The sequence below is a fragment of the Corallococcus silvisoli genome (genome assembly GCF_009909145.1).
GTDB classification, from domain to species: domain Bacteria; phylum Myxococcota; class Myxococcia; order Myxococcales; family Myxococcaceae; genus Corallococcus; species Corallococcus silvisoli.
In genome coordinates this window covers 57,672-115,342 of the sequence record NZ_JAAAPJ010000001.1, presented here as the reverse complement: position 1 = coordinate 115,342, position 57,671 = coordinate 57,672, and the positions used below count along the sequence as shown (strand labels likewise).

The following is a 57,671-nucleotide window of genomic DNA, read 5'->3' as shown; positions in this document are numbered from 1 at the left end:
TGGCGACGCCCGCCTCCACCTTCCCGCAGATCATCCACAGCCTGGCCGGCGCGGGGCTGCTCACGCGCGAGGAGAAGCCCGGGCAGAAGCCCTGGCGGCGGATCATCATCGAGAAGCCCTTCGGCCACGACCTGGAGAGCGCGCGAGCCCTCAATAAGGAGCTGGGCGCGGTGGTGGACGAGAAGCAGATCTTCCGCATCGACCACTACCTGGGCAAGGAGACGGTGCAGAACATCCTGGTGTTCCGCTTCGCCAACGCCATCTTCGAGCCGCTGTGGAACCGCCAGCACATCGACCACGTGGAGATCACCGCGGCGGAGACGATTGGCGTGGAGGGCCGCGGCGGCTTCTACGACGAGACGGGCGTCATCCGGGACATGGTGCAGAACCACCTGCTCCAGGTGCTGGCCCTGTGCGCCATGGAGCCGCCGGTGTCCTTTGGCGCGGAGGACATCCGCGATGAGAAGACCAAGGTGTTCCGCGCGCTGCGCCCGGTGGAGGGCAGCGCGGTGCCCGAGCACGTGGTCGTGGGCCAGTACCAGGGCTACCAGGACGAGAAGGGCGTGAAGAAGGGCTCGCGCACGCCCACGTACGTCGCGCTGAAGCTGAACGTGGACTCGTGGCGCTGGCAGGGCGTGCCCTTCTATCTGCGCGCGGGCAAGAACCTGAAGCGGCGCATGACGGAGGTGTCCATCCACTTCAAGTCGGTGCCCATCGGCCTGTTCAGCGGCGGCGGGGACACCTGCCAGCGGCTCCAGCCCAACGTGCTCACGCTGCGCATCCAGCCGCATGAGGGCATCGCGCTGTCCTTCGAATCCAAGGTGCCCGGCGAGGACGTCAACATCGGCGGCGTCACCATGGACATGGACTACGCGGAGAGCTTCCAGAAGCCCGTGCCGGAGGCGTACGAGCGGCTGCTGCTGGACTGCATGCGCGGCAACGCCACCCTCTTCGCCCGGCAGGACAGCGTGGAGCAGGCGTGGGGCTACATCACGCCCATCCTGCAAGCGCTGGAGACGGAAGCGGGGGGCAAGCTGTACCCGTACGCGAAGGGCAGCAAGGGGCCGGACTCCGCGGACGCGCTGCCCGCGAAGAATGGCCGGCGGTGGTCCCCGCTATGAACCCGCCCGTCATCGTCCCTCCGGAGAAGCTGCCCCGGGAGGCCGCGGACTGGCTCGCGCGCGAGCTCACCCAGGCGCTCGCGAGGAAGTCCCGGGTGAGCCTGGCGCTGTCCGGCGGCAACACACCGAAGGCCGCGTACCGCGCGCTCGCGGAGCACCCGCTCCCGTGGGAGCGGGTGGACGTGTACTTCGTGGACGAGCGCTTCGTGCCGCCCGACCACCCGGACAGCAACTACCAGCTGGTGAAGCAGACGCTGCTCGACCCCCTGAAGCTGCCGGACGCGCAGGTGTTCCGCATGCAGGGCGAGCGCGAGGACCGCGACGCCGCCGCGCGCGACTATGAGAAGGCGCTGCCCGCGCGGCTGGACGTGGTGCTCATCGGCCTGGGCGAGGACGGCCACACCGCGAGCCTCTTCCCCGGCCACCCGGCGCTGAAGGAGCACACCCGGCGGGTGCTGGCCGTGGAGCAGGGCTCCAAGCCGCCGCCGTGGCGGATGACGTTGACCTTCCCCGTGCTCCAAGGCGCGGGGGCGGTGCTGGGACTGGTGACGGGCGAGGGCAAGCGGGACGCCATGCGGCGGGTGCTCGCGGGCGATATGTCCCTGCCCGCGTCGCACGTGACGAACACGCAGTGGATGCTGGACCCCGCCGCCGGAGGGTAGGCGGGTCCCCGGAGGGAATGATGAGCACACAGACGAAGCTGGCGCAGTTCGGCGTGGCGGGCATGGGCGTCATGGGAGCGAGCCTCGCCCTCAACATCGCGGACCACGGCTTCCGCGTCGCGGTGTGGGACCGCCACCCGGAGAGCATCCAGAAGGTCCTGGAGGACAACCCGAAGCAGGCCCTGGCGGGCTTCCCGGAGCTGGAGAAGTTCGTCGCCGGCCTGGAGCGCCCGCGCCGCATCCTCTTGATGATCACCGCGGGCGCCCCCGTGGACGAGATGATGGCGCGGCTGTTCCCGCTGCTGTCGCCCGGCGACGTCATCATGGACGCGGGCAACTCCTGGTACCTGGACACGCGGCGCCGCGAAGCCCTCTGCAAGGAGAAGGGCTTCCACTTCCTGGGCATCGGCGTGTCCGGCGGCGAGGAGGGCGCGCGCCACGGCCCGTCCATCATGCCCGGCGGTCCCAAGGACGCGTACGCGCTGGTGCAGCCGGTGCTGGAGGCCATCGCCGCGCGCAGCGAGGAGGGCCTGTGCGTCACCCACGTGGGCCCGGAGGGCGCGGGCCACTTCGTGAAGATGGTGCACAACGGCATCGAGTACGCGGACATGCAGCTGCTCGCGGAGACGTACGACGTGCTGCGCCGAGGCCTGGGCCTGGACACCGCGGTGCTGGCCGACCTGTTCTCCAAGTGGAACGAGGGCATCGCGGAGTCGTTCCTGCTGGAGACCACCATCAAGGTGCTGCGCAAGCGCGACCCGGAGACGGGCAAGCCCCTGGTGGACCTGGTGCTGGACAAGGCCGGCCAGAAGGGCACCGGCAAGTGGACGGTGCAGGTGGCGCTGGACATGGGCGTGCCGGTGCCCTCCATCGCGTCCGCGCTGGACGCGCGCAACCTGTCCGCGCACAAGGAGGAGCGCGTGGCGGCCAGCAAGAAGCTCCACGGCCCCGCCATCTCCCTGTCATCGGAGGAGCAGAAGGACCTGGCCCAGTGGGCGCACGACGCGCTCTACGCGGCGCGCGTGGTGACGTACGCGCAGGGCATGCGGCTCATCCAGGCGGCGTCGGACCAGGACAAGTGGGGCGTGTCGCTGGCGGAGATGGCGCGCATCTGGCGGGGCGGCTGCATCATCCGCGCGAAGCTCCTCACCCCGCTGCGCGAGGCCTTCCAGCGGCAGCCCACGCTGCCCAACCTGATGGTGTCGGAGGCGTTCGCGCCGGTGCTGGAGAAGATGGCCCCGTCGTGGCGCAAGCTGGTGGGCACCGCGACGAAGGTCGGCATCCCCGTGCCGGTGTTCAGCAGCAGCCTGGCGTACATGGACAGCTACCGCAGCCCGGAGCTGCCGCAGAACCTCACCCAGGCCCAGCGCGACGCGTTCGGCGCGCACACGTACCAGCGCCGGGACAAGCCCGACGCCGGCTTCGTGCACTCGGACTGGCTGAAGTAGCCCGCCCCTGCGCGCCGCCTACTTCTTCTGGGTGGCGCGCAGCTCGGCGCGGCGGATCTTCCCGCTCACCGTCTTGGGCAGCTCCGTGACGAACTCGATCTCCCGCGGGTACTTGTAGGGCGCCGTGGTCTTCTTCACGAAGTCCTGCAGCTCCTGCGCGAGCGCGGGCGACGGGGCGTGGCCCGGCGTGAGCAGCACGTACGCCTTGATGCGCTGGCCCAGCTTGTCGTCCGGCACGCCGATGACGGCGGACTCGGCCACCGCGGGGTGCTCAATCAGCGCGGACTCCACCTCGAAGGGGCCCACGCGGTAGCCGGACGTCTTGATGACGTCGTCGGAGCGCCCCACGAACCACAGGTAGCCGTCCGCGTCGCGCACCGCGCGGTCGCCGGTGACGTACCAGTCCCCCCGGCTGCTGGCCGCGTTGGCCGCGTCGTCGTTGAGGTAGCCCTGGAACAGGCCCACCGGCCGCTCCGGCTTCACGCGCACGGCGATGTCGCCCTCCTGCCCGTCCGCGACCTCCTGGCCGTGCTCGTCGATGACGCCCACGGTGAAGCCCGGGGACGGCTTGCCCATGGAGCCCACGCGCGGCGGAAGCGACGGGAACATGCCCACGATGACCACCGTCTCCGTCTGGCCGTAGCCCTCGCGGATGTGCAGCCCGGTGGCCTCCTTCCACGTCTCGATGACCTCCGGGTTGAGCGGCTCGCCCGCGCTCAGCGCGTGGCGCAGCGAGGACAGGTCCACCGCCTTCAGGTCCTGGAGCACCAGCGCCCGCCACGCGGTGGGCGGCGCGCAGAAGGTGGTGACCTTCTCGCGCTCCAACACCTTCAAGAAGGCCGCCGCGTCGAACCGGCCACGGAAGTCATGGACGACGTTGCACGCCCCTTGGCTCCACGGCCCGAAGAGCTTGCCCCACGCGCACTTCGCCCAGCCGGTGTCGCTGAGCGTCAGGTGCCGGTCCTCCGGCTTCAGGTCCAACCAGTAGCGGCCGGTAATCTGGTGCCCCTGGCCGTAGCTGGCCTGCGTGTGCAGCACCATCTTCGGCATGCCGGTGGTGCCGGACGTGAAGTAGATGAGCAGCGGATCCTCCGAGCGCGTCGGAGGGAACGCCGGAGCCTGGGCCTCCGCCAGGGCCTCCGACGCGTAGCGCGCCCAGGGCGAGGGAGGCTCGCCGGTGGACACCCACGTCGTCACGCCGGGGGAGGCGCCCACCACGCCCTCGAAGCGGTCCAGGCAGCTGAAGTCCGTGAGCACCGCCTTCGCGCCGGACGCCTCCAGCCGGTAGCGGATGTCCTTGGCGGTGAGCATGGGCGTGCCGGGCATGAAGACGATGCCGGCGCGGATGCAGCCCAGCACCAGGAACCACCACTCCGGCACGCGCGGCATCAGGATGAAGGCCCGGTCGCCGCGCTTCAGGCCCAGCCCGGTGAGGAAGCGCGCCGCGTGCAGCGAGCGCTCCTTCAGCTCCTGGAAGGTGAAGCACCGCGAGCGCCCGGACTCGTCGGACCACTGGAGCGCGGGGGCCTGGGGCCGCTCGGCCGCGTGCCGGTCGATGACGTCCGTGGCGAAGTTGAAGTGCTCCGGACGCTCCCACCGGAAGTCACGGCGGGCGGACGCGTAGTCGGAGGAAGCGGAGGGAAGCGACTCGGGCATGGGCAGGCTCCTGGAGTGTTCCGTCAACCCCAGCAGCCTGACACGTCATCCCAGCCCCGGAGACGAAAAGCCCGCGCGGGGCGCCCGGTGGTGGACGCTCGCTCGCGCGGGCAGGGAAGCTCCGGGGCTGCTCCGGCGCCGTCAGTGGGCGGCGGCGGCGCGCAGCTCGTCGGCCAGCTTGCGGGCCTCGTCGCTCCAGCCCGGCTCACCCAGCGCGGCCACCTGGTCGAAGTCGCGGGCGGCCCGCGCGTCCTGGTGCAGGGAGCGCAGCGCGAGGCCGCGGTTCCACAGGGCCTGCGCGTTGCGCGGATCCGCGCGCACCACGGAGTCCAGCAGCGCCAGCGCGTCCTGGTGACGGCCGTCCTGCAGCGCCACCACCGCCAGGTCGTTGTCGCGCGCCAGCGACGCGGGCTCGCGCGCCAGCACCGCCTGCGCCTGCTGCCACTGACCGTGCAGCACGTAGGCCGCGACGATGCCGCGGAAGTCCTTGCGCTCCTCCATCTCCGCCAGCGGGCGCAGCGGCAGCGGCGCCTGCACCGCCTCCGTGCCCTCCGCGCCGCCCCTCATGGGGCTGTAGCGGCGCCACTGGTCCGCGCGAGGATCCGACAAGCGGGCCTCCAGCTCGCGGGTGGACTGGTTCTCCAGGAAGACGACCGCCGGGACCTGCGCGACCGGCATCATCCGCGGCACGACGATGGCGCAGAGGCTGGCGGCCAGGGCCAGCGGCGCCACCACGCGGGCGTTGCGGCGCACCCACGCGCCCAGCGCCACCACGTTGCCCCCGGGGTTGGAGGCGGGCTGCTCCGCCGCGCCCACGCCCAGCGCCCGCGCCGCCAGCAGCTCCAGCTGGAGCAGGTCCCGCAGGCCCCCTTCGCAGGCAGCGCAGCGTGGCAGGTGGTTCCGGAAGCCTTCGGCGTCGGACTCGGACAGCTCGCCGTCCATGAAGAGATGCAACCGGGTGCAATGCGCGTTCATGACTGGACCCCCCGCTCCCGAGCCACCGCGACGCTCGGAAGGAGCAATTCCCTCAGGTCCCTGCGCGCCAGCGTCAGCCAGCTGCCCACGGTTCCCACGGGAACGTTGAAATGTTCGGCGATGGCCTGGTAGCGGCGGCCTTCCGCGTGCAGCTTGTAGGCGTCCCGCAGGTGCGGCTTGAGCTGCTCGATGGCGGCCTGGAAGGCATCGTTGCCCACCAGCTCCCAGTTCTCCCGGTCGCCATCCCCCGTCACCGGCGCGTCCTGCACCAGCGCCAGGTGCGGCAGCCCCCGCGTCTCCGTGCGCTGCCGACGGCAGTGGTCCAGGAACCGGTTGGTCATCGTCGTGCACAGCCACGCCGCGCACGCCGCCTCCGTCCGGTCCTTCAGGTGGCCAAACTCAGGCAACGCCCGCTCGAAGGCCTCTTGGACCAGGTCCTCCGGGTCCAGGATGCCGCGGGCGCACAACCGGCGCGCCACGGCCAGCAAGCTCGGCCGGTGGCGTCGGATGAAGGCCTCGAAGTGGCGCCGTTCCCGGTTGAAGAGGTTGGCCATGACGCTAGGACCCGAAGTGACTGGTGGGCTTCCTGACTAAAGACGCCGAGCGGTTCGTTTCTTGAGAGAAAAATGCCCGGAAGGGCAGACAAGCCCGCCGGGCAGGGGGCCTCAGCGAGCGCCTTCCGCGCCCTCCAGCAAGGGGGGCACCGAGGGCGGCGGCAGCGGGCGGCGGCGACGCGGCGCCTGCTCGCTGCACGTGGGGTACGAGTTCTTCACATGGGGCGCGCTGGTGTCCGGCTCAAAGGCACCGGGGGAAACCGACGACACGTTTCCGGAGGTCATGGGGTCGTTTTCTCCTGCTACGAGGGGAGTCCTGCGTAAACCGAGGCTGGGTGGAATGGGACTGATGCGCCGTCCATAACATGGACTGACGCACTGGCAGCAGGGGCCCCCCCGCCCATGTCTCCAAGGATTTCAAGGAGTTCCGAATGAGCGAAGACAAGTCCCCCCTGCGGCCGGAGTGGCGGCAGTGGCTGGCGGAGAACCTGGCCCTGGGGGTCGCGGAGGAAGACGTACAGCGGGTCCTCGTGTCGTCCGGTGTGGACCCGGCGCTGGCGCAGGCGGAGATGCGGGCGGTGGGTGAGCACCCGTACTTCCGGGCCTGCCGTCAGGTGGCCCGGCACTTCGGCTGGATGGAGTCGCTGATGGACGTCTACAGCGCGCTGCGGGCCCAGGACGGGGGCCGCGCGCTGGAGGTGCGCCAGGGGGTGACGCCCGAGGAGTTCTTCCACCGCTACTACTTCGGCCACCGGCCGGTGGTGCTGCGCGGGATGATGGCGGACTGGCCCGCGATGCGGCGCTGGTCGCTGTCCTACTTCCGCGAGCGGTTGGGCGGCGTGGAGGTGGAGGTGATGGTGGGCCGCGACGCCGATCCGGATCACGCGGCCTTCCAGGACCGCCACCGCGCGCGGATGCCCTTCTCCGACTTCCTCACCTTGCTGGAGAAGGGGGCGGAGACGAACGACTACTACATGGTGCCGCGCAACGAGAACTGGCGGCAGGGCGGCTTGTCGCCGCTGCGCGAGGACCTGCGGGCCCCGGCGGGAATCATCGAACCGGACCTGAGGGAGGACATGCTCACGCTGCTGCTGGGGCCCGCGGGCACCGTCACCCCGCTGCACCACGACAACATGAACATCCTGTTGGGGCAGGTGATGGGCCGCAAGCACGTGCGGCTGGTGCCCTCCTTCGAGCGGCACCGCGTGTACCCGCACCGGGGCACCTTCAGCCACGTGGACGCGGACGCGCCGGACCTGGACGCGCACCCCCTCTTCGCGGAGGCCACGGTGCTGGAGGCGGTGCTGGAGCCCGGGGACATGGTGTTCCTGCCCGTGGGCTGGTGGCACTGGGTGAAGGCGCTGGACGTGAGCGCCAGCGTCACCTTCCACCACTTCCGTGTTCCCGGCGGCAACACGCACCTGGAGCCCCCTGTCTGACCCTTCCGTCACCTCAATCCGCGTTCTCCACCAGCAGCACGAAGCGGGTCCACCCGGCGCGGGTATCGCGGGCCAGCCACGCCTGCCGCTCATCGCGCAGCGCGACGGCGGCGGGCGTCCCGGCGTGAATGCGCCGGCGCACGCCGTCGAAGAAGCGGCCCGCCGCGTCCGGGATGTCCACGGTGGAGGCCAGCACCGCGCGAGCCCCTGAGTCGATGAAGGCCGCCGGCAGGCTGAAGGGCTCCGTGCTCTGCAGGGCCGTGGTGCGGCCCGCGCTGCACGCGGCCAGGAACACCGTGGGCGCTCCGGTGAGCCGGTGCTCGCGCACGACGTCCGCGGTGAGCGCGTAGCGGCCGTTGACCTCCGGCGACAGCACCACCAGCGAGGCGCCGGAGAGCGTGGGGTCGGTGATGCCGTGCGCGTGGATTTCAATCTCCGTCGCGTCCGCCATGCGCGCCAGCACCCGCGAGGGCGTGGCGTCCGAGCCGGACAGCACGTCCGGCGGCGCGCTTCCCGGCTCCGCGTCCGGCGTCCACGTGGGCAGCCGGGGCAGCTGCAGCAGCGACGGCGTCTCCACGCCGGCCACCACCAGGCGGCGCGTGGCCGCGGGAGGCGGGCGGGGCCCGGTGACGCGGCCCAGTCGGAAGCTCCACGCCAGCTCCGGGGGAAGCAGGTCCGTCCGTCCGAAGACGGGGGCCCACGCGAGCACGTCCACGCGCTCGCAGCTCGCGAGCGTCTGGCGCAGCGCCTCCGGCACCAGCCGGGACGAGTCCGCGTGGAAGAAGGCCTCCTTGCGCGAAGCATCGTAGTGGCCCTTCACCTCGCCCTGGGGGCCCAGCGCCACCAGCACGGTGCGCTCCGCGTGGACGCTGGCGGCCAGCGCGCACCGGGTGGGCACGGGCGTGCCCAGCTGCGCGGCCATCAGCGCCACCACCTTGGAGAACTCTCCGGCGCGGCCCGCGTCCGTCGCCAGCGACGAATAGCTGAGGGCCCAGGCCTCGCGCGCCAGCGCGTCGCCGCGCGGCAGGGCATCCGCCTGCGCGAGGGTGTCGCGCAGCAGCGCCTCGCCCTGGGCCCGGTCCTTCTCCAGGAGGAAGCGGCCCTCCAGGTAGCGGCTGTAGACGTGGTCGCTGCGCCCCAGCGTGGCGCCGGTGCTCATGTTGGAGGAGACGGCCTTCATCCACGCCGCGTCCCGGGGGCCGGAGTTCGTACGCTCCAGCTCCGCGAGCGTCGCGCCGAACATGGGGTCCATCGGGTTGTCGGGGCAGGCGTCGGCGAGGTCCAGCTCTCGCCGGGCCGCGTCGGGCCGCAGGTCCAGGTAGAGCAGGTGCGCCAGCTGCACATGGGGCCAGGAGCAGCTGATGGACGCCCCGCGCGCCATCCACTCCTCCAGGTACGCGCGGGCGCTGCCCAGGTCGTTGCGGGAGCGCGAGGTATGGCTGAGGATCTCCAGCGCGTTGAGCTCCAGGTCCCACTCGCGCAGCTGGCGGGCGCCCGCCCACAGCACGCGCGCATGCTGCTCCGCCTCGGAGACCCGCTGCATGTCGCCGTAGAACATGGCCAGCCGCCGCTCCAGCTCCAGGCAGCGCACGGACAACGTCGTCTCCCGGCAGCGCTGGAGGGCGCCGAAGTAGCGCTGCTCGGCCTTCCACCACGTGCCGTCGTTGATTTCCCTGCGGGCCTGGTCGCGCTCCGCGACGTCCGTGAACCACGGGTCGTTGGCGCGCTGGATGCTCGTGAGCGTGTCCTGGAGGGTGCGCAGGGGGCCGTTGCGGGTGCGCATCAGCGCGCCCAGGTAGATGTCCTCGTCCCCGGTCATGCGCGCCTTGTCCAGGAGCGCCTCCGGGACCCCCTGGCCCTCTCGCAGCGACTCCGCGTACTGGCGCGCCAGCGCGCCGCGGCGGGAGAAGTCGCGCTTCACCACGCGCTGCACGTAGTCCGTGAGCACGCTGCCGCCATGGACCCGGTCCAGCTCCTTCGCCAGCGGCAGCAGCGCCACCGCGCGCTCCTTCGACTCCGCGGCGCGGACCACCTCATAGAAGACGCCGCGCACGGTGCCGGGCATCTGGCGGGCCGCGTCCATGGGCAGCGGCGCCTGGGAGTCCCGCACCAGGGCCAGCGTCGCCTCGCGAGCGGCCGTCCACTGACGCTGGCGCTCCAGCGTGGCCTCGCGCAGGGCCAGCGCCTGGGCGTGGGCTTCGCGGCCCCAGCCCTGCTCGCCCAGCTTCGCCACCTGCTCGAAGAGCTCCGAGGCCCGCAGCGTCAGGCCCATCTCCCGGAACACCAGCGCGCGGTTCCACAGGGCCTGCGGCAGGGCCGGCTTCACCGCGAGCACGCCATCCAGCAGGCGCAGCGCCCGCTCGAAGTCGCCCTTGGCCAGCGCCACCGCCGCCAGGTCGCTGTCGCGCTCCGGCGAGGCCGGCGTGCGCTCCAGGAAGGAGGCCGCCTGGTTCCACTCCCCTTCCAGCCCGTACGCCGCCGCGATGCCGCCCCAGTCCTCACGGGCCTCCATGCGGGCGAGCGGGCCCAGGGGCATCGGCTCGGCGGGCACGGGGCAGCCACCCGCGGGCGCTCGGGAGCGGTAGCGATCCGCCTCCGCGTGCGTGAGGCGGGCCTCGATGCGGGCCGCGGCGCGACGCTCCACCCAGAAGGTGTCCGCGACGGCGGGGGCCTGCGCCCGGGGCTTCAGGGCCGCGACACCGGCCGCCATCACGGGGATGGCCAGCGCCAGCGCCCAGAGCTTCTTCTTCGCTGGCTTCACCATGCGGTCCCCTCGGGCGCCTCCCCCCTGCCGCCCCTGCTTCTCGTTCTACACCAACACCCGACGAACGCCGACCCGGCCTCGCCCCCACCCTCCAGGCGTCCCATGACGCGCTGGGCAGCAGGGTGGTGAGAAAACAGGCGCATCGGATGTTTTTGGCTCCACACGCACCAATAGACGGCCATACCCGCCGTTCTTGAAAAAAGGCCCCACTTCCCAGGTCTGGCGCGAGGCAGAGACGGGACGCCGGGCCGTCAGGCTGTTGAGGGGATGACGCTCGGGGGCTCGCCTGCACGTCTGCCTTCACCCGATGGTTTGAGCGCCCGCATCCCTCCGGAATCACGCACTTCGGCATGCCTGGGGAAGTGACGGGCGGCAGGGCCCTGTCCCCCTCTTGCCCCGACGAGCGTCCCGTCGAGCGTGCGAGCGACAGGGGGTTGCCAGGCAGGAGCGCACGGGAAGGCTTTTTCCGCGTCAGGTGTCCCCTGGGCCCAACCCGGACCGAAAGGACCCCTGTTTGAAGCGACTCCTTCAGCTCGTTGCCGCGGCCTCCATGATGCCGGCCATTGCCTCCGCCAGCATCCTCTGGAAGGGCGACTTCGAGACCGGCAACACGTCCCAGTGGACGCGGCAGCAGAGTGTCGCCAACAGCCGCCTGCAGATCGTGACGGACGTGGTGCGCGACGGCCGCTATGCGCTCAAGGCCACGGTGCGGCAGGGCGATGATCCCATTGGCGCCAGCGGCAACCGCAACGAACTGCTGTACGTGACCCATGAGACGCAGGGGAAGGAGTACTACTACAAGTGGAGCACGCTCTTCCCTTCCAGCTACCCCGTCCATGACTCGTGGCAGGTCATCACCCAGTGGCACCAGGAGAGCTGCTGTGGCTCACCGCCCCTGGAGTTCTTCGTGCGAGGAGATCAGATCCACCTGCGCGTGGGCGGCGACACCGCCCCGGTGCTCTGGCAGACCTCCATCGACAAGGGCAACTGGCACGACTTCGTGCTGCATGTGAAGTGGTCGTCCGACAAGAAGGCCGGCTTCGTGGAGCTGTGGCACAACGGCAAGCACGTGCTGCCGAAGACCTACGGGGCCAACCAGTTCGGCAAGGAGCTGAACTACCTGAAGATGGGCCTGTACCGCGACGACGCCATCAAGCCCGAAGCGAGCATCTTCCACGACGGCTTCATCATGGCGACGTCGCTCGAGGACGTGATGCCCCCGGCCCCCAAGCCCGTGGAGGAGCCCACGACCCCGCCAGCCGAAACGCCGACGACGGGCGGCTCGACGGGCGACACCACCACCTCCCCCCCGGTGGTGGAGACCCCGGCGACGACCACGCCCGACCTCCCCAGCATCCCGCTGCCCACCCCGAGCGGCCAGACGCCCACCGGCACCACCACGCCCATCTCCAACAACCCCAACGGCCTGCCGGAAGCCTCCGACGGCGCGTCCGGCGGATGCAGCGCGTCCGGGGCGTCCGGCACCCTGCCCTTCGCCGCCGCCGCGCTGCTGCTGGGCGCCGTGGCGCTGCGCCGCCGCCGGGCCCCCGCCCCGGTCCCGCTCGTGAAGCGCTGACTTCCGTCCGTCACCGAAACAAGTCTCGTGGCCCGGTGCGCCCTTGTGACGCACCGGGCCTTCTTGTTTCCCGGGACTTTCTTCGACCACACAAATATGTCGGAGATTTTAAGCATTTCTTGAATTGATTGACCTTCCGGGCTCTGTCGGGCTTCGCTCCGGGCTTCCCCCGCAGCAAGAAAGGCAGGACCCGATGAAGCGGAGCTTCGGTCTGTTCTCCACCGCGACGGCGCTGTTCGCTGGTGCCTCGCTGGGCGTCGTTCCTTCCGTGGCGCTCGCGGCCCCCTCCCAGGCGGAGGCGGCGCTCGCGCACGACGTCTCGCCGGACATCCTCTTCGCGATGCAGCGGGACCTGGGCCTGACCGCGGACGGCGCGAAGCGGCGGCTGGCGGCGGAGGCGGCGGCGGTGCGGGTGGAGGGCGCGCTGCGCGCGGAGCTGGGCGAGCGCATGGGCGGCGCGTGGATGAACGCGGACGGCAGCGCGCTGGTGGTGGGCGTCACCACGGACGCGGACGCGGACGCGGTGCGCCGCGCGGGGGCGGTGCCCCAGAAGGTGAAGTACACGCAGGCGGCGCTGGACGCGGTGAAGGCGCGGCTGGACCTGCATGGCGAGTCCGCGGGCCGCACCGTGCACGCCTGGTACGTGGACGTGATGACCAACAGCGTGGTGGTGCTGGCGCAGGACTCCGCGCTGACGGGCGGCACGGACTTCCTGGCGAAGGCGGGCGTGAAGCACGACGCGGTGCGGGTGGTGCCGTCGCGCGAGGAGTTCAAGCCGCTGTACGACCTGCGCGGCGGTGACGCGTACTACCCGGGCAACGCGCGCTGCTCCATCGGCTTCCCGGTGGCGGGCGGCTTCGTGACGGCGGGCCACTGCGGTGGCGCGGGCACGGGCACCAGCGGCAGCGGCGTGGCGCAGGGCACGGTGGTGGCGTCCACCTTCCCCGGCAACGACTTCGCGTGGGTGCGCACCAACGGCTCCTGGGTGTCGCAGCCGTGGGTAAACAACTACGCGGGCGGCAACGTGCTGGTGTACGGCTCACAGGAGGCGGGCATCAACGCGTCCATCTGTCGCTCGGGCTCCACCACCGGCTGGCGCTGTGGCGTCATCCAGCAGAAGAACGTCACGGTGAGCTACTCGGCGGGGCTGGTGTACGGCCTCACGCAGACGAACGCGTGCGCGGAGGGCGGTGACTCCGGCGGCTCGTGGATGTCCGGCAACCAGGCGCAGGGCGTGACGTCCGGCGGCTCCGGCAACTGCTCCACCGGCGGCAACACCTTCTTCCAGCCGCTCAACCCCATCCTGGGCGCCTACGGCCTGTCGCTCACCACGTCCGGCAGCGGCGGCACGGGCGGCCCCATCATCGGCCTGGCCAACAAGTGCATCGACGTGCCGAACTCCAACAGCACCGACGGCACCCGCCTGCAGCTCTGGGACTGCAACGGCACCAACGCGCAGAACTGGACCTTCATGTCGGACGGCACCGTGCGCGCCTTCGGCAAGTGCATGGACGTGGCCTGGGGCTCGCGCGACAACGGCGCGGCCATCCAGCTCGTCACCTGCTCCGGCAACCCGGCGCAGCAGTTCATCCTCTCCGGCGCCGGGGACCTGGTGAACCCCCAGGCCAACAAGTGCGTGGACGTGCAGAACGGCAACCCCGCCAGCGGCACGGTCCTGCAGCTCTGGGAGTGCAACGGCACCAGCGCGCAGAAGTGGCGCCGGTAGCCATCCCCCTCCCCTCCTGAAGTGAAGAAGCGCGGGCCCCCACGCCGGGGACCCGCGCTTCGTCATCTCCAGCGGCGGCGGGGCGCCTGCTAGTGCGCGCCCTCCACCTTCACGGTCGGATCCGCCCGCTGGAGCATGGCCACCAGCACCAGGGCGCAGACGAAGATCGCGGCGAGGATGAGGAAGTTCGTGTTGAAGGCCCGCACCAGGGCCTGCGCGTTGATGCGCTGCCCCAGCAGGCCGTAGGCGGCGCCCGTCGGATCCAACACGCCCCGCGCGGCCATGGCGGCCTTCAGCTGGGCGAACTGCTCCTGCGCCACCTGCCCGTAGACGTCCACGTGCGAGGTGAGGGCGGTGGCGTTGGCCTGGGTGGAGCGGCTGAGCGCGCTGCTCATCCACGCGGTGCCAATGGAGCCGCCCAGCTCGCGGGTGAGGTTGAAGAGGCCCGCCGCGTTGCCTCGCTGCTCCGGGCGCAGGTTGCTGAGCGCCATCACCGACAGCGGCACGAAGATGAAGCCCAGCGAGCAGGCGCGGATGAACACCGGGGTGATGAGCGTGATTTCATCCACCCGGGTGGCCAGGTGCCCGTTGGTCCACAGCGACAGACTCATCCCCAGCACGCCGAAGCCGATGAGGTAGCGGCCGTCCACCTTGCCGCCGAACTTCCCGATGAGCGGCATCAGGAGGATCTGGATGGCGCTGCCCTTCAGGAAGATGAGCCCGATGTCCAACGCCTCGTAGCGCATCACGGAGCCGCAGAAGAGGCTGAAGAGGAACGAGCCGGAGAACAGCGCCGTGCCCACGAGGAAGTTCACCCCCGTGGCCGCGGAGTAGGAGCGGTTGGCGAACACCCGCAGGTCCACCACGGGACTGGGTGTCTCCAGCTCATGGACGACGAAGGTGATGAGCGCGATGGCCGCCACCACCGCCAGCAGGGTGATGAGCCGGCTGTCGAACCAGTCCTCGCGGTTGCCCTCCTCCAGTACGTACTGGAGGCACGCCATGCCCACGGCCAGGAGCGCGATGCCGTTGCGGTCCACCTTCTCCGTGGAGGGCTCGAAGTGGGGCTGCTCGATGTAGCGCCACGCCATGTACGCGGCGAAGAGGCCCACCGGCACGTTGATGAGGAAGATCCAGTGCCAGCTCGCCGCCTCGATGAGGAGCCCGCCCACGGTGGGCCCCAGCAGCGGCCCGGTGACGGCGCCCAGACCGAAGAGGGCGCCCGCCATGCCGTGCTCCTCGCGCGGGTAGCGGGCGAAGAGGATGGCCTGGGAGGTGGGGATGATGGCGCCGCCGCCCATGCCCTGGAGGATGCGGAAGGCCACCAGCGAGGGCAGGTTCCACGACAGGCCGCACAGCACGCTGGCCAGCGTGAAGAGCAGCACGGAGAAGGTGAAGTACTTCCGGTAGCCAAAGCGGCGCTGGAGCCAGCCCGTCATCGGGATGACCACCACGTTGGCCATCATGTAGCCCGTGGACACCCAGGCGATTTGATCCAACGGCGTGCCGAAGCTCGCGCGGATGTCGCTCAGGGCCACGTTGACGATGGAGATGTCCAGCACGGACATCAGCGCCGCGGCCATGGCCGCGATGGTGATGCCCGTCTTGGAACCTTGGATGACGTCGCGGCGTGCGTCCACGGGGGGCTACTCCGCCTTCCGGACGTCCACCGCGGCGGTCTTCTGCGGCGCGGCCTTCGCGCCGGTGTCCACGGTGACGTAGACGCTCATGCCCGGCTTGATGGGCAGCTCCTTCAGGTCCCCGTCGAAGCGGATGAGGACCGGGATGCGCTGCACCACCTTCACGAAGTTTCCGGACGCGTTGTCGGGGGGCAGCAGGGCGAAGCGCGCGCCGCTGGCGCCCGCGAGGCTGTCCACGTGGCCGCGGAAGGTGTGGCCGCCGAAGGCGTCCACCTTCACGTCCACCGGCTGGCCCGCGCGCATCTCACCGACCTGGTCCTCCTTGAAGTTGGCCACCACCCAGATGTCGTCCTGCGGAACGACGGCCATCAGCGGGCGCTCCGGGCCCACCATCTGCCCCACCTCCACCGTGCGGCGGCTCACCACGCCGGACACCGGGGCGCGCACCTGGGCGTAGGACACGTTCAGCTCCGCGAGCGTCAGCGCGGCGCGCGTCTGCTTGAGGCGGGCCTCCGCCAGCTTCAGCGCGGCCTGCGCGGACTGCACCTGCACGGGGCCCGTCTCCGCGGCGGAGAGCTTGCCCTGCGCGGCCTCCAGGCCACCGGACGAGCTCTGGATGCCCGCCTCGGTGGAGGTCAGCCGGGCGCGGGACTGGTCCAGCGCGGCCTTGGCCTGGTCATACGCGGCCTGCCGGCTGTCCAGGTCCGCCTGCGACAGCGCGCCCTGCTCGCGAAGCTGCTTCACGCGGCCCAGGTCCGTCTCCGCCAGCTTGAAGCGCGCCTCGGAGGCGGCCACGTCCGCGCGGGACTGGTCCAGGGCGGCCTTGGAGGAGCTGATGCCGCTGGAGGCCTGGGTGACGCCCGCGCGGGCCTGCCGCAGGTTGGCGCCCGCGTTGGCCTCCGTGAGGGTGAGCTGGGCCTGGGCGTTGGACAGCTGGGCCTCCGCGCTCATCACGTCAGCGCGGGCCACCTCCAGCCGGGCGTCCAGGTCCGAGTGGTCCAGCTCCACCACCACGTCACCGGCCTTCACCGCCTGGTTGTCGTGCACCAGCACGCGGGCCACCTGCCCCGCCACGCGCGGCGACACGTTGGCGATGCGGCCTTCGACCTGGGCGTCGTCGGTGGACTCGTGGCCGTGGGTGAGGAAGAAGCGCACGCCCGCGCCCAACACCGCCACGCCCACCAGGACGGGGAGCACCTGCTTGGCGCGGGAGCGCTTCGCGGGCTTCGCGGCGGCGGGGGTATCGGTCGAGGGAGCGGCTTCCAGGGAGGGGGCTGTGCGGGTCGTCATGGTTGTTGCTCGCAACGGTGATGGAAGAAGGGAAGTGGGATGCGGATCAGGGGTCCCGCAGGGCGGGGATGCCGGAGGACACCTTGGCCAACAGGGCACGCAGGGTGTCGCGTTCGGCATGGCTCAAGGGCGCCATGAGCGAGGCGATGCGGCGGTAATGGTCGGGCAGGATGCCCTGGATGATTTCGCGGCCCCGCGCGGTGAGGTGCACGGAGTACATGCGCCGGTCCTCGGGGTGGTCCACGCGGGACACGAGGCCGTCCTTCTCCAGCGTGTCCAGGAGGCCCGTCACGGTGGCGCGGGTGCACCGGGACAGCTCGGCGAGCTCCCCGGGCCGCAGGGTCTCTCCCGCGTCCTCCGCCATGAGCAGCTGGACGAGCACCACGAAGCGCCCGTGCGACAGCCCGTGCCGCGCGAAGTGGGCTTCGTAGGCGCCGGTCAGCTCGTTGGACAGGTGCAGCATCGTGATGCACGTCTCGATGGCGCTCGGGTCCAGCTCCGGGAAGCGCAGGGACAGCTGCTGCAGCCGCTCGTACCGGGGCACGAGCTTCACCAACGTGGCGTTTCTGGCGCGCGGAGGAACCAAGGCGGGCGTCTAGTAAGGCCCCTAACGATTTTGCGCAAGTCGATTCGTCGACCGACTAAAACCTCGGAATCTGGAGGGTTGCCCGGCTCCTCGCCTGGGCTTCGAAGGACCACGCGGTCCGCCGGACCGTCCGGGGGGCGGAGGCAGCGGTTGTCGGGTCCGCCACACCCAACCCAGACGTCGATTCAATTGTGGGTAGAAGCCAATCAACTAGACAGGCGCCTCCACCCAGGAAGGAGCCTTACCCATGGCAAACCCTGTCCGCTTCGCCTTCACGCAGCCCAGCTCACGTGGAGCCGAGTTCATCATCGAGCTGACCGACGAGGCGAAGATCGCCCACGCGCGCCGCATTCTCTCCGGCGAGGAGAAGAACGAGATCCACATCCATGGGCGCATCATCAAGAGGACCGTCCCCTACAACCCGAAGTTCTCGTTCCACATCGACCCGGCGACCATCAACTTCTTCCAGATGGCCATCGAGGTGTGCGACGCCGACATGACCTATGTCGAGGAGAACCTGGACGAGGCGGGCGGCGCCTTCCTCCCGGGCAACCATTGGTGCCCGTGGTCTTCGACGCTGACGCGCGAGGTGAAGGCGTAGCGCGAGGGAAGCAGGCCTGAGGCCCAAGCGGATGGGCTCACGGTCCTCCACCACCTGAGCCCCTTCCACCTTCCTCCTGGGCGGGCCCACGCCCCGACTCCAGGAGGAAGACGGTCCGCAGGTCCGGATGCCTGTCCTGGACCGAGCGCAGGGCCCGCGAGTCGAAGGACTGCACGTCCACGCGGTCGACGAGCCCGGCCTCGCGAATGACCGCGGCGACCGCATCTCCGTGGGCCGGTTCGATGTCTGTCCTGGCGGACACCCGCTTGAGTTCGACATTGAAGCGGACGCGCCGGGCATTCCGGGCGCGGAGCGGGTCGCGGGCCTGATGTTCGGCGTCCGCCTGACTTCGCGCGAAGGCAAACACCTGGCGCAACGTGGGGAGGGTGTAGGGGTCCGGGAGGCCCTCGCGGGCCGCGAACGCGACGGCTTCCGGCGAGCGGGCGCGCTCCCTCGTCTGTTCCGGACGGTCCGCGAGGAGCTGGTCGCAGACGAAGGTGGCCTGGAGCCGGGCGGCGGTGAGGGACGCGATGGGGATGGGCTCCGGGAGAGGGCTTCCATCCAAGTGGCGGCACTTCGCGGGTGAGAGGTCCGGGTCGTGGGAGAGCACCGGGACACCGTCGGCGGTGAGCACGGTGTCCAGCTCCAGGGTGGTCATCTGGAAGTCCAGCGCGGCCTCGAACGCGGGCAGCGTGTTCTCCGGACGCAGGCCCCGCGCGCCCCGGTGGCCCTGCGCATCGAAGCGCTTGAGGTTGATGAGCCCATCCGCGTCCAGCAGGTCTCCGGGGATGCCGTCCGCGTCGGCGTCGAAGTCACGCACCGCTCGCGCGAGGAGGTCCGGCCGGTCGCTGATGATGCCGTCCACGCCTCGCCGGAGCAGGGCCTGCATCGTGGGCAGGTCGTTCACGGTCCAGACGACCACCGGGTGGCCCGCGGCGTGAAGCCGCTCCAGGTCGACGCCACCTCCTGGCCGAAGCAACGCGACATCCGGAGAGCAGACGGGGGCCTGGGTGGATCCGCGGGAGATGGCGTGCGCTCGCGCGGCGTCCATCAGGCGCACCGTGGGGTCGGTTGCTCGCGCGCGGGTGGCGGGCCCCGCGCACGCGCAGCCAAGGACCGCCAGCAGCCACACGCGGGCCCTCCAGGCGGCGGCCCCGGCTTGCGTGCTGGATGCGAACGGGCGGGTCGGGGACTCGGGGCGCACGAGGCTTCCTTGCTGGAGCTGGGCGGCGTGGGAGGGGCCGGGTTAGGAAGTCAGAAGCGATGGACGTGAAGGATGCCACCGTGCAGGCGGCGCTGCTCCAGGCTTGCGATGAAGCGGGACTGCCCCAGTCCCTGCGGGGCTGCGTGTATCCGCTCCTGCGCGACCCGGAAGGGGACTGGCCTCCGTGCTGCGGCGGAGGCTGCATGCCCTGCACGTCCACGCTGGCGGACGTGGCGATGCGCACGCTGGAGCTGCTGGGCACGCCTCGGCGCTCGCCGTTGCCTCCGGGGTGATCACCGGTACTTGTGGTCGACCAGCACCTCCGTGCGCGGGAGCGACCAGTGCAGTTGGACCATCCGCCACTCGGCGTCCCGGCGCTCGAACGCGCACGTCACGCGAATCCCCTCGAAGGTGACGGGCCTTCCGCCCGCGACCAGGGCGATGTCCATCGCGGGCACCGTGAGGCACGCCATCGTGGAGGGCGGGGCTCCGCCGTGCCAGAGCTGTTCGGAGCGCAGCGTCACGCGGATGTCGCGCAGGCTGCCGAACTGGGTGCGGAAGGAGTGCTCCACCTGCTCCCAACCCCTGAAGTGCAGGTTGGAGTGGGTGCCCACGACCACGATGTCGTCGTCGTGCCAGAACAGCTCGCTCATGGCCTCCAGGCTCCCGCGCTCATAGGCCTCCACGAACGCGGTGAAGCGGCGTGACAGCGCGGCCTTCCACTCATCCTGCGTCGGCGTCATCGTCCCCGGCACCCTTCTCCCCGGACAGACAGTCCCGGAGGATCCGCGCCACCTCCGCCACGAAGGGCTCCTCCATGACGGTGAAGTGATTGCCCCGCACCTCATGGGCGCGGAACGAAGCGGTCGTCAACGCCTTCCACCATGCCTCCGCGTGGCCGTCCAGGACCGCGTCCCGCTCCGTGGCCCGCAGGTACACGAGGGGGACCGCGTGACGACCGGGCGAGTACGCGGCGATGGCTTCGTTGGTGGCGAGCACCACGTCCCGCAGCCGTGTGTCGACCTCCATCGCGGCCCGCAGTCCCTCCGCCGCGCGCGGGGAGATCTCCCGGAACGCGTCGATGAGCTGGAGCACGTCCCCCACGCTCCGGATCCCCAGCCTGCGCGAGTCATCCACCGTCACCGTGTCGATCTGGATGACGCCCGCCACGGCATGGCCGCGCTCCAGCAGGATGCCCGCCATCTCATATGCGATGACGCCTCCGGAGGAATGGCCTCCCAGCCAGAAGGGCCCCTGGGGTTGGAACTCCAGCAGCTCGTCCACGTACTGGCGCGCCATCTCGGGCACGTCCCGGTAGAGCCTCTCACCGGGCTCCAGCCCCGATGCGCGGAACGCATGCACGGGCCTGTCAGCGCCCAACCGCCGGGTCAGCGGCAGGTACGTGTAGACCGTGCCACCAATGGGCTGCACCAGGAACAGCGGCGTCCGCTCCGGCCGTCCCTCCTGGAGCCGGATCCGCAGCGAAGGTGCCTTGCGGAGCGGCCTCCCCGCCCGCTCCAACGCCTCCTGGACCGCTTGCACCCATGCGCCCAGCGTCGGGTGCTCCAGCACCGCGTGCAGCGACAGGCTGATCGACAGGCGCGACTTGAGCTCGTGGTTGAGCTGCACGACCAGGAGCGAGGTTCCCCCCAGCTCGAAGAAGTGGCTGTCGGGGGTCAGCGACTCCACGCCGAGCAGTTCCTTCCAGAGGGCCTCCATGGCCGCCCACACCTCGTCGCGGTCCAGGGCCCGGTGCGAAGGGGGTGGCGTCGGAGAGGGCCGAGGCTCCGGGCGCCCCAACGCGTACGGCTTCCGCTCGAAGGGATACGTTGGCAGCGCGACGCGTGCGCGCGGCGCGTCTCCTCGCGGCCCGCTCCAGTCCACGGGGACGCCCGCGGACCAGAGCTGCCCCACGGCGTCGAGCAGGGCCTTCTCATCGCTCTCCCGAGGCTGACGTCTCCCGGCGGGCACTCCGAGCGTAGGCACCACCAGCCGCTCCCGGCCCGCGCCCGGGTGCAGCGACGCCAGCGTGGAGAGCGTTCGTCCCGGCCCCACCTCCACGAGGATCCGCTCCCGGTCCTCCAGCAGCAGCTCCAGTCCATCGGCGAAACGCACCGTGCGCCGAAGATGCCGGGCCCAGTAGGAGGCATCGCGCGCGTCGTCCTCGGTCAGCCAGCGTCCCGAGACGTTGGAGACCATGGGGATCGCCGGGGCGTTGGGAGTCATCGACCGGGCCAGGGCGGTCAGGGGCTCCATCACGGGTTCGACGAGGACGGAGTGGAACCCACTGGAGCGTGGCAGCCGCTTCGACCGCACGCCCTTCTCCTGCAATCGCGCCGCGAAGTCCTCCAGCGCCTCCAGCGCGCCCGACACCACGCACTGACCGGGCCCGTTGACCGCGGCCAGGGACAGTCCGGCGGGAAGCGCCTGTGTCAGTTCATCCTCCGGCAGCGGCACGGCCAGCATGCCGGAGGGCGGCAGCGCATCGCAGAGCCGGCCTCGCAGCGACACCAGCGCCACGGCCTGCTCCAATGACAGGACTCCCGCGAGGCAGGCGGCGGCGTATTCGCCCAGGCTGTGCCCCATGAGGCTCGACGGGCGGACGCCCCAGACACCCAACAGCCGCGACAGCGCGTACTCCGTCGTGAAGATCGCGGCCATGCCCAGCGAGGGTGCGCGAAGCATCTCCTCCGCGCGGCCTCCGTGCTCGTCCGCGAGCAGTGCGCTCCGCAGCTCCCGCTCCACGTCGCGGCCGAAGGCGCTGACGCATGCATCGAAAGCTTCGCGATACGCGGGGGCACGCCGGTACCACGCCGCGCCCATGCCGGCCTCCTGCGTGCCCGTCCCGGGAAACAGGAAGGCCACCTCCGGAGGCTCGGGCGAGGCGCGCCGCGCGGGCCCCTCCCGCCGGAGCTTCGCGATGGCCTCCTCGGGAGTCTCGCAGGTGACCGCGCGCCGGTGCGCGAAGACGGTGCGGCCCTCCTGCAACGTGTACGCGGCCTCCGCCAATGAGCGCGCGCGCGTACGCTCCAGGTGCTCCGCGAGCCGCAGGGATGCCGCGCTTAGCGCCTCCGCGCTCCGGGCGGAGAGCACCAGGACCGATGCCTCCTCGTTCATGGGGGAGAGGGCGGGAACAGGCGGGGCTTCTTCCAGGACCACGTGGGCATTGGTTCCGCCAATGCCAAACGCGCTCACCCCGGCCAGACGCGGCAGCGCACCAGGAGCATCCCACGGTCGCCCTTCCCGGCTCACCACGAAGGGCGAATGCTCCAGGCCCGACTCCGGATGGGGATGTTCGAAGTGGACGGTCCCGGGAAGGAAGTGGCGCTCCAGGGCCAGCGTCGCCTTGATCAACCCCGCCACACCGGCCGCCGAGTCCAGGTGCCCCACGTTGCTCTTGAGCGCCCCCAGGACACAGGGCGGGTCCGAAGGCGCTCGGTCACCAAAGGCCAGCCGCAGCGCCTGGACTTCGAGCGGATCCCCCAGCGGTGTCGCCGTGCCGTGGGCCTCGACGTAGGTGATGTGGCGCGGCGACACCCCCGCCGCGGCGTGTGCTCGCGCGATGACGTCGCGCTGGCCCTGCACGCTCGGGGCGGTGAAGCCAACCTTGTCGGCGCCGTCGTTGTTGATGGCCGAGCCCCGGATGACCGCGTGGATGGAGTCCCCATCCCGCAGCGCGTCCTCCAGGCGCTTGAGCACCACGAGCGCCACGCCGCTGGAGGGCACCGTGCCCTGCCCCTTCGCGTCGAAGGGGCGGCAGTGACCATCCGGCGACGTGATGCCCCCTTCCTCATGGAGGTAGCCGGAGGGACCCGACGCGAAGAGGGACACGCCCCCCGCCAGCGCCATGTCGCACTCCCCTGTCCGCAGGCTCTGGCAGGCCAGGTGCACGGCCACGAGCGACGTGGAGCACGCGGTCTGCACCGTGAGCGCGGGACCGCGCAGCCCCAGCTTGTACGCGGTCGTCGTGGCGAGGAACTGCCACGGATTGCCCAGGATGGAGCGATACATGTCGGAGGCCACGGACAAGGAGCGGAAGCGCGGCACGACGTGGTCCAGCCAGTAGCGCGGGACTCCCGAACCCGCGAACAGGCCCGCCCTTCCCGGCAGCCGCTTCGGGTCGTAGCCGGCGGCCTCGAGCGCCTCCCAGGCACACTCCAGGAACACGCGCTGCTGGGGATCCATCAGCCGCGCGTCCTGTGGGCTGTAGCCGAAGAAGGCGGCGTCGAAGGCTTCGACGTCGTCCAAGAGGCCCGACGCCCGGACATAGGCAGGGTCATCCAGGAGTCGCGGCTCCTCGCCCGCCGCCAGCAGCGTCTCCCGATCGAAGCGGGAGAGCCCTTCACGTCCTTCCACCAGCAGCCGCCACAGTGACTCGATGTCGGGTGCTCCCGGGAACCGGCCCGCCATGCCGATGATGGCGATGCGGTCCGAGCGCTCCGAACTCCAGACAGGCTTCGACGGCACCGGGACGGACGGAGCCTCGGTGGTTTCATCCAGGTGCCGCGCCAGCGACTCCAGGGTCGGAAACTGGAACAGCGTGGCCATGCTCAACGAGAGGCCCAGCTCCGAAGCCAGCGCGGACTGGACCCGCGCGAGCAGCAATGAGTTGCCTCCCGCGTCGAAGAAGCCCTCTCGCCGGCCCACGCGCTCCACGCCGAGGATCCGGCACCAGATGCGCTCCAGCGCCTTCTCCCGGTCCGTGGACGCGGGAGCTTCAGGAGGCAGGGCGCGGGACGGAGGCAGCGGAAGCGCGCTCCGGTCGAGCTTCCCGGTGGCGCCCAACGGGAACGCCTCCAGCACCACCAGCTCGCGCGGCACCATGTGCGGAGGAAGGGACTCACCCAGCCCGTCCCTGAATCCTGGCGTCAGGAGTCGCGTCGCCGCGTCCGCGTCCCGGGGAATGACATAGCCCACGAGGTGCGGCTCGCCCGCGAGCCATCGGGGTTCGACGACCGCCTCCCGGACCTCCGGGTGCTTCAGCAGCGCGGCTTCGATTTCGCCCAGCTCGATGCGGAAGCCCCGCAGCTTGAGCTGTCGATCCGACCGGCCGTGGAACACCATGACGCCATCCGGGCGACGGCTGGCGATGTCGCCGCTCTTGTAGAGCCGCGCTCCCGGCTCCGCGCTGAACGGATGCGGAATGAACCGCTCCGCGTCGAGCTCGGGATGGTGCAGGTAGCCGTGCGCCAGCCCCACGCCGCCGATGTAGAGCGCGCCTCGCACGCCCACGGGGACGGGCGCCAGGGCGTCATCCAGCAGGTGGACCTCGTAGCCCGGAAGCGGCGTCCCCAGGGTGGGGGTGCCCGCTCCCGCCACGCAGTCCGCGCTCGTCGCGAAGACCGTGGTCTCGGTGGGGCCATAGCCGTTGATGAGCCGCCGGCCAGGAGCCCAGCGGTCCACGAGCCGCGCGGGGAGCTCCTCGCCTCCGAGCACGACGGTCTTCAGGTCAGGAAGCGCCCGCCACGCCATGGAGCCCAGCGCCGAGGGCGTGAGCATCGCGGTGTGGATGCGCCGTGACTCCAGGAAGTCAGCCAGCTCCTCACCGGGCAGCACCTCCTCCTGGGCCAGCAGATACAGCGTGGCGCCTGAGGACAGCGTCGGGAAGATCTCCGCGACGGAGAAGTCGAAGCCGAAGCGGGAGAACTGCGACACGCGCTGGCCCGGCGCGAAGCCGAAGCGGGAGGCCACCGTCTCGCAGAGGTGCACCGCGCTCCGGTGGCCAATGCGCACGCCCTTGGGCTGGCCCGTCGAACCCGAGGTGTAGATGACATACGCGAGGTGACTTCCCGTGACGGACACCCGGGGGTTGGACTCGGAGCCGCCGCGCACCTGCTCCAACGGGACCTCCGGGATGCCCGCGCCGTCCACGAGCCCGCGCGTCGCGTCCTGCGTGAGGATCCACTTCAGTCCCGCATCCCGCGCCATGAACTCCAGCCGCGCCTTCGGGTAGGAGGGGTCCAACGGGACGTAGGCCGCGCCCGCCTTCAGCGTCGCCAGCACGGCGATGATCAGCTCGAAGGAGCGCTGGAGGCACAGGCCCACCAGGTCCCCGGGGCCGACTCCCAGCGACAGGAGGTGATGGGCCAGCCGGTTCGCCTCCGCGTTCAGCGTCTGGTAGCGCAGGGTCCGCCCCTGGAAGACCAGGGCCGGCGCATCCGGCGTGCGTTCGGCCTGCGCCTCGAACGGATGATGCAGACACTCCGCGAAGGCCCTGTCCTCCGCGGGTCCCTGGGCCCAGGTCAGCAGCCGCGTCTGCTCCGCTTCCGACAGCAGCGGCAGCGCCGCGACCGGCTGCTCCGGATCCCGCACGGCTTCGCGGAGCAGCGTCACGAAGTGTTCTCCAAGTTGGGAGATCATCCACGGCTCGAAGAGGTCCAGCGCGTACTCCCACCGCACGGACATGCCGTCCGGCCGCTCATCCATTTCGATGGAGAGGTCCAGCTTCGAGGTGCCCGTGTCGACGTCGTGGGGCTCCACACGCCAGCTCGACTCCGGCACCGCGATGCGCGGCTCCAGCGTGCACGACACCTGGAGGAGCGGATTGGCCCCGGGGATGCGCGCCGGGTTCACCGCCTCCACGATGCGCAGGAGCGGCGCGTCCTGGTGTTCCAGCGCCTCCAGGCAGACCCGGCGAACGTGCGCCAGCACCCTCCGGAAGCTCCATCCGGGGGAGAACCGCAGCCGCAGGGGCAGCAGGTTCACGAAGTGCCCGGAGATGGCGAGGGACTCCTCGCGGCTCCGCCCGGAGAAGGCGCCACCGATGACCAGGTCCTGCGCGCCGGAGTAGCGATGCAGCAGCGCACCGAACGCCGAGATCAGCGTCATGAAGAGCGTGGCGTCCTCGGCGCGCCCCAGCGCCCTCACCGTGTCCAGGAGGTCCCGGGGGATTCGCACGACGTGCTTGGCCCCCCGGAAGCTCGGGACCGGAGGACGGGCATGCTGCATGGGCAGCTCCAGGTGCGGAGCCCCCGCGAGCGCCTGCTTCCACCAGTCGAGGTGTGGCGCGATGGCTTCCTGGTAACGAGGCCCCTCCTGCCAGGCGGAGGCATCGCCATACTGGAGCGGCAGCGGCGTGAGCGCGGGCGGCTCGCCCTGGAGGTCCGCCATGTAGAACCGGTTCACCTCCTGGAGGAACGCCGCCATCGTGAAGCCATCCACGATGAGGTGGTGCATCACCAGGGCGAGGCGGCTCTCCTCTTCGCTCAGCCGCATCCACGTCGCGCGCAACAGCGGCCCCCGCGTCAGGTCGAAGGGCTCGCGCGCCTCCTGCGTAGCCACCTGCAACGCCTTCGCGCTCCGGAGGCCCTGGGGCACAGGACGCAGGTCCACGCTTCGCAGGTGGAACGGCATCGCGGATTCCACCCGTTGGCGAGGCCCCTCCGGAGTGGAGACGAAGGTCGTCCGAAGCACTTCATGCCGGGCGATGAGCGACTGGAACGCCCGCTCCAGCGCTTCGGGCTGGAGGTCTCCCGGCAGGTACAGCGTGAAGGGCTCGTTGTAGACAGCACGGCCAGGGGCCACCTGCTCCAGCAGCCAGAGCTGCTGCTGGGCATCCGACAGCGGCAGGAGCCGGCTCCGATCCACGGGGACGATGGGAGGCAGGGCGGGGCTCCGGACCGCCCCCCTCGCGGCTTCCACGCGCCGCGCCAGCTCCTCGATGTTCGGACTGTCGAAGAGCGCCCCCACGGGCAGACGGACTGACAGCGCCTGCTCCAGCCGTTCGATGAAGCGGATCGCGAGCAGCGAGTCCCCGCCCGATTCCATGAACCGGTCCTGTGTCCCCGCCTGCTCCGTCCCCAGCACCTCCGACCAGACGCGCGCGACCGCCTGCTCCAGCGGCGTGCGTGGCGCATCCCCCTCTCCTGAACCCAGTCGCGGCGGCGGCAGCTTCTGGAGCTCCACCTTCCCGCTGGGATTGAGCGGCAGTTGGTCCAGCACCATCACGGCGTGAGGCACCATGAAGGCCGGCAGCTTCGAGCGCAGGTGCGCGCGCAGCATCGCGCCGTCCGGCGCCGTGCCGTCGCGACGCGAGACATAGGCGACCAGCCGCTTGTCCCCGGGAGACACCTCGTGCACCCGCACCACCGCGTCAGCGACCTGTCCGTGGGCGCGCAGGACGCTCTCAATCTCCGCCAGCTCGACCCGGGCGCCACGGATCTTCACCTGATGGTCCACCCGCCCCAGGAACTCCAGGTCGCCGTCCTCGAGCCGTCGCACCCGATCTCCCGTTCGATACATCCGGGCGCCGGGCGCGGCGCTGAAGGGATCCGGGACGAACCGCTCACCGGTCAGGCCGGGCCGGTTCAGGTAGCCGCGCGCGAGCCCCACGCCGCCCAGGTACAGCTCCCCCGCTTCGCCCGCGGGCGTTGGCGTCAGCGCGTCATCCAGCACATGCAGCTGGAGGTTCGCGAGCGCCCCGCCGATGGGAATGGACCGCTCCAGGGACGGGGGCGCGCGGATTTCATACGCCGTCGCGGAGGTGGTGCACTCCGTGGGCCCATAGCTGTTGAGCAGCCGCACTGGTTTCCCGTGCGCGATGACCTCCGACACCCACTTGGGGTCCAGCACGTCACCGCCCACCATCAGCACCCGGAGCCCTCCGAATGCGTCCGGGATGGCCGCGGCCAGTTGATGGAACAGCGACGTGCTCAGCACCGCGACGGACACCGCGTCGCGCCTCAGCTTCGCCGCGAGGAGCGGCGGCGACAGCAACGTCTCCCGCGAGGTGAGGCACAACGCCGCTCCGTTCAGGAGCGCGCCCCAGACCTCCAGCGTCGACGCATCGAACGCGAACGACGCGGCCTGGAGGACGCGGTCTTCGCGCCGGAAGCCCATGAAGCCTTCATCCAGCACCAGCCGGGCCACGCCCCGGTGCGGGATGCACACCCCCTTGGGTCTGCCGGTGGAGCCGGACGTGTAGAGCACATAGGCCAGGGAGTCAGGGCCCGCGCCGCCCTTCACGTTCACGGCGTCGCGCTCCTCCGGGGGCTCATCCGGCGCGGGAGGCTCCACGATGGAGCCCTGGAAGCGCAGGCCCTGGGCCGCGTCCCTCCGGCCCACCAGGACCTGTATCCCGGAGTCTTCGATCATCCCGGCGAGCCGATCTGGAGGATGGCTCGGGTCCAATGGCAGATAGGCGCCGCCTGCCTTCAGGATGCCCAGCAGCCCCACCAAGGTCTCCGGAGTGCGGTCGACGTGGATGCCCACGGGTTGATCCAGCCCGACCCCCAGGGCCTGGAGCCGCCGTGCCAGCCGGTTCGCGCGGCGGTTGAGTGTGTCGTACGCCAGCACGCCACCCTCGAAATGCACCGCCACCGCATCCGGTGTTTCACGTGCATGCGCTTCAAACAGCGTGGCGATATCCGGGCCAGGGTGCGCGGAGAAGAAAGTCATGACGAATCATTGCCCCCATCTCCTCAACGCGCAGTGCCAGAAACCTTCGCACCCGCCCTGGCATGCCGTACGCTAGTGCACACCCATGAACCCCATTGTCCACGCCGAACTGTCCTGGCTCATCTCGCAGGGGCTGAGGGAGCGCAGGGACCGCGTCCTGGTGGTCTGCGCGGGGCTCGCGCCGGATCTGGATGGATTGTCATTGCTGGCGGGTGAAGAGTTCTATTCGCGTTATCACCATGTGATTTTTCACGGCTACGTGGGGGCGCTGGTCACGATGGCGGTCTGCGCCACGCTGGCACGGCGGCGCGTGGCCGTGGCGCTCCTGTCGGTGGCTGCGTTCCACGGTCATCTGCTGTGCGACCTCGCGGGCAGCGGACCGGACTGGCCCATCCACTACCTGTGGCCTCAGAGCCTGGAGGCGTGGTCCTGGTCCGGCCAGTGGAACCTGGGCTCATGGCAGAACACGCTCATCGGGCTGGCGGCGACGCTGGCGTGTCTGGCGTGCGCCCTGCCCTTCCGGCGGACCTTCGTGGAGGTGCTGTCGCCGCGCTGGGACGCGGAGGTGACCCGCACCGTGCGGCGGCGCTTTTCCAGGCAGCCCGAATCCCAATCGCCCTCAAACTGAAAGCATCTCCTGGCGGCCAGGAGCCCCAGGGTGACGGCCCTGGCGAGGACCTGCGCAGAATGCAGACATGGTCTTGATGGGTCTGGGATTGCTCCTCGCGGGAACGCTGGCCGTGGCGATAGAGGTCCCGGACACCACGGTCACGCTCTACAAGGACAAGACGCTGGTCGTGCGGACGGCCACGGTGAAGGTCGCGGGCACGGAGCAGGTGCAGTGGCCACTCTTGACGGGGCAGGTGGACCCGGCATCCCTCCAAGTGGAGGCCGAGGGCGCCGAGGTCCAGCGCGTCGAGGTGCGGCCCACCTATGTGCCTGCCTTCACCGCCGAAGAGGTCCATTCGGCACTGCAGCGCCTGGGCCCTCCCAGACCCCCAGGCGAATACCTGTCGTACTCTCGCAGCCAGTCGGACGCCTTGATGGAGCTCTCCGTCATGGCGGAGCGAGGCTCACCTCCTGCCGTGGACGTCATGGCCACCTTGAAGGGCGAAGGCCTCGTGAAGGTGGTGCTGCGCTACGTGCTGTCCGGCGCGAGCGCTCAGTACCGGGCCGGACTCACCGTACGAAGCCAGCCTCCCCAGGTGGAGGCGACTTTCCTTGGGCACATCCTTCAGCGGACAGGCGTCGACTGGAAGGACGTCATTCTCCACTTCGATCTGTCTCGGAAGATGCCCCCCTTCGAGGCAACGGGTCCCCTCCCGGAGCGGATCAACCGGCCCGACATGCTGGAGGAAGAGACGGCCCTGCGCCGCCTGATCTTCAACAACATCGGGCAGCCCACCACGGCGAACTGGAATGCCCGGGCCTCCCGCCAGAGGGACATCCCCGTCGTCCTCATTGGAACGGTCGTGGACGTGAACACGGGAGCGCCGCTGAAGGACGCGGTGGTCACCGTCGCCACCAACCGGCTCCAATCCCGGGTGTACGCATTCACGAATGCGCACGGCGAGTACCGCATCACCGACCTGCCACCCGACCCCTTTGGCTACCGACTGCTCTTCCAGCACCCGAGGGCCAGAGCCCGAAGGCACGATGTGGTTCCAGCCTCCAGCGGAGCATCCCTGCGTTTCGATAAACGACTCTGGACGGGGGCGGGGCCAGATCCAGACCCACCCGCGCCGCCCGTGGAAGGCGGTTGTTACACCGATTTCCATCCACTCGGCCCCGCGTACGTCGACTCCATCGAGGCGGAGGTCGGTATGTACGAGCCCGACATCATCCCCCCGCCCCGGGACTTCGCGCGTCCCGCCAATCCTCCTCACGACCTCTGGAAGAATCCGGACAGGCGCTTCACCGCCCCGGGACGGCACACCGTGCTCAACAGGACCGGGCCCCGCGTCCCTCTCTTCACCGAAACCTGGCCCGTGACAATCCATCGCCAGGTGTTCCCCGAGCAGGACGCGGCCACCTATCTCGTCGGGGAGGTGCACCCTTCCGCGGAGGCCGCGCTGTTCATGCACTATCCGACCCAGCCCATCGTGGACGGCAACCAGCAAAAATTTCTGAAGCTGTGGCCCCGCCCTCCGGACAACACCTTCACGCTTCCCCTGGGCACCGACCCCAAGGTCCGGGCCGTGCGGCGCGTGCAGCGCGGCCCGGTGGAATGGAATGCCCGTGAGGTCCAGGACGTGACCGTGCGGGTGCCCAACCCCTACGCCGAACCCATGCGCGTACGCGTGGTGGACACCTTGCCGCGCGGGGCCCGGCTCATTCGCATCACTCCCGGAGCCCACCGCGACGACGAAACGGCGACGCTCACCTGGGACCTGCTGGTGCCCCCGGCGAGCACCGGCGCGGTGTCCTTCCGCTACTCGCGCTGACGCGACTCCTGCGAGGTCGCGGGCTCCAGCGCCACCTCGAAGAGGTCGGGCCACAGCTTGCCGGTGAAGAACAGCCGGCCGGTGCCGGGCTCCAGCGCGATGCCGTTGAGCACCGCCTCGTAGCTGTGCACCCGCCCACGCACCGCTCGCACCAGGGCCGACGCGTCGATGATCGCCAGCACACGGCCCGTGGCGTAATCAATCTTCAACACGTGGTCGGTGTGCCAGACGTTGGCGTAGACGCCGTCCTCCGCGCACTCCAGCTCGTTGAGCATGTCCTGCGGGACGCCCTGTGACGTCACCTGCACCTGGGACTTCACGTGGAAGTCCTTCGGATCGTGAAAGCGCAACGTGGACGTGCCGTCGCTGCGCACCAATTGCCCTCGCCAGTAGCACAGGCCCCAGCCCTCGCCCGTGTAGGCCACCTGCTTCTCCTGCGCGGGGGGATGGCCACTCTGGCCATTCCACACGTAGAGCGTCTCGTCCTTCCAGGTGAGCTGGTACAGGCGCTCGCCGTCGCTCGCGAGCCCTTCCGGGAACACGTCCGGCAGGTCCTGCGTCCACAGGGGCGACGCCTGCTCCAGGGAGATGCGGCGCAGGTCGCCGTCCTCCCCTGTGCTCTCGTAGAGCTGGCCCTGGTGGAACTGGAGCCCCTGCGTGAAGGCCGTGGGGTCGTGCGGATACGTGTGGACGATGCGCGCCACCAGCTTGCGCGGCGTGCTGTCGGTGACGCCCGCGTCCGGCGTCTGTCGCTGCGTGGGCGCACACCCCAGGCACAGCAGGGACCACGGCAGGAACCAGGGGATGCGGCGCATGGGCTTCCTTGCAAGCAGGCGACTTCGTCGCGAGCGGCGGCCACCTTACCGCGCCCACGCCCCGCGCGGGCCTTTCAGCCGCGCGTCATCGTGAGCGCCACCTCCACCGCGCCTCGCAGCTCGTCCATGTCGAACGGCTTGTTGAGCACGCAGGTGGCCCCCAGGCGCAACGCCTCGCGGTGCAGCTGCGCGTCGCCGAAGGCGGTGATGAGGATGACGGGCGTGGTCCACTGCTCGCGCCGCAGGCGGGCGAGCACCTCCAGGCCGGTGAAGCCCGGCATGCGCACATCCGTGATGATGAGGTCGGGCGCGCGCGACTCATCCGCGGTCAGCCCCTCGATGAGGACACGCACCAGGTCCGGCCCGTCCGACGCCTCCACCACCTCATAGCCGCGCCGCATGAGCATCTTGCGGATGAGCGTGCGCATCTCCGACTGATCATCCGCGACCAGGATGCGCGGGACCCTCGCGGGCTCCGAGGTGGGGTCTTCCCAGGCCGCGCCGCGCGCGACCCCTTCCGTCTGCTCGTGCACCATGGGGGAGTGGGCTCCTGGAGGGTTGAAGGTGCGCCTGACGCCTCGCACGGAGGACCCCGCGCGACGCGAGGGCCTTCCCCGACACGGCGGTGTCGCGGCGGTGGGACAGGCCGCTGCAAGAGCATCCGCCGTGCCATGCACGCGGCCCGGGGGTCCCGGGGAGCCAGGGGGATGGGGCGTGGGGCAGCCTGTCCCCGGGCGAAATGCCCCGGTTGGGGCACTTTGCCCCGCCTCCCGGGGGCGTTTGGGACACGACTCCCCTCTGGAACGGGGTGATGGGGGACTTGGCCCACGGACTGCATTGAGGTCCCGGCGTCGGACCGGATGCGGGGCTTCCTCTTCAGAGCTCCCTTCAGGCAGCTGGGCCACTGGTGGCTCCCGGTGTCGCTGGTGGAACGGGACCGCTGCCTCCTTCCCAGGGTGCCCACCGCATCCGGTTCGACTCTTTCCCCTCCGCCCGGAAGGTCGCTTCCGGCCGCCACCTCAAGGAGAACGCACGATGGTCCGCACCCTTCCGTCCCGCCGCCGCCTTGCCCGCGCACTGATGCTCACGCCCCTGGTCGCGCTGGGAGCGTGCAAGCCGTCGCCGGACGTGGCCCCTCCAGACCGTCCCACGCTGTCGCTGAAGACGGCCACCACGCCCTCGGGCGCGAAGGTGGAGCCCGCGGTCTATTCGCCCGCGCTCTCCGCACCCGGCGCGCTCACATCCCTGGCACCGCTCGTGGACACCGTGAAGGGCGCGGTGGTGAACGTGGAGGTGCAGGCCCGCGCACGGCCCGCGATGGGCGGGATGATGCAAGGCCTTCCTCCCGGGCTCGCCGAGCGCTTCGGCATGCAGGGCGGACAGAACCCCTTCGGCGAGGGCGGCGCGCCCGCGAAGCAGGGCCTGGGGTCGGGCTTCGTCATTGATCCCGCCGGACTGGTGCTCACCAACAACCACGTGGTGGAGGGCGCGGACAGCGTGCGGGTGAAGTTGGAGGACGGGCGTTCGTTCGACGCGGAGGTGCTGGGCCGCGACGCGCTCACGGACGTGGCGCTGATCCAGCTGAAGGGCGTGTCCGGCAAGCTGCCCTTCGTGAAGCTGGGGGACTCCGACGGCCTGCGCGTGGGCGACCCGGTGATGGCCATTGGCAATCCGTTCGGGCTCGCGTCGAGCGTGAGCGCGGGCATCCTGTCCGCCAGGGCGCGCGACATCCACGCGGGCCCCTATGACGACTTCCTGCAGACGGACGCGGCCATCAACCCGGGCAACTCCGGCGGCCCGCTCTTCAACATGAAGGGCGAGGTGGTGGGCATGAACACGGCCATCATCGGCGGCGCGACGGGCATTGGCTTCGCGGTGCCGGCGAACCTCATCCAGGCGCTCCTGCCGCAGTTGCAGGAGACAGGCGTGGTGCGCCGGGGCTGGGTGGGGTTGGCGGTGCAGGACCTCACGCCCGAGCTGGCGCGCGCGCTGCGCGTGGATGCGGCGAGGGGCGCGGTGGTGGCCGGCGTGAGCGCGGGCGGTCCGGGCGCCAAGGCGGGCCTGCGCGAGGAGGACGTCATCACGTCGGTGGGCGAGCGCGCGGTGGACTCCGCCGGCTCGCTGACCCGCGCGGTGGCGCTGCTCAAGCCGGGCAGCGAGGTGAAGGTGAGCCTCGTGCGCGGCGGCAAGGCGATGGAGGTGCCGGTGAAGCTGGGCACCCGGCCGACGCAGCGGGGCGAGGAGGAGATGACGCCTCGGGACGCGACGCCCGCGCCCCTGTCGAAGCGGCTGGGCCTGCGGCTGTCGGAGGCGCAGGACGGCAACGCGGGCGCGCAGGTGGTCGCGGTGGAGTCCGGCAGCCCCGCCGAGCGCGCGGGACTGGCGCCCGGGATGGTGCTGACGCAGGTGGGCGACCAGAAGGTGTCCGGCGTCTCCGAGGCCGCGCGGGCGCTGACGGCCGCGGAGCCAGGGGCCGCGCTGCTGCTGCGCGCGCGGGTGCCCGGTCAGGACGGCTCACTGCTGCGAGCGATTGAAGTGCCCCAGCGGTAGCGGTCCTCCGTGCGCGCTCCGCCGGGAGGCTCCGGTGGAGCGCGCACAACCCTGAGGCCCCACCGGCAACGCTCCCGCACGCCCTCCCGCGCAGCCCATGAGCCCCACGACGAGCACCAGACCCGGCCACGCCTGCCGTGGCCGCTCCCAGCCACGTGGAGCCTGAACTCCTTCCATGCCCGCTCCTCCAGTCGAGCTGGACTAACAGGCAATCCTGACATGGAGAGGAAAGGCGCAACGCGGTGCGAAATGACGCGGCCGGTGCGCGGGCGACCCGCTGCTTTTCTGGCCGCTTGGGGTGTCCGGTGTCGCGCGTTTTCCCAGGCGCGGCGCCTGGACGCCCTCCGGGCACGGGAGGGCTTCTGACGAATGCTTCACGCGTCCGCCACTTGAGTGCCGCCAGGGGTTCGGAAATCGACGGGACGCTGGCATAGAGTGGCACCCGTGCCGCGCTGCCTCACATGCGGGCGACGTTGGGAAGGCTCTCACGCGCCGTGCCCGCCCGGCGCCTCGCCTCCCACCGCCTCGCCGTCCGAAGCTTCACTCCTCGTGCCCGACGTGCCGGGCTACCGCTGTGAGAAGGTCATCGCGCGCGGTGGCTTCGGCGTCCTGCTGGCCGCGCACAAGCGCTCCGCGGACGGCGGCGAAGGGGAGCGCATCGCCCTGAAGCTGGCCCGCCCTGGCATCGCGCTCGCGGAGGCGCAGCTCGCCCGCGAAGCGGTGGCCCTGCGGACCATCGGGCCGCCCACCGTGCCCGCCCTGTATGACACGGGCACGCTGCCCGGCGGCCAGCGCTTCGTCGCGATGGAGTTCGTCCCGCTGCCGACGCTGGCGGACTGGCTCGCCCAGGTGTCCGGGCCCCTGTCGCCGCAGGAGTTCGGGCCGCGCGCCAGCGCGCTCCTGGAGGCGGTGGCCCACGTGCACGCGCACGGGCTGGTGCACTGCGACCTCAAGCCCGAGCACGTCTTCCTGGACGACGCCCACGGCCGCGCCCGCGTCTTCGACTTCGGCCTGGTGCAGCGCCCCGCCCCCGGCGCGCCCGCCGAGGACGGCACGCCCGGCGACACCTCCTCCTTCGCTGGCACCGCCGAATACATGGCGCCCGAGCAGTGCGCCGGCCACGCCGCCCTGGACGCGCGCACGGACGTGTACGCGCTGGGCATCATCCTCTACGAGCTCATCACCGGCCGGCCGCCCTTCTTCGGCTCGCTCACGGAGGTGCTCCAGGCGCACCTGTCACTGCGGCCGCCGCCCCCGTCGGAGTACGCGCCCGTCGCGCCGCCGGTGGAGGAGGTCGTGCTGCGCTGTCTGGCCAAGGAGCCCGCGCGCCGTCCCCGCGACGCGTCCGCCGTGGCCCAGGCGCTGCGCGCGGCGCTGGAGCACGCGGGCCAGGCCGCGGTGCCGCCCGCGCCCCGCCTCACCCTGCTGCCCGAAGTGCGGCCCGCCCAGACGCGCCGGTCCGTGTCGGTGCTGTTCATCTCCTCCCGCGCCAACCCCGTCGCCGTGCAGAAGGCGCTGGCCGCCTACGGAGGCCACATGGCCTTCACCGACGGCGTGCGCTTCGCGGGCGTCTTCGACCCCGACGTGGGAGAGAACCCCGTGCGCCGCGCCCTGCGCGCCGCGGAAGGACTGGCCGAAAGAGGGCTCGCGCCCGCCGCGCTCGTGGACGTGGCCACCGTCACGGTGCAGCGCCGCCGCGATGGCGCGCCCCGCTACCTGGGCGCCATCTTCGCTCGCGAGGACCGCTACCCCGGCGTGCCGGACGTGCGCGGCCCCCTGATGTCACCCGCCGCCGCGGAGGCCGTGCCGGAGGTGCCGTGCCTGCCCGTGCCGGGACGCCCCGGGTTGATGCGTCCCGCGCCGTCGGGCGCCGCGCCCAGGCCCGACGTCACCGTGCTGCAGCTGGGCAGCGAGATGCTGGTGGGCCGCGACGTGGAGCTGGAGCAACTGCTGGAGAGCGCCCGGTCCGCGGTGTCCGAAGCGGCGCCCACCATCGTCACCGTGCGCGGGGACCGGGGCCACGGCAAGAGCCACCTGGCCTCCACCCTGGGCCTGCGCCTGAGGGCCGCGCTGCCGCACGCGCGCGTCTACTCCATGCGCTCCCGCGAGCCCGTGCAGGGCGACCCGGAAGGAACGCTGCGCACGCTCCTGCGCCTCGCGCTGCACGGCTTCGACCGCGACGACACCGACACGCAGGAGGACGGCCGCACCGCCATCCTCGACCGGCTGGGGCCCCGGCTGGGCATGGAGCTGTGGCCGGGCGTGGCCGCGACGCTCGGGTGGTACGCGCCCGGTGGGCCGGAGCTGCACAGCTGGGCCGCGGCGCCGGGCGCGCTGCGCTCCCTGGCCCTGCGCGCCACGGGTGAGCTGCTGGCGGCGAGCGCCCGCGAGCGTCCGCTGTGCCTCATCGTGGACGACGCGCACTTCGCCGAGGAGACGGCGCTGGACGCGCTGGAGTACGCGGCGCTCGCGGAGACGCGCGTCCCCTTGTGGGTCTGCGTGCTGGTGCGCCCGGGCTTCGAGCAGAGCCGCCCGTCCTGGGGCGCCCGCGCCGCGCGCCAGCTGGACCTGCCCCTGTCCGGCCTGTCTCCCGGGGATGCGCAGGCGCTGTGCCGCGCGCTGCTCAAGCCGGTGGAGAACGTGCCGGCGCAGGCGGTGGAGCGCATCGTCGAGCGCGCGCAGCGCGTGCCCCTGTTCCTGGTGGAGCTGGTGCGGGGACTGAAGCGGCAGGGGCTCGTGCGGCAGCGCTCGCCGGGCGGCAACTGGTACCTCGTCACGGACGAGCTGGACCGCGTCCCCGAGCTGCGGCTGGTGGAGTGGCTGGCGGACCGCGAGCTGGGCGCGCTGCCTCCGGCGCTCGCCGCGCATGCCCGCCTGTGCGCGCTGCTGGGCGCGGCCTTCACCGCCACGGCCGCGGACGGCGTGGTGCGGGAGCTGGAGCGGGATGGCGCGGCGGCGCAGTTCCCGCTGGATGTGGGCCATGCGACGCGGCGGCTCCTGGATTCGGGGCTGCTGGTGGAGCACCGGCTGGAGGGCTTGAGCTTCCGCAACGAGCTGGTGCGCGAGGCCGTGGTCGCGGGCCTCCCCGCGGAGGAGAAGGCGCGCATCCACCGCGCCGCGTACCGCCACTACCTGAGCCCCGCGGGGACGCAGGAGCGCCAGCGGCTGGCCCGGCTCGCGATCCACGCGGCGGCGGCGGGGCTGCGCGACGAGGCGGCGGCGCTGACCATCGACCTGGCGGAGTCCGCGCGCGGCCGTCACGCGTTCCTGGACGCGGAGGCCATGTACACGCGCGCCCTGGAGCTGCTGGAGCCCGAGGACGAGCTGCGCGGCCTCACGGCGCTGCGGGGCCGGGGCCTGATGCGCTACCGCATTGGCCGGTACGAGGACTCACTCACGGACTTCGCCATCGCGCGGGAGCGGGCGCGGGGGTTGGGGGATTCGCGCGCGGAGGTGGAGCTGCTGCTCGACGAGGCGATGGCGCTCGACTGGGTGAACGACTACGCGCGCAGCGAGGTGCGGGCCCAGGAGGCGCAGCACCTGGCGGAGACGGTGTCCTCGCCCTACGTGCAGGCGCGGCTGCTGCTGGCGCTGGGCCGCGCGCAGTTCCGCAAGGGCGAGTGGCTGGACGCGCTCATGCCCTTGGAGGCCGCGGCGGAGCGGGCCCGGAAGCTGGGCGACGCGGGCTACGAGACGCTGGTGGTGGCGCTGCTGCTGATGGCGGTCATCCTCCCGAACCTGGGCGACATCGACGGCGCGGAGCGCGTGATGGACGAGGTCATCAGCGCGTGCACGGAGCGTGGCGACCGCTTCCATCTGGGCTCGGCCATCAACAACCGCCGCAACCTGTGGGTGGCGCGGAGGGATTTGACGCACGCGCTGAAGGACCAGGAGCGCTTCATGCAGCTGGGGCGCGAGCTGGGCGTGGTGGGCTGGGAGTACTTCGCCGAGCACAACATGGGCGAGCTGTACTACCAGGCCGGCGACGTGGAGGCGGCGGCGCCGCACATCGCGCGCGCCATCGTGCTGGAGCGCCGCCATCCGGAGGTGGCGCACCGCCCGTGGGCGCTGTTGCTCCAGGCGCGCGCCATGGCCTGGACGGGCCGGAGCGACCGGGCGCGAGACCTGCTGGAGCAGGTGCGGCAGACGATGGCGAACAACCGGCACGGCGTGAACCTGAGCCCGTCGGAGGAGGTGCTCTTCTCCATGGTGGAGCTGTCCGCGCGCGACGCGACGGCGGAGGAGTGGCACGCGCTGCGCGAGCGCTCCGCCCAGGCGTCCGTGGAGCAGGAGCCGCTGGAGGTGCTGGAGATGATGGGCCTCGCGGCGTGGCGCCGGGGCGACTTCGCGGAGGCGATGCTCGCGCTCGGCGAGGCGCTGGCCCGGGCGGCGCACGTGCCGAACCTGATGGAGGACCGCATCCGCCGCTCCCTGGAGCGCGTGAGGGACCTCACGCCCGCGGCATAGCGCCGACGCGACACCCGCCACGGTGCCACCGTGGCGGAGCGGCATCGTCCCGCCAGCATGTCCGAACCGCTCGCGACACCCGCCACGGTGCCACCGTGGCGGAGCGGCGTGGTCCCGCCGACCCACGCCCAGCCGCGCGCTATGCCGAGCGCTGAAGCGCCGTCGTGGCGGCGATGATGAGCCCCATCAGCGACTCGCCCACCAGCGCGCCTGAACCCAGCGCGGGCACGTGCGCATCCATCGCCTTCGGCGACCACCGCCGCGCGAGCGCCACCAGCCCCGCGCCCAGGCACAGCGTCACCGCGAAGAAGGCGGGCGTGATGAAGCCGATGCCCATCGCCACCGGCGACGGCATCCACCGCGCGGCCCGCCCCTTCGCGGCCAGCGTCAGCAACGCACCCACCCCGCACCCCACCAGCGCGCCCCACGCCGCGTACGGCGGCAGGCCCGCCAGGCCGCGCACGGACACCTCCGCCACCGCGCGGAACTGCGCCGCCGCGGGCACCGGCAGCGCCGCCGTCCCCAGCCCGTACACCTCCACCAGCGACAGGTAGGCCGGAACCGCCACCACCGCGCCCACCACCACTCCCACCAACTGCGCGCCCAGCTGCCGCGACGCCGAGGCGCCCAGCAGGTACCCCGCCTTCAGCGACCACAAGCTCACGCCCGTCTGCGCCGCCGCGCCCGCCACCACCGAACCCGCCGCCACGTTGGGCGAGAGCTCCCCCGGCCGCACCACGCCAAAGACGACCTGCGTGAGGTTCCCCATCTGGCTCACCGGCGACACGTCCGTCTGTCCCGCGCCACGCGCGCACACCGCGCACAGCGGCACCAGCAGCGCGAGCGCCAGCAACATCGACGGCACCCCCAGGCCGAACAGCACCCCGCCCAGCACCACCGTCAGCCCGCACGCGACCGCCGCCACCCACAGGCTCCACCGGGGCAGGCTCCCCCCGCTCGCGCCCACCGAGCGCAGGTCCTTCGCCGCGCCCAGGAAGTCCCGCGCCTGCGCGCCCAGCGACACCACCGCCGCCCCCACCATCAACCCCACGCCGGGCCACATCAGCCACGCGGACAGCGACTCGTACCCCGCCCCCGTCACCACGCCCTTCCCCAGCAGCCCCGGCGCCAGCACGCCCCACGCCAGCCCCGAGCCCAACAACATGCTCAGCGCCAGCTGCAGGCCCGTCATCATCCCCACCGCCAGCAGCATGGGGCTCATCCCCACGCCCCACGTCAGCGACTCCAGCGGGACACCGCCCACGCGGCCCGGCAGCGCCACCATCGCCGGCAGCCACCCTCGCGCGTCGCGGAGCCAGGTCAGCCCCATCGCCACGAGCCCCGCCCCCACCAGCGTCCGGCCCCGCCCCGCGGGCGCGTCCCGCGCGGGCGTGGCCGCGTGCAGCGTGGAGATGAGCTCCGCGGTGGCGATGCCCGTGGGGAACGGCAGCGCCTCCTGCTCCAGCAGCCGCCGCCGCAACAGCCCCGCCACCAGCACGCCCACCGCGCCCAGCGCGATGCCCCACGCCGCGATGCCCCAGCCCGGCACGCCCGTGCCCCACAGCGCCAGCGCCGGCAGCGCGCCCAGGAGCCCCGCCGACGCGGGCATCGCGCCCACCGCCGACGCGGCCGTCTGCGTGAGGTTGTTCTCCAGCGGCGTGTACGGCACGCCCCGCCTGCGCCCGTAGGCCGCGAGCCCGCTGAACCCCAGCACCGTCGCGGTGATGGAGCCGCTGTCCCAGAAGCCCGTCTTCATCCCCATGTAGAGGTTGGTGACGGCCAGGAGCGCGCCGATCAGCAGCCCCATCCCCAGCGACCGGGCCGTCCACTCGCGGCCCTGGGACGCGAGCGCGGCCACCATCACCGGGCCCGGCGCGTCCACCGCGGGCCGAGGGGCCTCCGGTCCCGCCGCGACCTCGGGAGGAGCCGCGGGGTGACCGGAGGCGGCGCTCATCGAGACGCCTCCGCCGAGCGGCCCACCAGCTCCCGCAGCTGCGCCAGGTCCAACGGCTTGCTCAACTTGAGGTTCGGCACGTCGCGCAGGAACGACGTCGTGCGCGGCGTGAAGGCCCCACCCGTCATGAACACCATGCGCCCCGCCTGCTCCGGCGCCGAGCGCCCCAGCTCGAAGTACAGGTCCATGCCCGTCATCCCCGGCATCATCACGTCGCAGAGGATGAGGTCGAAGCGTCCGCCCTCGTTCACCAGCCGCAGCGCCGCCTGCGCGCTGTTCGCCGTGGCCACCTCGTGCTCCGTCGCCAGCGAGCGCTGCAGCGCCACCGTCACGTTGGGCTCGTCATCCACCACCAGGATGCGCGCCCGCGCCCCCGCCTGCGCCGTCGCCGACAGGCGCGGGTAGAGGTCCGGTTCATGCGCCGCCGAGCGCAGGACGACGCGGAAGGTGCTGCCCTGCCCCGGCGTGCTCTCCGCGTGGATGGAGCCGCCCATGGACTCCACGATGCCGTGGCAGATGGACAGCCCCAGCCCCGTGCCCACGCCCACCGCCTTGGTGGTGAAGAACGGGTCGAAGATGCGCCCCAGCACCTCCGGCGTCATCCCCACGCCGGTGTCGCGCACCTCCACCACCACCTTGCCCGGCTCGCCCGGCCGGATGATGGCGCGAATCTCATGCTCCGTGACGGACGACGGGGCCTCCGGAATCGCCTGCGCCGCGTTGAGCAGCAGGTTGAGGAACACCTGGCACAGCCGCGCCTCGCTCGCCTCCACCGCGGGCACCGGCTCGAACTCCGTGACCAGCCGCGCGCGGTGGCGGATGACGTTGTCCGCCATCTTGCACGCCAGCTCCACCGAGCGGCGCACGTCCACCGGCATCGGCCGCGACTCCTGCTCGCCGCGCGCGAACACCTTCAGGTCCCGCACGATGGTCGCGATGCGCTCCGCGCCCTCCGTCGTCTCGCGCACCAGCTGCTGGATGGAGGCCACCGGCTGCGACGGCGCGCCCTGCGCCTCCAGCTTGTCCAGCCCCTCGCGGATGAGGTGCAGGTTCACCAGCATGTACGCCAGCGGGTTGTTGATTTCGTGCGCCACGCCCGCGCCCAGCGTGCCCACGCTGGCCAGCCGGTCCGCCACCACCAGCCGCGCCTGCAGCTGCCGGCGCTCGCTCAGGTCGCGGTGCACCATGATGTTCGCGATGATGCGCCCCTCCGCGTCGCGCAGCGGCACCACCACGGACTCGCAGACGCACGCCATGCCGTCCGCGCGCCGGAACTCCAGCTCGCCGCTCCAGCGCCCGTGCACCTCCAGCGCGGTGAGGATGGCGCCCGTCAGCCGGTCCTGCTCGCCCGGGTGCAGCACGCTGAAGAGCGTCTGCCCCATGGCCTCCTTGCGGCTGCGGCCGAACATCCGCTCCGCGCTGGTGTTCCAGTCGATGACCCCGCCCGCCAGGTCCGTGATGACGACGCCGTCGGAGATGCTCTCGAAGATGAGCGCCTGGCGGTGCAGCTCCTGCTCCGCCTGCTTGCGCGCGGTGATGTCCATCACCGTGCCCGTCACCCGCGCGGGCTGCCCCGCCGCGTCGCAGAGCACGTCGCCCTTGCACGAAATCCAGCGGTAGCCGCTGCCCGCGGGCTCGATGCGGTACTCCACGTCCACCTGCGACTTCTGCTGGAGCGCCGTGGCCAGCCCCGCGCGCAGCCGGGGCAGGTCCGCCGGGTGCACCACCTCCTCCAGGTCCATGGCGCGGCCGGACAGCTTGCCCACCGCCAGCCCCAGGAGCCGGTCCACGTGCTCGCTCCACGTCACCTGCCCGCTCTTCGCGTTCCAGTCCCAGATGCCCACGCGCGCGGCGGACAGCGCCTGCCGCAGCTGCTCCTCGCGCTGCTCCAGCACCTCGCGCTTGGAGAAGCGGAACACCGTGACGGTGCCCACCTGGAGCCGGTCGCCCTCCTGCAGCTCCGCCGTGGACACCGGCAGGCCGTTGAGGAACGTGCCATTCGTGGATTCCAGGTCGGTGACGTGGCAGGTGCCATCCCCGGCGCGCAGGATGCGCGCGTGCTTGCGCGACACCCCGTGGTCGTCGATGCGCACCTCCGCCTCCGAGCCCCGTCCGATGACGTGCTCGCCCTGCTCCAGCCGGTACGCCTTGCCAATGGCGGCCGGCGTCGTGGTGCTGATGAGGATGAGGCACGCCCCGGTCGAGGACGGGGCCGTCACCGACTGGCCCGCGCAGGTCGTGAGCTCGTCCAACAACGTCATCATGTATGCCAGCCCCCTGGCGTTCCCCTGCGCTCGGGACGGCAGTCTGCTCGCCGCCTGTCGTGCATGACGCCGCGCTCCGTGATGGCCAGAAGCCTTGGCCCGGACCGCAACCATACCCCAACGGCCTCCAATGAACGTCCCCTCCCCCCATGGGACAGGGAGGCTGACTGCTGGTGAACGGGCAGACAGGCAGGCAGGGAGGCCCCGCCGGGCACGGGCACACGCGACCCACCCGCGGGTGGTAGGGTGCGAAGTATTCATGGCGGCGGACTCCGAGAGCACCTTCCGCATCCAGGCGCGCGCGGCCGCGAACGCCACGGACAAGGGGCACGACACACCCACCCGTGCTGAACGGGGACCGGGCACGCTGGCGGGCGAGTACGTCCTCAAGGCGATGCTGGCCGCCGGCGGCCACGGCAGCGTCTACGAGGCGGAGCACCGCATCCTGGGGCGGCACGCCGCGGTGAAGGTGCTGCACGCGCACCTGGCGGACCAGGGGGAGATGCTCCAGCGCTTCGTGCGCGAGGCGCGCGTCGTCAATCAAATCCACCACCCGAACATCGTGGACGTCTACGACTTCGGGCTGATGCCGGACGGCAGCCCCTACTACGTGATGGAGCTGCTGTCGGGGCGCACCCTGAGCCAGGTGGTGCAGGAGCGCGGGCGGCTGTCCGCGTCGCGCGCGCTGGCGTACCTGGAGCCCATCTGCGGCGCGCTGGAGGCGGCGCACCGCGCGGGCGTCGTCCACCGCGACCTGAAGTCCAGCAACATCCTGGTCGTGGAGGAGGGGGAGAAGCCCCGGCTGAAGCTGCTCGACTTCGGCATCGCCAAGCTGATTCAGCAGGAGCCCGGCCAGGAGGGGCTCACCACCGCGGGCCAGCGCCTGGGCACCGCGCACGCGATGGCGCCCGAGCAGTTCCGGGGCGGCCGCATCGGTCCGCCCACGGACGTGTACGCGCTGGGCGTGCTCCTCTACCAGCTGCTCACCGGCCGCTACCCCTTCCAATCCGACGACCGGCTGGAGCTGGAGCGCATGCACCTGGAGGCCCCTCCGCCGCGCCCCAGCGTGAGGGCCCCGGTGTCGCCCGCCATGGACGCGGTGGTGCTCCGGTGCCTGGACAAGGACTCCACCCGCCGCTACCCCAGCGTGAACGCCTTCCTCACCGCCCTGCGCGAGGCCGCCGAGGAGCCCGGCCAGGTGGAGGGCCAGACGCGCATGGTGCTCGCGGTGAACGCGGAGGTGCTGCTGCCCACCGCCGAACAGGACGACGACACCGTCTACGCCGCGCTCGCGGGCGTGCTGGACACGCTGGAGCAGGGATTGCGCGCCCAGGGCTTCCTCCTGGCGCTGCAGACCGGCACCACGCTGCTGGGCGTGCGGCCCGTCTCCTCCGCCGCCGACGCCGCGCACGCGCTCCACGCCTTGAGGGAACTTCACTCGGAGGCGCAGCGGCTGGCGGACTCCGCGCAGGCCCGCGTCCACCTCTGTCTCCACCATGGCGAGGCGGAGACCCGCGGCGAGGCCGGTGAGGCCGAGGTGGTAGGCGGCCCCGTCACGCATGTGGCAACCTGGAACGTAAGGGAGCCGGGTGGTTTCGCCATCACCCGTCCCGCGTCCCAGTTCCTCGAGAGTCCTCCCCCGCAGTGAGCCGTCCCCGCCGCCCCCCAGCCTCCCGCCCGCCCCCCTGCGACACCCGCATGCGCTGTGGCTCCATGCCGTTCACCGGCCTACCTCTGGCTCCGTGAGAATTGGACCCACACCATAATTTTTTGACTAAGCCGTATTTCTTTCCGATCCTGAATCCGTCACGATTCCCCTGTCTGACAGTTTCAGCACCTTTCTGGCTGAAAGCCTGGACTGCCTGACATTCTGGAAGTCGGACCTCCGACTTCCCTCGAGCGGGAGCCCCCTACATGCGCCTCACCCCTGCTTTTCGGCCTGGAAGTGGATGCAGTGAGTGGTGGAACCGAAGTGCCTCACGCCAACCCCTGAAGGCGGTGTTGATGACGGGGGCGCTGCTCGCCCTCGTGGGTTGCGGCGCGCTGCCCGAGGACGCCGTCCCGGACGCGGCGTGGGCTTCGGTGGATCAGGCCCAGGCGGGGGACAACGGACTGTCGACCAACGGACTGTCCACGAATGGCCTGTCCACGAACGGCCTGTCGACCAACGGCCTGTCCACGAACGGCCTGTCCACGAACGGGTTCAACGACTGGTTCAACCAGAACGCTTCCTCCGCGCCGACGCTGATGGCGTACATCGTGAAGTGCGCGGTGCCGGCGGGGCAGACGCGCACGTTCCAGGCCACGTCCACGGGCGTGAAGTACACGTGGCAGGGGAGCCTGGGGCTCGCGCCGGGCTGGGCCGGGGGCAAGGCCGCGACGGTGCTGGAGCAGCAGGCGGTGAGCGCGTGCCTGGCCGCGCACGCGAACAAGTACGGCCTGCACATCGCGCTGTCCGTGCTGGGCCGCGCCGCGGACGGCGTGGAGGTCCCCTACTCCGCCGAGGAGCTGACCCAGTTCAACACGAAGGAGGCCTGCTTCTTTGGCAACCTGTTCACCAACGAGGGCGTGTTCGCGGCGCGCGATCGCGACTTCAGCACGGCGGAGAGCTCCACCCGGGCGTGTGGCCTCACCCTGAAGGCGGATAACTGCGCGCCCATCACCAACGTGGGCAGCTGCGCGCAGTTCTGCACGCGCGGCGACGCGAGCCAGCCCTACTACACGCAGTGCACGTACAACGGGAAGACGTACCCGGCCATCACCACGCGCGTGCAGCCCGCGGAGCTCTACCGCTGCGGCGACGGCGTCTGTCAGTTCACCGAGCACTGTGGCAACGGCACCACGGCGGACAGCTGCCGCGCCGACTGTGGCACCTGTTCCTGATCGCACCCGGGGTGGAGCTGACGATGACGCACCGGGCATGAGAGGCCTCCCCCAGGGGCCCCTGCCCGAGCCTCCGGGCGAGCGGTGTGAGCCTTCCGCGCGCCCGAGTCCTGAAATGGAAAGAAGGGCGGAGCACGAGCCGGGCGGTGTCGCCTGACGGTGTCGCATACCCGCGCGCACCTTGCCGGGCACGGGGCGTCGGTGTTGGATGGCCCTCCGCAGGCCGGCCCGCCATGGGGACCACCGCCATGGGGACCACCGCCACGAGGTGCGGTGACGGCCGCGGATGGAAGTTGGGTTGGAGCGGGCCGCGATGACGTTACGAGCGAAGGTGGGGCGGTTGGAGGCGATGACGCGGCGGCGGGGCTCGCTGCGACAGGCCTTCGAGCGCCTGGGCTCCGGCCCCCGGGCCTCCCAGGACGCCTCGCGCGCGGACAACCACCTGCTGGAGGAGACGGTGCGCGAGCGCACCGCCGCGCTGGAGGCCGCCAACGCGAAGCTGTCCAGCAGCCTGGAGCAGCTGCACGCGACCCAGGCCCAGCTGCTCTTCGCGGACCGGCTCATCGCGCTGGGGCGCATCGCGGCGGGCGTGGGCCATGAAATCAACAACCCGCTGGCCTTCATCCTGAGCAACCTGGAGTACATCCACCAGGAGCTCCAGCAGAAGGAGCGCCTGTCGGAGCAGGACCGGCAGGAGATATTGGAGGCGCTGGCGGAGACGCGCGACGGCGCGGAGCGCATCCGGCTCATCGTGAGGGACCTGCAGACGCTGTCGCGCGCGGAGGACGTGGGCAGCGGGCCCGCGGAGCTGGCCGCGGTGGTGCGCACGGCGGCGAAGATGGCGATGCACGAGCTGCGGCACCGCGCGCGGCTGGTCGTGGAGTGCGACGGCGTGCCGCCGGTGCAGGGCAACGGCTCCCGGCTGGGCCAGGTGTTCCTCAACCTGCTGCTCAACGCGGCGCAGGCCATCTCCCCGGGCAACGCGGAGGCCAACGAGGTGCGCGTGGTGGCCCGCCCCGGCGGCCCCGGCCAGGTGCTGGTGGAGGTGCGCGACACCGGCTGCGGCATCGCGCCCGAGCACCGCGAGCGCATCTTCGACCCCTTCTTCACCACCAAGCCCCTGGGCGTGGGCACGGGCCTGGGGCTCGCGGTGTGCCATGGCATCGTCACCTCGCTGGGGGGGACCCTGACCATGGAGAGCACCCCTGGCCGGGGCACCATCTTCCGCGTGTCCCTGCCGGTGGCGGGCGCCTTCGTGCAGACGCCTCGCTCGCAGGCCGACTGGACCTGAGGCCCGCCCCTTCAGCCTCCGCCGGGCGGCGTCACGCCCAGCGCCCCCTGGAGCATCCCGCCCAGCACCTCGCGGAAGCGCGCATCCGAGGCCGCGTCCACGGGGCGGCCCAGCACGGGCAGCAGCACCTCGCGCGCGAGCACGAACCACTGCGACGCGCACAGCGCCACGAGCAGCGTCATGTCCACCATGTCGCGCGACGGCGGCGGCGCGCCCTGGGCGACAGCCACGCGGCCCGCCTGGAGCTCCAGCGCATCCGCCAGCAGCCTCAGCCCCTGCGCGCGCGCCAGCGGCATGTGCTCCGCGCGGCCGGTGAGCAGCGCCCACGCCATCAAGCGGCCATGCTTCTCCTGCTGGAGCACGGAGAAGAAGCGCTCCAGCAGCTCCCCCGCGCCCGGAGGCGTCCGCGCCGCGAGCAGGTGCTGGCGGAAGGACTCCGCCAGCAGCTCGTTGCGCCGCACCAGCACCTCGCGCACCAGCGCCTCGTAGGTGCCGAAGTAGTGCGTGACGAGCGCGTGGCTCACCCCCGCCGCCTTCGCCACCGCCTGGAGCCCCACCCGGTCCGGCCCCTGCTCCACGAGCAACGGCTCCGCCGCCTGGAGGATGGCCTCCCTCGCCTCCTCCGGGGTGCGCCGCCTGCGGGGCGAAGAGGGCTTCGCGGAACGACGGGGAGCGGTGCGCCGGACCGGAGCCCGGCCCGTGGGACGCCTGGGTGCCATCGCGGCCATCCTACCCACCGCGCGCGGCCATTCAACGCGCCGCTTCCGGCCCCGCCCCGGCTATTGTCAAACTTGACAACAAATCCCGACGGTCACTATCCATGGACCACCGGGCGCGCGTGCCCGGGGTGTGCTGGCCCTTGCGAGGTCCGTGATGCTGCCGCTTCATCCGTCCCTGCCGGTGTTGTTCGTGCTGGTGCTGGTCATCTCGGGGAGCATCAAGCTGCTGACGGTGACGACCGGGTGGCTGGTGTGGCGCACGCGGCTGGCGGAGCGCATCCGGGTGTACCGGCGGGAGCTGGCGAAGGGGCAGCTGCGCAGCGAGGCGGTGGCGGCGGTGGGCGTGGTGCTGACGGACGCGGTGCTCATCGCCACCTTCCGTTATTTCGCCGAACCGATGATGGGGCCCTTCCGCCTGTCCACGGCGCTCTGGTCCTACGCGTGGATGTTCGTGGGCTTCGAGGTGTGGTTCTACGTGACGCACCGGCTGCTGCACCTGCCGCGCTTCTACCGCTTCCACGCGCAGCACCACGTGGCGCAGGTGACGGAGCCGCTCACCGCGCTGTCGTTCTCCGTGGTGGAGCGGCTGGTGCTGATGAGCGGCGGGCTGGGCATCCACTTCCTGGCCCTCCAGCTGAAGCCCGGGACGCAGGTCGGAATCCTGGCCTACATGCTGACCAACTACGCCCTCAACGCCTTCGGGCACGGCAATTCGGAGTGGCTGCCCAAGCGCTTCGTGACGTCCTGGGTGGGCCGCGTCTTCTTCACGCCCACGTTCCACGCGCTGCATCACGCGCGCTACCAGGGACATTACGGCCTCTACACCGTGGTGCTGGACCGGTGGCTGGGCACCGCGTTCGACGACTACCCGCTCGTGCACGCCCGCGCCCGTGACGGTGCGGGCCTCACGCGCATCGGGGAGCGGCTGCCCGTCCCGCCGTCCGCGGAGGTCCCGGCCGTGCCCGAGGCGCGGCAGGCGCTCTGAGGTCCACCGGGCCCCGACGTCCCACGGTGGGCCGGGCCCCGCGCGGGCGTGGGCCGACGGACACTGGGCGCGGGTGGCGCGGCCCGGGAGGGATGGCATCCGGTGGGGCCGGACCTAGAATCGAGCGGTGCACTCCCAGCAGGACGTGATCATCATCGGCGCGGGGGCCAGCGGTACGCTGCTGGCGGCCTGTCTCTTGCGAGGGGCCCGTTCGCCCCTGCGCGTGGCCCTCGTGGAGAAGGCGGAGCGGGTCGGGCGGGGGGTCGCGTACTCCACCACCAGCGCGCGTCACCTGCTCAACGTCCCGGCCGGCCGCATGAGCGCCTGGGTGGAGGACCCGGAGCACTTCCTGCGCTGGCTGCGCGTGGACGCCCCGGACACGCTCCCGTCCGTGTTCGCCGAGCGCCGCCGCTATGGCCAGTACCTGGAGGCGGTGCTGAAGGAGGCGGCCGCGCGCGCCGCGCCGGGCGTCCAGTTGGAGACGCTGCGCGACGAAGTGACCGTGGTGGTGGACACGGCCAGCGGCGTCACGGTGTCGCTCGCGAGCGGCGCCCGTCTGGAGGCGCGCGGCGCGGTGCTGGCGTTGGGCAACGCGCTGCCCGCGGACCTGCGCGTGCCGGACGGCGGGCTGTACTCGAGCCCGCGCTACCACCGCTCGCCGTGGGCAGCCGGGGCGCTCGAGGGCATCCAGCCCGAGGAGCCGGTGCTGCTCATCGGCTCGGGCCTCACCATGGTGGACACGGTGCTGTCGCTGGGCGAGCGCGGCCACGTGGGGACGGTGCACGCGCTGTCCCGGCACGGCCTGCTGCCACACGCGCACCGCCCGGCTGGAGCGAAGGTGCCCGCCGCCGCGGAGCCCCTGCGGATCCGCGAGCTGCTGCGCTCGGTGCGCCGGGAGATGGACCGCTGTCGCGACGCGGAGGCGGCGGCGCACGCGGCCTCGCCCTCCGCGCCGGGCACGCCCCCCTTCAGCACGCTGCGCATCCGCGACGTGCTCCGCTCGGTGCGCCTGGAGGTCGACGCGCAGGTGGCCGCGGGCGCGGACTGGCGCGCGGCGGTGGACGCGCTGCGCCCGGTGACCACGCCCCTGTGGCAGCGGCTGACGGACGCGGAGCGACAGCGCTTCCTGCGCCACCTGCGCGCGCACTGGGAGGTGCACCGCCACCGCATGGCGCCGGAGATCAACGCCGCGCTGGAGGCGTGGCGACGGGATGGGCGGCTGGTGCTCCACGCGGGCCGCGTGCTCGACTTCCAGCTGGAGCCGGACGCGGTGGCGGTCCGCCTGCGCCCCCGCGGCGAGCGCGAGGCCCGGGTGTTGCGCGTGGGCCACGTCATCAACTGCACCGGCCCCGAGTCGAGCCTGTCCTCGCGCAGCCAGCCGCTGCTGCGCGGCCTGCTGGAAGCGGGGCAGGCTCGCGCGGATTCCCTGGGCATGGGGCTGGCCACGGCGCCGGACGGCGCGGTGCTGGATGCGCGCGGCCGGCCCTCGGCCCACCTCTTCACGATGGGGCCACCGCGCCGGGGCGACCTCTGGGAGACCACCGCCGTGCCGGAGATCCGCGCCCAGGCCCGGGAGCTGGCGGACCACCTGCTGCGCGGCCCCGGCATGTCCCGGACCGCCTCCGACCCGGCCCCCGCCGCGCCCCATTGAGCGGGGCCGCACGCCTGCCTGCCCGGTAGAGGACCTGACAGGCGCCATGACCTGGAGACCGGGCCCTGCCGACAGGCAGGCAACGGTTCACCCCAGCGGAAGGGTGTGGGGGGCGGGGATTCATGCGACATTCCGGGTCCCCCTCCTGGAGTGCCTCCCCCATGCCCCTGAAGCGCCCCCTCCCCGCACTCATGGGAGGCGTGTCCCTGTCCGTCCTCGCGAGCCTCGGGGCGGTGGCGTACCAACACCTGCGCACGGACGCGCTCGAAGCACGGCTGCTGCGCGAGGTGAACACGTTGATCCACGCGGAGCACCCGCGTCCGTCCCACGTCATCCCTTCGCGGCCTGGCACGTTCGGTGACGCCCTGTCGCCGCTGCTGCCCACGCTGCTCCGCCAGACCCACGACACGCCGGCCCCCACCGCGCAGGAGGCGGCGCTCCGCGAGGCGGTGACCGAGGGCCGCGCGCCGGTGACGGACCTCCCCGCCACGTGCCGCGAGGCGCTGGAGCAGGGCCGCCCGCTGATGCGGCAGGTGCTCGCCGCCACCCACTCGGAAGGGGGCGGCCTTCCGGAGGACCTGCGTCCCCTGTCCGGACCGGACATGTCCCGGCGCGACGCGCTGACCCAGGCCCTGCGGCAGGTGATGGAGCAGGCAGCGCTGGAGACGCGGCTCCAGGTGGCCCGGGGCGACGCGGACGGCGCGGTGGACACGTGCGTGGACGCGCTCGCGCTGGGCCGGGAGCTGGCCCTGGGCGGTGGGCTGGTGGGACAGCGGCTGTCCGCCCAGGGTTACGCGCGTACCTGGCGGGCCTGCGCGGACGCGCTCGACGCGGCCTCCCTGGTCCGCAAGCGCCGGGCGATCTCCCAGCTCACCCGGCTGCATGAAGGGTTCCCGCCGGTGTCGCTGACCCTGCACGAGGAGGCCGTCGCCTCACAGCTCGTGGCCTTCCGCGACCTGCTGTCCGACGACGCCCGCAGCCAGCTTCCGCCCACGTGGTTCGACGCGCCCCCGCTGCCGGGCGCCCTGTCGCGCCGCCACCAGTGGCGGCAGTGGGTGGAGGACGCGGACCGCCTGCGCGCCGTGGTGGATCAACCCTCCGAGGAGCGCCGCCGCGCGCTGGAGTCCCTGGACGCCCAGAAGGCCACGGAGCGCTTCCGCCACGCGGAGGCCCCCGCGGTGCGCCTGTCCCCCGAGGACGCCGAGGCGCTGGACCTGCGCGCGCTGCGCTCCGAGGCGCTCATCGCCCTGGCGGAGGTCGACGCGGCCCGGGCGGAGAAGGGCCAGTGGCCCCGCGCGCTGATGACCCGGACGACGTCGCTGGTGCTGGAGCCCGTGGACGACGCCCAGGTCGTCATCCGCTCGTGCGTGCGGGGCCTGACGCCCGAGGCGCTGCTCGTGACCGCGGACCGCCCGGCCGCGCTCCAGCAGGTCCGCGACCAGCCCTGACGCTCCGCACCGTTGGCGCCGCGCTCCGCCGACTCCGCGCTCCGCCGACGCCGCGCTCCGCCGACGCCGCGCTCCACCGACGCCGCGCCCGACTGGCGCCCCACCCGCCGACGCCGCGCTCCACCGACGCCGCGCCCGACTGGCGCCCCACCCGCCGACGCCGCGCTCCACCGACTCCGCGCCCGACCGGCGCCCCACCCGCCGCCCGGCCTCGTCTGGCGCGGCATCCCCCTGTCGAGGGGGACGGGCGTTGTACGATGCCGCCTTTCCATGGACGTCGTGGGAGGGAGCCGTCATGTCGTGGAAGCTGGTGCTGCTGGACGAAGTGTCGAAGGTGCTACCGGACGCGCCCCTGCAGGGCTCCGACATCCGCGTGGAGTTGCCGACCGCCAGCTACGCGCTGCCCGCCGGAGAGAAGCTGGGCGCCCTGACGTTCGCGTTCGACGTGTCGGCGCGAGGCTTCGTCGAAGGCTATGACGCCCCGGCGGACGTGGACGCGGCGGGCGTGGTGGGCGAGGCCCCGAGCGACCCGACGGCACAGCTGGCCCCGCCGCTCGTCTACGGCGGGGACGCGGCGTGGCTCAAGTACGCGGTGGAGACGCGCGTGAAGGCGGACGTCGGCGTCCCCCTGCCCTACGTGGCGCTCTCGGCCAACGGCGACGTGCGCGTGCTGCTGGCGGACTACCATCGGCACCCCCAGCGGATGAACGCGCGCGCCGCGCTGAAAGAGGACGCCCCTTCGCTCCGGCTGCCCCTGCTCACGTCGTCGCTGGACGCGCTGGGCGTGGGCGACGCCATCGCCTTCCAGGCGCGCGGCGAGCTGTCCGTCACCGCGACGCTGGACTGGACGGACGTCTACACGTCCAACCTCCAGACGCTGACGAAGCTGCTGTCCGCCAGCACCCTGCTCTCCTTCGAGGCCAAGGCGGGCGCCACCGTGTCCGCGAAGGTGAAGGTGACGGACGACTACGCCGTCATCTTCTCCCGGCCCGAAGCGGGCCGCGTGCGCGTGCAGGTGAAGAAGGCCGTGGCGCGCGAGGCGGGCGTGACGGCCGCCCTGCACGTGGAGGCCCGCCTCACCGATCCGGCCGCCCTCGTCACCCAGGTGGAGCGCGTCCTGGAAGGGCTCCTGTCGGTGCCGCTGGGCACCTTCGAGTCCCTGCTGACGAAGCTGGAGGCGCACGCCCTGTCGGAGAACGAGACGAAGGTGCTGCGCATCATCCTGGACCGGCTGGGCTTCCAGGAGCTGGAGGTCAACCTCACCGCGCTGCGCGCGCGCTGGGACAAGCTGCGAGCGGACACGCGCGCGCGCATCCAGGCCCTGGCCGAGTCGAAGTTCGAGGCGGGCTTCCGCTACGAATACCTGCGCATGAAGGAGCAGACCGCGCTCCTGTCCGCCGTGTGCACCGACGCCCAGGCGCGCGCCCTGCACCCGCTGCTGGTGACGGGGCGGATGGACAGCGCGATGCAGCGGATGCAGGCGGACGGCCTGACGCTGGAGCAGTGCCTGCTCAAGGAGGTCAACAAGGAGTCCAACGCGTGGGGCTTCTCCTTGAAGCTGGGGACGTGGGCGCTGGGCGGCAGTGACACGCGCGAGCTCACCCAGGTGGTGCAGCGCAACAGCCTGGAGAAGGAGGCGCCCCAGCGCATCTCGTTCCTGGGCGTGCGCTCCTACACCGGCGCGCTGCTCACGCCGTACTCGCACTGGACGGCGGACTTCAAGGCGGACATGGCGGAGCACCGCAAGTCGCCCACCGTGGCGGACTTCGACCTGGGCCTGTACCTGCTCCTGCGCCACGACGCGCGCAAGCAGGGAGACGACGACCTGCGGCAGGCCGTGGACGAGGCCATCATCTGGGGCGCGCTGGATGACGCGGAGGAGGAGGAGGTCCTCAAGCGCATCCGCGCCGCCGCCGCGGGACAGGCGTTCGAGACGCGCGTGGAGCTGAAGCTGGACAACCGGACGCTGCGCGACGTCATCACCCACGCGGCGGATCCCGACGCGCCCTCCGCCTTCGCCCGCGCGCTGGGACGGGCGCTGCCCTGGTACGCCGTGCCGTGCCGCGACCGCCCCGCCGTGCGCGAGTCGATCTACGCGCCCCTCTGGAAGTCCTACCTGGAGCAGAACTGGTCCGCGGCCGACGCGGCCAGGACGGCCGCCGCGTCCCTCAAGAACAACCCCCTCGTCGGACGCTTCGCCCACACCGAAGGGCAGCTGGGCGACGGGATGCTGACGTTCGCGGAGGTCATCCAGAAGAACCCCGGCACGGTGTCCAAGTGGCGCGACCTGCGCGCGGGACTCCTGGACCTGCGCAACAACGAGCAGCGCTCGCCCGCGGTCTTCAACGGCGCGTTCAAGGCCCTGTCCCAGTCGTGGGCCCAGTCCTTCCATCTCAAGGCGACCGGCGCGTTCTTCCTGGAGCTGGCGGCGCGCGGGGGCAACGGCCTGGCGACGGTGGAGCGCACCTTCACCGTGACGGTGCCGGGGGCGGGCACGAACCTCGTGTTCTCCAAGTCACGGGCCTGACGCCGGCGCGGGCGGTCCGTCGGGTTCCGCACGCTCGCCGGGCGTGCGGACGAAGCGTGGAGGAGCTGGTGGACGCGCACGAAAGGCGCCGCGTTGCCGCGCCCCGGGGGCATCACTAGATCCGAAGCCGCACGCAGCACGCCCCGGCAAGGAACCCCGCGCGATGATCGTCGGTCGGATGTTGTCCTGGCGGATCATCCTCCGCTACACGGGACGCCCCGTCGTCACCCACGTCATCGTCGCGCTGGCCATCGCCCTGGGCTACGAGGTGCTGGGCGCCAAGTGGCTGTCGGTCCCCGCGCTGCCGGTGTCGCTGCTCGCCGCGGCGCTGGGCGTGCTGCTCGCCTTCCGCAACAACTCCGCCTACGAGCGCTGGTGGGAGGCGCGCACCCTCTGGGGAGGGCTGGTGAACTCCTCGCGCACGCTCGCCCGGCAGGTCCTGACCTTCCTGCCCGCGCCCCGGGCCCAGCGCAGCGACGGCACCCCGGAGACGCCCTCCACCGCGTCGCGGCTGGTCCGGACGGCCGTGCAGCCAGACGGGCCCGCCCTGGCCCCCGCCTGGGCCAAGGTGGGTGACGGCGCCGTGCGCGACCACTCCGGCCGCGCGCGCGACCTGCGCGACCCGGACGCCCCCCGCCCGCATCTGGCCTCGTTCATCCACCCACCGTCGGAGTGGAACGCGCCCCGGGGCATCATCACCGGCATCACCGAGGACGCCCGCGAGCTGGTCTACGCGCAGATGGGCTTCGTGAACGCGCTGCGCTGCCACCTGCGGCGGCAGGACCCCTTCCCGGAGATCACGCCGTTCTTCCGCCCGTCCGTGCTGGAGGCGCTGCGCGGCGAGCAGAACGTGCCCGCCTCCATCCTGCTGTGGATGGGCACGCGCCTGCGCCGCATCTACAGCGACGTCCAGCACCCGGAGAAGGTCTACATGCGCGTGGCGATGGACAAGACGCTCTCGGACCTGACCGACCAGCTGGGCGCGTGCGAGCGCATCAAGAACACGCCCCTCCCCCGCCAGTACGACATCCTCCCGCGCGCCATGGTGCGCGCCTACCTCACCCTGCTGCCCCTGGGCGTCGTCGCGGACCTGGGCGTGCTCACGCCGCTCGTCACCGCCATCATCGCGTTCCTCTTCATCGCCCTGGACGCGGTGGGACGCGACGTGGAGGACCCCTTCGAGGATGGCGTCAGCGACACGCCCATGACGGCGCTGTGCCGCACCATCGAGATCAACCTGCGCCAGATGCTGGGCGAGTCAGCGCTGCCCCCGCCCCTCCAGCCGCGCAACGGCCTGCTGTATTGAAGGGCCGCCCTACTCCACCGCGGACACCTCCACCGTGCCCAGCCCGTCCACGGTGAGCCGCACCTGGTCGCCGGGCTTCATCAGGTAGGCGGCGGTGGCCGCGCCCGACAGCACCAGGCTCCCCGCGGGCAGCACCTGACCGCGCTCCGCCAGCAGCGCGCACAGCTGGATGAGGGACACCACCGGGTCTCCGGAGATGGCGTCCGAGCGCGCCTCGCCCTCCACCTTCCCGTTCACCTCCATGCGCATCTGGAGCCGCGTGAGGTCCAGGTCGCGCGGGCCGCGCTCCAGGGTGCCGGGCACGAACAGCGACGACGACGCGTTGTCCGCCACCACGTCCGGCAGGCTGAAGTACTTGAAGCCCACGAAGCGCGAGTCCAGCACCTCCATCGCCGCGAAGACGGCGTCGCACGCGTCCAGCACCTCGTCGCGCGTCACGGCCCCCTTCAGCTCGCGCGACGTGCGGAAGGCGATCTCCGGCTCGATGCGCGGGTGGATGCCCGCGCCCACGCTCACCGTCCCCCCCGCCCGCACGCGCATCCGGTCCGTGAGCACGCCGAAGATGGGCGAGCCCAGGTTCATCTGCTGGCGCTTCGCCTCCGACGTGAAGCCCATCTTCAGGCCCACCACCCGCTCGCCCTGGGCCTCGCGCAGCCGGATGCCCTCCGCCTGCACCGCGTAGCCGTCCGGCACGGACAGCTGGGGGTGCGCATGCGTCAAGGGAGGCACCTCCCGCCGCTCGCGCCGCGCCGCGTCCAGAATCCGAGCCAGGGCCACCACGTCCGCTGTCGAGGTCATGACGCGGAACATTTCCATGCCCGGCCCGCAATTCCACCAAGGATTCACCGGTGGAGCGGGTCCCGGAGTCGCTGGGAGGCGAACGACCGCGCAAGCGAGCGCCACCCGACGTCCAGCGCTCGGAATCCTGGAGGCGGTGGACGGGCGCGACATACATTGCCGCGCGTCTGCCCAGGAGGGAGCTGCCTTGGAAAAGGTCCTCAACTACATCGGTGGCGAGCTGGTGCCCGCGGCGGGCGGCCAGTGGCTGGACAAGCCGGAGCCAGCGACGGGCCGGCTGTACGCGCACGTGCCGGACTCGCGCGAGGCGGACGTGCAGTCCGCCGTGGAGGCCGCGGGCCGGGCCTTCCCCGCGTGGTCCGCGCTGCCCGCGGCGGAGCGCTCGCGGATGCTCCGCCGCGTCGCGGGCCTCATCCACGAGCGCCTGGACGCGTTCGCTCGGGCGGAGTCCATCGACACGGGCAAGCCGCTGGCGGTGGCGCGCACGGTGGACATCCCGCGCAGCGTGCTCAACTTCGAGTTCTTCGCGGACGCGGCGACGCAGTTCGCCAGCGAAGCGCACCCGATGGACGGCGTCGCGCTCAACTACACGCTGCGCTCGCCGCTGGGCGTGGTGGGCTGCATCTCGCCGTGGAACCTGCCGCTGTACCTGCTCACGTGGAAGATCGCCCCCGCGCTGGCGGCGGGCAACTGCGTGGTGGCGAAGCCGTCGGAGGTGACGCCGATGACGGCCTTCCTCCTGTCCCAGGTGTGCCGCGACGCGGGCCTGCCGCCGGGCGTGCTCAACCTGGTGCACGGCCTGGGTCCCCACGTGGGCGGCCCGCTCACGCGCCACCCGGACGTCAGCGCCATCTCCTTCACCGGCAGCACCCGCACCGGCGCGGAGATCGCCCGCGTCGCGGCGCCCGCGTTCAAGAAGCTCTCGCTGGAG

38 protein-coding genes (2 of these 38 cut by a window edge) are annotated in these 57,671 nt (G+C 71.8%); 21 read left to right on the top strand and 17 right to left on the bottom strand.

What is annotated here, in order from left to right; genetic code table 11:
* The 3 genes in view from zwf to gndA are tightly spaced (at most 20 nt apart) and all read left to right on the top strand, a layout consistent with a single transcriptional unit that may run on beyond the window.
* A protein-coding gene (gene zwf / locus GTY96_RS00390) for a glucose-6-phosphate dehydrogenase (protein WP_161663571.1) crosses the window boundary here: on the top strand, positions 1-1,121 show its 3' portion. 421 nt of this gene lie to the left of the window's left edge; 1,121 of the gene's 1,542 nt are visible here — the last part of the coding sequence; its start codon lies off the left edge, out of view; it ends in the stop codon at positions 1,119-1,121.
* Positions 1,118-1,783 (top strand): 6-phosphogluconolactonase, encoded by a 666-nt coding sequence (gene pgl, locus GTY96_RS00385; RefSeq protein WP_161663570.1) that lies wholly within the window; start codon positions 1,118-1,120, stop codon positions 1,781-1,783. The genes zwf and pgl overlap by 4 nt, the downstream gene beginning before the upstream one ends.
* Positions 1,784-1,803: 20 nt before the next feature.
* Positions 1,804-3,231, top strand: a complete 1,428-nt coding sequence (gndA, locus tag GTY96_RS00380) for an NADP-dependent phosphogluconate dehydrogenase (RefSeq protein WP_143907982.1) — start codon at positions 1,804-1,806, stop codon at positions 3,229-3,231.
* An 18-nt stretch (positions 3,232-3,249) separates the two neighbouring features.
* On the opposite strand, the gene GTY96_RS00375 is transcribed toward gndA, so the two are convergent.
* The 4 genes from GTY96_RS00375 to GTY96_RS37065 form a co-directional block, all read right to left on the bottom strand.
* Positions 3,250-4,887: an acyl-CoA synthetase gene (locus tag GTY96_RS00375; RefSeq protein ID WP_161663569.1), complete on the bottom strand. Its 1,638-nt coding sequence runs from the start codon at positions 4,885-4,887 to the stop codon at positions 3,250-3,252.
* Between the two features lie 141 nt (positions 4,888-5,028).
* Positions 5,029-5,862 (bottom strand): zf-HC2 domain-containing protein, encoded by an 834-nt coding sequence (locus tag GTY96_RS00370; RefSeq protein WP_143907978.1) that lies wholly within the window; start codon positions 5,860-5,862, stop codon positions 5,029-5,031.
* A complete protein-coding gene (locus GTY96_RS00365; protein WP_143907976.1) occupies positions 5,859-6,416 on the bottom strand; it encodes an RNA polymerase sigma factor in 558 nt (185 codons plus the stop codon). The genes GTY96_RS00370 and GTY96_RS00365 overlap by 4 nt, the downstream gene beginning before the upstream one ends.
* Positions 6,417-6,527: 111 nt before the next feature.
* On the bottom strand, positions 6,528-6,701 hold the full coding sequence (locus tag GTY96_RS37065) for a hypothetical protein (protein WP_186002155.1): 174 nt from the start codon (positions 6,699-6,701) through the stop codon (positions 6,528-6,530).
* A gap of 146 nt (positions 6,702-6,847) precedes the next feature.
* Between GTY96_RS37065 and GTY96_RS00360 the strand changes: the two genes are divergently transcribed.
* On the top strand, positions 6,848-7,855 hold the full coding sequence (locus tag GTY96_RS00360; RefSeq protein ID WP_143907975.1) for a cupin-like domain-containing protein: 1,008 nt from the start codon (positions 6,848-6,850) through the stop codon (positions 7,853-7,855).
* 13 nt (positions 7,856-7,868) lie between these two features.
* Here GTY96_RS00360 and GTY96_RS00355 read toward each other — a convergent pair whose 3' ends face one another.
* Positions 7,869-10,619 carry a CHAT domain-containing protein gene (locus GTY96_RS00355; protein ID WP_161663568.1) on the bottom strand — a complete coding sequence of 917 codons (2,751 nt, stop codon included), beginning with the start codon at positions 10,617-10,619 and terminating at the stop codon, positions 7,869-7,871.
* Between the two features lie 514 nt (positions 10,620-11,133).
* Here GTY96_RS00355 and GTY96_RS00350 point away from each other — a divergent pair.
* Together GTY96_RS00350 and GTY96_RS00345 are read left to right on the top strand one after the other, a co-directional pair.
* Entirely contained in the window at positions 11,134-12,195 is a 1,062-nt protein-coding gene (locus GTY96_RS00350) for a polysaccharide lyase (protein ID WP_161663567.1), read from the top strand.
* A gap of 193 nt (positions 12,196-12,388) precedes the next feature.
* On the top strand, positions 12,389-13,921 hold the full coding sequence (locus GTY96_RS00345; protein ID WP_143907968.1) for a ricin-type beta-trefoil lectin domain protein: 1,533 nt from the start codon (positions 12,389-12,391) through the stop codon (positions 13,919-13,921).
* 89 nt (positions 13,922-14,010) lie between these two features.
* Here the strand turns inward: GTY96_RS00345 and GTY96_RS00340 are convergent, their stop codons facing one another.
* Genes GTY96_RS00340 through GTY96_RS00330 form a run of 3 tightly spaced genes read right to left on the bottom strand, consistent with a single transcriptional unit; the run spans position 14,011 to position 17,404 of the window.
* The gene (locus tag GTY96_RS00340) at positions 14,011-15,561 is read right to left on the bottom strand and encodes a DHA2 family efflux MFS transporter permease subunit (protein WP_255442900.1); all 1,551 of its coding nucleotides are present in this window, start codon (positions 15,559-15,561) and stop codon (positions 14,011-14,013) included.
* A 6-nt stretch (positions 15,562-15,567) separates the two neighbouring features.
* Complete coding sequence (locus GTY96_RS00335) at positions 15,568-16,851, bottom strand: HlyD family secretion protein (protein WP_161663566.1); 1,284 nt, start codon at positions 16,849-16,851, stop codon at positions 15,568-15,570.
* A 46-nt stretch (positions 16,852-16,897) separates the two neighbouring features.
* Positions 16,898-17,404 carry a MarR family winged helix-turn-helix transcriptional regulator gene (locus GTY96_RS00330; protein ID WP_143907964.1) on the bottom strand — a complete coding sequence of 169 codons (507 nt, stop codon included), beginning with the start codon at positions 17,402-17,404 and terminating at the stop codon, positions 16,898-16,900.
* A gap of 280 nt (positions 17,405-17,684) precedes the next feature.
* Between GTY96_RS00330 and GTY96_RS00325 the strand changes: the two genes are divergently transcribed.
* Positions 17,685-18,038: a BP74-related protein gene (locus tag GTY96_RS00325; protein ID WP_143907962.1), complete on the top strand. Its 354-nt coding sequence runs from the start codon at positions 17,685-17,687 to the stop codon at positions 18,036-18,038.
* Between the two features lie 37 nt (positions 18,039-18,075).
* Here the strand turns inward: GTY96_RS00325 and GTY96_RS00320 are convergent, their stop codons facing one another.
* A complete protein-coding gene (locus GTY96_RS00320; RefSeq protein ID WP_161663565.1) occupies positions 18,076-19,242 on the bottom strand; it encodes a glycerophosphodiester phosphodiesterase family protein in 1,167 nt (388 codons plus the stop codon).
* A 59-nt stretch (positions 19,243-19,301) separates the two neighbouring features.
* On the opposite strand from GTY96_RS00320, the gene GTY96_RS00315 reads away from it, so the two are divergent.
* Positions 19,302-19,535 (top strand): hypothetical protein, encoded by a 234-nt coding sequence (locus GTY96_RS00315; RefSeq protein WP_143907960.1) that lies wholly within the window; start codon positions 19,302-19,304, stop codon positions 19,533-19,535.
* Here GTY96_RS00315 and GTY96_RS00310 read toward each other — a convergent pair whose 3' ends face one another.
* Entirely contained in the window at positions 19,536-19,985 is a 450-nt protein-coding gene (locus tag GTY96_RS00310; protein WP_161663564.1) for a nuclear transport factor 2 family protein, read from the bottom strand.
* Complete coding sequence (locus tag GTY96_RS00305) at positions 19,966-28,638, bottom strand: non-ribosomal peptide synthetase/type I polyketide synthase (protein ID WP_161663563.1); 8,673 nt, start codon at positions 28,636-28,638, stop codon at positions 19,966-19,968. The genes GTY96_RS00310 and GTY96_RS00305 overlap by 20 nt, the downstream gene beginning before the upstream one ends.
* 85 nt (positions 28,639-28,723) lie before the next feature.
* Between GTY96_RS00305 and GTY96_RS00300 the strand changes: the two genes are divergently transcribed.
* Together GTY96_RS00300 and GTY96_RS00295 are read left to right on the top strand one after the other, a co-directional pair.
* A complete protein-coding gene (locus tag GTY96_RS00300) occupies positions 28,724-29,266 on the top strand; it encodes a metal-dependent hydrolase (RefSeq protein WP_143907954.1) in 543 nt (180 codons plus the stop codon).
* 67 nt (positions 29,267-29,333) lie between these two features.
* Positions 29,334-31,082, top strand: coding sequence for a carboxypeptidase regulatory-like domain-containing protein (locus tag GTY96_RS00295; RefSeq protein ID WP_161663562.1), 1,749 nt, complete (start codon positions 29,334-29,336; stop codon positions 31,080-31,082).
* On the opposite strand, the gene GTY96_RS00290 is transcribed toward GTY96_RS00295, so the two are convergent.
* Both GTY96_RS00290 and GTY96_RS00285 read right to left on the bottom strand, forming a co-directional pair.
* The gene (locus tag GTY96_RS00290) at positions 31,070-31,897 is read right to left on the bottom strand and encodes a glutaminyl-peptide cyclotransferase (protein WP_143907950.1); all 828 of its coding nucleotides are present in this window, start codon (positions 31,895-31,897) and stop codon (positions 31,070-31,072) included. The two genes, GTY96_RS00295 and GTY96_RS00290, sit on opposite strands and share 13 nt — an antisense overlap.
* A gap of 74 nt (positions 31,898-31,971) precedes the next feature.
* Positions 31,972-32,433 (bottom strand): response regulator, encoded by a 462-nt coding sequence (locus GTY96_RS00285; RefSeq protein WP_143907948.1) that lies wholly within the window; start codon positions 32,431-32,433, stop codon positions 31,972-31,974.
* A gap of 499 nt (positions 32,434-32,932) precedes the next feature.
* On the opposite strand from GTY96_RS00285, the gene GTY96_RS00280 reads away from it, so the two are divergent.
* Together GTY96_RS00280 and GTY96_RS00275 are read left to right on the top strand one after the other, a co-directional pair.
* A complete protein-coding gene (locus GTY96_RS00280; RefSeq protein WP_143907946.1) occupies positions 32,933-34,447 on the top strand; it encodes a Do family serine endopeptidase in 1,515 nt (504 codons plus the stop codon).
* A gap of 549 nt (positions 34,448-34,996) precedes the next feature.
* A complete protein-coding gene (locus GTY96_RS00275) occupies positions 34,997-38,914 on the top strand; it encodes a serine/threonine-protein kinase (protein WP_186002152.1) in 3,918 nt (1,305 codons plus the stop codon).
* 139 nt (positions 38,915-39,053) lie between these two features.
* Here GTY96_RS00275 and GTY96_RS00270 read toward each other — a convergent pair whose 3' ends face one another.
* The gene (locus GTY96_RS00270) at positions 39,054-40,868 is read right to left on the bottom strand and encodes an OPT/YSL family transporter (protein ID WP_161663560.1); all 1,815 of its coding nucleotides are present in this window, start codon (positions 40,866-40,868) and stop codon (positions 39,054-39,056) included.
* The gene (locus tag GTY96_RS00265; protein ID WP_143908078.1) at positions 40,865-43,129 is read right to left on the bottom strand and encodes a PAS domain S-box protein; all 2,265 of its coding nucleotides are present in this window, start codon (positions 43,127-43,129) and stop codon (positions 40,865-40,867) included. The genes GTY96_RS00270 and GTY96_RS00265 overlap by 4 nt, the downstream gene beginning before the upstream one ends.
* A 262-nt stretch (positions 43,130-43,391) precedes the next feature.
* Between GTY96_RS00265 and GTY96_RS00260 the strand changes: the two genes are divergently transcribed.
* From GTY96_RS00260 to GTY96_RS00250, 3 genes are all read left to right on the top strand, one after another.
* Positions 43,392-44,780 carry a serine/threonine-protein kinase gene (locus tag GTY96_RS00260; protein WP_143907940.1) on the top strand — a complete coding sequence of 463 codons (1,389 nt, stop codon included), beginning with the start codon at positions 43,392-43,394 and terminating at the stop codon, positions 44,778-44,780.
* 356 nt (positions 44,781-45,136) lie between these two features.
* On the top strand, positions 45,137-46,015 hold the full coding sequence (locus GTY96_RS00255) for a hypothetical protein (RefSeq protein ID WP_143907938.1): 879 nt from the start codon (positions 45,137-45,139) through the stop codon (positions 46,013-46,015).
* 313 nt (positions 46,016-46,328) lie between these two features.
* On the top strand, positions 46,329-47,306 hold the full coding sequence (locus tag GTY96_RS00250) for a sensor histidine kinase (protein WP_143907936.1): 978 nt from the start codon (positions 46,329-46,331) through the stop codon (positions 47,304-47,306).
* A gap of 11 nt (positions 47,307-47,317) precedes the next feature.
* Here GTY96_RS00250 and GTY96_RS00245 read toward each other — a convergent pair whose 3' ends face one another.
* On the bottom strand, positions 47,318-48,025 hold the full coding sequence (locus GTY96_RS00245; RefSeq protein ID WP_161663559.1) for a TetR/AcrR family transcriptional regulator: 708 nt from the start codon (positions 48,023-48,025) through the stop codon (positions 47,318-47,320).
* 154 nt (positions 48,026-48,179) lie between these two features.
* Between GTY96_RS00245 and GTY96_RS00240 the strand changes: the two genes are divergently transcribed.
* The 5 genes from GTY96_RS00240 to GTY96_RS00220 all read left to right on the top strand — a co-directional run bounded on the left by GTY96_RS00240 (position 48,180) and on the right by GTY96_RS00220 (position 55,942).
* On the top strand, positions 48,180-49,010 hold the full coding sequence (locus GTY96_RS00240) for a sterol desaturase family protein (protein WP_143907932.1): 831 nt from the start codon (positions 48,180-48,182) through the stop codon (positions 49,008-49,010).
* Between the two features lie 127 nt (positions 49,011-49,137).
* Entirely contained in the window at positions 49,138-50,661 is a 1,524-nt protein-coding gene (locus tag GTY96_RS00235) for an FAD/NAD(P)-binding protein (protein ID WP_161663558.1), read from the top strand.
* Positions 50,662-50,822: 161 nt separating this feature from the next.
* A complete protein-coding gene (locus GTY96_RS00230; RefSeq protein ID WP_161663557.1) occupies positions 50,823-52,109 on the top strand; it encodes a hypothetical protein in 1,287 nt (428 codons plus the stop codon).
* 295 nt (positions 52,110-52,404) lie between these two features.
* Complete coding sequence (locus tag GTY96_RS00225; protein WP_161663556.1) at positions 52,405-54,636, top strand: hypothetical protein; 2,232 nt, start codon at positions 52,405-52,407, stop codon at positions 54,634-54,636.
* A gap of 163 nt (positions 54,637-54,799) precedes the next feature.
* On the top strand, positions 54,800-55,942 hold the full coding sequence (locus GTY96_RS00220) for a bestrophin family protein (protein WP_143907924.1): 1,143 nt from the start codon (positions 54,800-54,802) through the stop codon (positions 55,940-55,942).
* Positions 55,943-55,951: 9 nt separating this feature from the next.
* Here GTY96_RS00220 and GTY96_RS00215 read toward each other — a convergent pair whose 3' ends face one another.
* Positions 55,952-56,740 (bottom strand): 2-keto-4-pentenoate hydratase, encoded by a 789-nt coding sequence (locus tag GTY96_RS00215; RefSeq protein WP_143907922.1) that lies wholly within the window; start codon positions 56,738-56,740, stop codon positions 55,952-55,954.
* A 187-nt stretch (positions 56,741-56,927) separates the two neighbouring features.
* Between GTY96_RS00215 and GTY96_RS00210 the strand changes: the two genes are divergently transcribed.
* Positions 56,928-57,671 carry the 5' portion of an aldehyde dehydrogenase gene (locus GTY96_RS00210; protein WP_161663555.1) on the top strand. The gene runs 699 nt beyond the window's last position, so the window shows 744 of its 1,443 coding nt (coding positions 1-744); its start codon is at positions 56,928-56,930; its stop codon lies off the right edge, out of view.

Coding starts and splice junctions, on each gene's coding strand:
- pgl (WP_161663570.1), top strand. CDS start 1,118: ATGAACCCGCCCGTCATCGTCCCTCCGGAGAAGCTGCCCCGGGAGGCC.
- gndA (WP_143907982.1), top strand. CDS start 1,804: ATGAGCACACAGACGAAGCTGGCGCAGTTCGGCGTGGCGGGCATGGGC.
- GTY96_RS00375 (WP_161663569.1), bottom strand. CDS start 4,887: ATGCCCGAGTCGCTTCCCTCCGCTTCCTCCGACTACGCGTCCGCCCGC.
- GTY96_RS00370 (WP_143907978.1), bottom strand. CDS start 5,862: ATGAACGCGCATTGCACCCGGTTGCATCTCTTCATGGACGGCGAGCTG.
- GTY96_RS00365 (WP_143907976.1), bottom strand. CDS start 6,416: ATGGCCAACCTCTTCAACCGGGAACGGCGCCACTTCGAGGCCTTCATC.
- GTY96_RS37065 (WP_186002155.1), bottom strand. CDS start 6,701: ATGACCTCCGGAAACGTGTCGTCGGTTTCCCCCGGTGCCTTTGAGCCG.
- GTY96_RS00360 (WP_143907975.1), top strand. CDS start 6,848: ATGAGCGAAGACAAGTCCCCCCTGCGGCCGGAGTGGCGGCAGTGGCTG.
- GTY96_RS00355 (WP_161663568.1), bottom strand. CDS start 10,619: ATGGTGAAGCCAGCGAAGAAGAAGCTCTGGGCGCTGGCGCTGGCCATC.
- GTY96_RS00345 (WP_143907968.1), top strand. CDS start 12,389: ATGAAGCGGAGCTTCGGTCTGTTCTCCACCGCGACGGCGCTGTTCGCT.
- GTY96_RS00335 (WP_161663566.1), bottom strand. CDS start 16,851: ATGACGACCCGCACAGCCCCCTCCCTGGAAGCCGCTCCCTCGACCGAT.
- GTY96_RS00325 (WP_143907962.1), top strand. CDS start 17,685: ATGGCAAACCCTGTCCGCTTCGCCTTCACGCAGCCCAGCTCACGTGGA.
- GTY96_RS00315 (WP_143907960.1), top strand. CDS start 19,302: ATGGACGTGAAGGATGCCACCGTGCAGGCGGCGCTGCTCCAGGCTTGC.
- GTY96_RS00310 (WP_161663564.1), bottom strand. CDS start 19,985: ATGACGCCGACGCAGGATGAGTGGAAGGCCGCGCTGTCACGCCGCTTC.
- GTY96_RS00305 (WP_161663563.1), bottom strand. CDS start 28,638: ATGACTTTCTTCTCCGCGCACCCTGGCCCGGATATCGCCACGCTGTTT.
- GTY96_RS00300 (WP_143907954.1), top strand. CDS start 28,724: ATGAACCCCATTGTCCACGCCGAACTGTCCTGGCTCATCTCGCAGGGG.
- GTY96_RS00295 (WP_161663562.1), top strand. CDS start 29,334: ATGGTCTTGATGGGTCTGGGATTGCTCCTCGCGGGAACGCTGGCCGTG.
- GTY96_RS00290 (WP_143907950.1), bottom strand. CDS start 31,897: ATGCGCCGCATCCCCTGGTTCCTGCCGTGGTCCCTGCTGTGCCTGGGG.
- GTY96_RS00285 (WP_143907948.1), bottom strand. CDS start 32,433: ATGGTGCACGAGCAGACGGAAGGGGTCGCGCGCGGCGCGGCCTGGGAA.
- GTY96_RS00280 (WP_143907946.1), top strand. CDS start 32,933: ATGGTCCGCACCCTTCCGTCCCGCCGCCGCCTTGCCCGCGCACTGATG.
- GTY96_RS00270 (WP_161663560.1), bottom strand. CDS start 40,868: ATGAGCGCCGCCTCCGGTCACCCCGCGGCTCCTCCCGAGGTCGCGGCG.
- GTY96_RS00265 (WP_143908078.1), bottom strand. CDS start 43,129: ATGACGTTGTTGGACGAGCTCACGACCTGCGCGGGCCAGTCGGTGACG.
- GTY96_RS00260 (WP_143907940.1), top strand. CDS start 43,392: ATGGCGGCGGACTCCGAGAGCACCTTCCGCATCCAGGCGCGCGCGGCC.
- GTY96_RS00255 (WP_143907938.1), top strand. CDS start 45,137: ATGACGGGGGCGCTGCTCGCCCTCGTGGGTTGCGGCGCGCTGCCCGAG.
- GTY96_RS00250 (WP_143907936.1), top strand. CDS start 46,329: ATGACGTTACGAGCGAAGGTGGGGCGGTTGGAGGCGATGACGCGGCGG.
- GTY96_RS00245 (WP_161663559.1), bottom strand. CDS start 48,025: ATGGCACCCAGGCGTCCCACGGGCCGGGCTCCGGTCCGGCGCACCGCT.
- GTY96_RS00240 (WP_143907932.1), top strand. CDS start 48,180: ATGCTGCCGCTTCATCCGTCCCTGCCGGTGTTGTTCGTGCTGGTGCTG.
- GTY96_RS00230 (WP_161663557.1), top strand. CDS start 50,823: ATGCCCCTGAAGCGCCCCCTCCCCGCACTCATGGGAGGCGTGTCCCTG.
- GTY96_RS00225 (WP_161663556.1), top strand. CDS start 52,405: ATGTCGTGGAAGCTGGTGCTGCTGGACGAAGTGTCGAAGGTGCTACCG.
- GTY96_RS00220 (WP_143907924.1), top strand. CDS start 54,800: ATGATCGTCGGTCGGATGTTGTCCTGGCGGATCATCCTCCGCTACACG.
- GTY96_RS00215 (WP_143907922.1), bottom strand. CDS start 56,740: ATGACCTCGACAGCGGACGTGGTGGCCCTGGCTCGGATTCTGGACGCG.